The 57,671-nt window shown below is 36.4% G+C and carries 47 protein-coding genes, 1 tRNA gene and 3 pseudogenes (2 of these 51 running past the window's edge); 19 read left to right on the top strand and 32 right to left on the bottom strand.

Annotated elements, in window-relative coordinates; translation table 11 throughout:
- From GGG_RS0101040 to GGG_RS0101010, 7 genes are all read right to left on the bottom strand, one after another.
- A protein-coding gene (locus GGG_RS0101040) for a DEAD/DEAH box helicase (protein ID WP_010111337.1) crosses the window boundary here: on the bottom strand, positions 1-2,435 show its 5' portion. It extends 3,946 nt beyond the left edge of the window; the window shows 2,435 of its 6,381 coding nt (coding positions 1-2,435); it begins with the start codon at positions 2,433-2,435; its stop codon lies beyond the left edge, outside the window.
- A gap of 3 nt (positions 2,436-2,438) precedes the next feature.
- Positions 2,439-7,430 (bottom strand): class I SAM-dependent DNA methyltransferase, encoded by a 4,992-nt coding sequence (locus GGG_RS0101035; protein ID WP_010111336.1) that lies wholly within the window; start codon positions 7,428-7,430, stop codon positions 2,439-2,441.
- 9 nt (positions 7,431-7,439) lie between these two features.
- On the bottom strand, positions 7,440-10,310 hold the full coding sequence (locus GGG_RS0101030) for a DEAD/DEAH box helicase (RefSeq protein ID WP_010111334.1): 2,871 nt from the start codon (positions 10,308-10,310) through the stop codon (positions 7,440-7,442).
- 249 nt (positions 10,311-10,559) lie between these two features.
- Positions 10,560-11,585, bottom strand: coding sequence for an HNH endonuclease domain-containing protein (locus GGG_RS0101025; RefSeq protein ID WP_010111333.1), 1,026 nt, complete (start codon positions 11,583-11,585; stop codon positions 10,560-10,562).
- Between the two features lie 11 nt (positions 11,586-11,596).
- Positions 11,597-12,214, bottom strand: coding sequence for a GIY-YIG nuclease family protein (locus GGG_RS21285; protein WP_010111332.1), 618 nt, complete (start codon positions 12,212-12,214; stop codon positions 11,597-11,599).
- Positions 12,211-12,792, bottom strand: coding sequence for a bifunctional 2-polyprenyl-6-hydroxyphenol methylase/3-demethylubiquinol 3-O-methyltransferase UbiG (locus tag GGG_RS0101015; protein WP_010111331.1), 582 nt, complete (start codon positions 12,790-12,792; stop codon positions 12,211-12,213). The genes GGG_RS21285 and GGG_RS0101015 overlap by 4 nt, the downstream gene beginning before the upstream one ends.
- A gap of 78 nt (positions 12,793-12,870) precedes the next feature.
- Positions 12,871-14,505, bottom strand: coding sequence for an HNH endonuclease (locus tag GGG_RS0101010; RefSeq protein WP_010111330.1), 1,635 nt, complete (start codon positions 14,503-14,505; stop codon positions 12,871-12,873).
- A 585-nt stretch (positions 14,506-15,090) separates the two neighbouring features.
- Between GGG_RS0101010 and GGG_RS0101005 the strand changes: the two genes are divergently transcribed.
- A complete protein-coding gene (locus GGG_RS0101005; protein WP_010111329.1) occupies positions 15,091-15,840 on the top strand; it encodes a metallophosphoesterase in 750 nt (249 codons plus the stop codon).
- 99 nt (positions 15,841-15,939) lie between these two features.
- Positions 15,940-16,206: a hypothetical protein gene (locus GGG_RS21280; protein WP_227500472.1), complete on the top strand. Its 267-nt coding sequence runs from the start codon at positions 15,940-15,942 to the stop codon at positions 16,204-16,206.
- Here GGG_RS21280 and GGG_RS0101000 read toward each other — a convergent pair.
- From GGG_RS0101000 to GGG_RS0100950, 9 genes are all read right to left on the bottom strand, one after another.
- Positions 16,152-17,290 (bottom strand): IS3 family transposase gene (locus GGG_RS0101000; protein ID WP_134252714.1). Its coding sequence is split into 2 segments (ribosomal slippage): positions 16,152-17,032 and positions 17,032-17,290, totalling 1,140 coding nucleotides; the frame shifts between segments, so codons are not numbered across the junction. The genes GGG_RS21280 and GGG_RS0101000 overlap by 55 nt on opposite strands.
- Before the next feature lie 108 nt (positions 17,291-17,398).
- Positions 17,399-17,674 (bottom strand): hypothetical protein, encoded by a 276-nt coding sequence (locus GGG_RS0100990; RefSeq protein ID WP_010111324.1) that lies wholly within the window; start codon positions 17,672-17,674, stop codon positions 17,399-17,401.
- Positions 17,675-17,802: 128 nt separating this feature from the next.
- Entirely contained in the window at positions 17,803-17,982 is a 180-nt protein-coding gene (locus tag GGG_RS0100985; RefSeq protein WP_029574381.1) for a hypothetical protein, read from the bottom strand.
- A gap of 10 nt (positions 17,983-17,992) precedes the next feature.
- The gene (locus GGG_RS0100980) at positions 17,993-18,286 is read right to left on the bottom strand and encodes a hypothetical protein (protein ID WP_010111322.1); all 294 of its coding nucleotides are present in this window, start codon (positions 18,284-18,286) and stop codon (positions 17,993-17,995) included.
- 108 nt (positions 18,287-18,394) lie between these two features.
- Entirely contained in the window at positions 18,395-18,685 is a 291-nt protein-coding gene (locus tag GGG_RS0100975; RefSeq protein WP_010111320.1) for a hypothetical protein, read from the bottom strand.
- Positions 18,686-18,753: 68 nt separating this feature from the next.
- Positions 18,754-22,152: a tyrosine-type recombinase/integrase gene (locus tag GGG_RS0100970; protein ID WP_010111318.1), complete on the bottom strand. Its 3,399-nt coding sequence runs from the start codon at positions 22,150-22,152 to the stop codon at positions 18,754-18,756.
- Entirely contained in the window at positions 22,149-24,443 is a 2,295-nt protein-coding gene (locus GGG_RS0100965) for a hypothetical protein (protein ID WP_010111316.1), read from the bottom strand. Before GGG_RS0100965 ends, GGG_RS0100970 begins: the two co-directional genes overlap by 4 nt.
- Before the next feature lie 23 nt (positions 24,444-24,466).
- Positions 24,467-24,979 (bottom strand): hypothetical protein, encoded by a 513-nt coding sequence (locus GGG_RS0100960; protein WP_010111314.1) that lies wholly within the window; start codon positions 24,977-24,979, stop codon positions 24,467-24,469.
- A gap of 215 nt (positions 24,980-25,194) precedes the next feature.
- On the bottom strand, positions 25,195-25,401 hold the full coding sequence (locus GGG_RS0100950; RefSeq protein WP_010111312.1) for a helix-turn-helix domain-containing protein: 207 nt from the start codon (positions 25,399-25,401) through the stop codon (positions 25,195-25,197).
- A 721-nt stretch (positions 25,402-26,122) separates the two neighbouring features.
- On the opposite strand from GGG_RS0100950, the pseudogene GGG_RS20555 reads away from it, so the two are divergent.
- Together GGG_RS20555 and GGG_RS20550 are read left to right on the top strand one after the other, a co-directional pair.
- Positions 26,123-26,658, top strand: a pseudogene (locus GGG_RS20555) (IS21 family transposase); the annotation flags it as partial.
- Positions 26,655-27,047, top strand: a pseudogene (locus GGG_RS20550) (transposase); the annotation flags it as partial. The pseudogenes GGG_RS20555 and GGG_RS20550, both read left to right, overlap by 4 nt.
- A 345-nt stretch (positions 27,048-27,392) precedes the next feature.
- On the opposite strand, the gene GGG_RS0100945 reads toward GGG_RS20550, so the two are convergent.
- A tRNA-Ile gene (locus GGG_RS0100945) sits at positions 27,393-27,469 on the bottom strand.
- A 130-nt stretch (positions 27,470-27,599) separates the two neighbouring features.
- A complete protein-coding gene (locus GGG_RS20975; protein WP_157998072.1) occupies positions 27,600-27,743 on the bottom strand; it encodes a hypothetical protein in 144 nt (47 codons plus the stop codon).
- 292 nt (positions 27,744-28,035) lie between these two features.
- Here GGG_RS20975 and GGG_RS0100935 point away from each other — a divergent pair, with 292 nt between their 5' ends.
- A complete protein-coding gene (locus GGG_RS0100935; protein ID WP_010111311.1) occupies positions 28,036-28,458 on the top strand; it encodes a hypothetical protein in 423 nt (140 codons plus the stop codon).
- Positions 28,459-28,617: 159 nt separating this feature from the next.
- Here GGG_RS0100935 and GGG_RS0100930 read toward each other — a convergent pair whose 3' ends face one another.
- The 3 genes from GGG_RS0100930 to GGG_RS0100920 all read right to left on the bottom strand — a co-directional run bounded on the left by GGG_RS0100930 (position 28,618) and on the right by GGG_RS0100920 (position 32,960).
- Positions 28,618-30,264, bottom strand: a complete 1,647-nt coding sequence (locus GGG_RS0100930) for an AMP-binding protein (protein WP_010111308.1) — start codon at positions 30,262-30,264, stop codon at positions 28,618-28,620.
- A gap of 578 nt (positions 30,265-30,842) precedes the next feature.
- Positions 30,843-31,979: an acyl-CoA dehydrogenase family protein gene (locus GGG_RS0100925; RefSeq protein WP_010111306.1), complete on the bottom strand. Its 1,137-nt coding sequence runs from the start codon at positions 31,977-31,979 to the stop codon at positions 30,843-30,845.
- A 210-nt stretch (positions 31,980-32,189) separates the two neighbouring features.
- Complete coding sequence (locus tag GGG_RS0100920; protein WP_010111304.1) at positions 32,190-32,960, bottom strand: 3-hydroxyacyl-CoA dehydrogenase; 771 nt, start codon at positions 32,958-32,960, stop codon at positions 32,190-32,192.
- 175 nt (positions 32,961-33,135) lie between these two features.
- Here GGG_RS0100920 and GGG_RS0100915 point away from each other — a divergent pair, with 175 nt between their 5' ends.
- The 3 genes from GGG_RS0100915 to GGG_RS0100900 all read left to right on the top strand — a co-directional run bounded on the left by GGG_RS0100915 (position 33,136) and on the right by GGG_RS0100900 (position 36,123).
- Complete coding sequence (locus GGG_RS0100915; RefSeq protein ID WP_029574379.1) at positions 33,136-34,170, top strand: AraC family transcriptional regulator; 1,035 nt, start codon at positions 33,136-33,138, stop codon at positions 34,168-34,170.
- Positions 34,171-34,390: 220 nt separating this feature from the next.
- A complete protein-coding gene (locus GGG_RS0100910; protein WP_010111300.1) occupies positions 34,391-34,738 on the top strand; it encodes a hypothetical protein in 348 nt (115 codons plus the stop codon).
- Between the two features lie 473 nt (positions 34,739-35,211).
- Positions 35,212-36,123 (top strand): bestrophin family protein, encoded by a 912-nt coding sequence (locus tag GGG_RS0100900; protein ID WP_010111298.1) that lies wholly within the window; start codon positions 35,212-35,214, stop codon positions 36,121-36,123.
- 169 nt (positions 36,124-36,292) lie between these two features.
- Here the strand turns inward: GGG_RS0100900 and prmC are convergent, their stop codons facing one another.
- Entirely contained in the window at positions 36,293-37,111 is an 819-nt protein-coding gene (gene prmC / locus GGG_RS0100895; protein WP_010111296.1) for a peptide chain release factor N(5)-glutamine methyltransferase, read from the bottom strand.
- On the bottom strand, positions 37,111-38,199 hold the full coding sequence (gene prfA, locus GGG_RS0100890) for a peptide chain release factor 1 (RefSeq protein ID WP_010111294.1): 1,089 nt from the start codon (positions 38,197-38,199) through the stop codon (positions 37,111-37,113). The genes prmC and prfA overlap by 1 nt, the downstream gene beginning before the upstream one ends.
- Before the next feature lie 370 nt (positions 38,200-38,569).
- Here prfA and GGG_RS0100885 point away from each other — a divergent pair, with 370 nt between their 5' ends.
- The 5 genes from GGG_RS0100885 to GGG_RS0100865 all read left to right on the top strand — a co-directional run bounded on the left by GGG_RS0100885 (position 38,570) and on the right by GGG_RS0100865 (position 42,924).
- Positions 38,570-39,004 carry a hypothetical protein gene (locus GGG_RS0100885; RefSeq protein ID WP_010111293.1) on the top strand — a complete coding sequence of 145 codons (435 nt, stop codon included), beginning with the start codon at positions 38,570-38,572 and terminating at the stop codon, positions 39,002-39,004.
- 512 nt (positions 39,005-39,516) lie between these two features.
- On the top strand, positions 39,517-40,056 hold the full coding sequence (locus tag GGG_RS0100880) for a glycine zipper domain-containing protein (RefSeq protein WP_010111292.1): 540 nt from the start codon (positions 39,517-39,519) through the stop codon (positions 40,054-40,056).
- Positions 40,057-40,243: 187 nt separating this feature from the next.
- The gene (locus GGG_RS0100875; protein ID WP_010111291.1) at positions 40,244-41,257 is read left to right on the top strand and encodes an LLM class flavin-dependent oxidoreductase; all 1,014 of its coding nucleotides are present in this window, start codon (positions 40,244-40,246) and stop codon (positions 41,255-41,257) included.
- 237 nt (positions 41,258-41,494) lie between these two features.
- On the top strand, positions 41,495-41,974 hold the full coding sequence (gene yiaA / locus GGG_RS0100870; RefSeq protein ID WP_010111290.1) for an inner membrane protein YiaA: 480 nt from the start codon (positions 41,495-41,497) through the stop codon (positions 41,972-41,974).
- A 395-nt stretch (positions 41,975-42,369) separates the two neighbouring features.
- Positions 42,370-42,924 carry a hypothetical protein gene (locus GGG_RS0100865; protein WP_010111289.1) on the top strand — a complete coding sequence of 185 codons (555 nt, stop codon included), beginning with the start codon at positions 42,370-42,372 and terminating at the stop codon, positions 42,922-42,924.
- 637 nt (positions 42,925-43,561) lie between these two features.
- Here GGG_RS0100865 and GGG_RS0100860 read toward each other — a convergent pair.
- The gene (locus tag GGG_RS0100860; RefSeq protein ID WP_010111287.1) at positions 43,562-43,981 is read right to left on the bottom strand and encodes an OsmC family protein; all 420 of its coding nucleotides are present in this window, start codon (positions 43,979-43,981) and stop codon (positions 43,562-43,564) included.
- Between the two features lie 157 nt (positions 43,982-44,138).
- Here GGG_RS0100860 and crp point away from each other — a divergent pair, with 157 nt between their 5' ends.
- The gene (crp, locus tag GGG_RS0100855) at positions 44,139-44,849 is read left to right on the top strand and encodes a cAMP-activated global transcriptional regulator CRP (RefSeq protein WP_010111285.1); all 711 of its coding nucleotides are present in this window, start codon (positions 44,139-44,141) and stop codon (positions 44,847-44,849) included.
- 285 nt (positions 44,850-45,134) lie between these two features.
- On the top strand, positions 45,135-46,184 hold the full coding sequence (locus GGG_RS0100850; protein WP_010111284.1) for an NADP(H)-dependent aldo-keto reductase: 1,050 nt from the start codon (positions 45,135-45,137) through the stop codon (positions 46,182-46,184).
- A 202-nt stretch (positions 46,185-46,386) separates the two neighbouring features.
- Here the strand turns inward: GGG_RS0100850 and GGG_RS0100845 are convergent, their stop codons facing one another.
- The 4 genes from GGG_RS0100845 to GGG_RS0100830 form a co-directional block, all read right to left on the bottom strand.
- Positions 46,387-47,172, bottom strand: coding sequence for a M48 family metallopeptidase (locus tag GGG_RS0100845; RefSeq protein WP_010111283.1), 786 nt, complete (start codon positions 47,170-47,172; stop codon positions 46,387-46,389).
- 116 nt (positions 47,173-47,288) lie between these two features.
- Positions 47,289-47,594, bottom strand: coding sequence for a hypothetical protein (locus tag GGG_RS0100840; RefSeq protein ID WP_010111282.1), 306 nt, complete (start codon positions 47,592-47,594; stop codon positions 47,289-47,291).
- 527 nt (positions 47,595-48,121) lie between these two features.
- Positions 48,122-49,441 carry an adenylosuccinate synthase gene (locus tag GGG_RS0100835; RefSeq protein WP_010111281.1) on the bottom strand — a complete coding sequence of 440 codons (1,320 nt, stop codon included), beginning with the start codon at positions 49,439-49,441 and terminating at the stop codon, positions 48,122-48,124.
- 72 nt (positions 49,442-49,513) lie between these two features.
- Complete coding sequence (locus GGG_RS0100830; RefSeq protein ID WP_010111280.1) at positions 49,514-50,680, bottom strand: ATP phosphoribosyltransferase regulatory subunit; 1,167 nt, start codon at positions 50,678-50,680, stop codon at positions 49,514-49,516.
- Positions 50,681-51,016: 336 nt separating this feature from the next.
- Here GGG_RS0100830 and GGG_RS0100825 point away from each other — a divergent pair, with 336 nt between their 5' ends.
- The gene (locus GGG_RS0100825; protein WP_010111278.1) at positions 51,017-51,526 is read left to right on the top strand and encodes a hypothetical protein; all 510 of its coding nucleotides are present in this window, start codon (positions 51,017-51,019) and stop codon (positions 51,524-51,526) included.
- Positions 51,527-51,613: 87 nt separating this feature from the next.
- Here GGG_RS0100825 and GGG_RS0100820 read toward each other — a convergent pair whose 3' ends face one another.
- Positions 51,614-52,159 carry a cysteine hydrolase family protein gene (locus GGG_RS0100820; protein ID WP_010111276.1) on the bottom strand — a complete coding sequence of 182 codons (546 nt, stop codon included), beginning with the start codon at positions 52,157-52,159 and terminating at the stop codon, positions 51,614-51,616.
- Between the two features lie 139 nt (positions 52,160-52,298).
- On the opposite strand from GGG_RS0100820, the gene GGG_RS0100815 reads away from it, so the two are divergent.
- Together GGG_RS0100815 and GGG_RS0100810 are read left to right on the top strand one after the other, a co-directional pair.
- Positions 52,299-52,709 (top strand): Lrp/AsnC family transcriptional regulator, encoded by a 411-nt coding sequence (locus GGG_RS0100815; protein ID WP_010111275.1) that lies wholly within the window; start codon positions 52,299-52,301, stop codon positions 52,707-52,709.
- Positions 52,710-52,741: 32 nt separating this feature from the next.
- Positions 52,742-53,299 (top strand): RNA 2'-phosphotransferase, encoded by a 558-nt coding sequence (locus tag GGG_RS0100810; protein WP_010111273.1) that lies wholly within the window; start codon positions 52,742-52,744, stop codon positions 53,297-53,299.
- Positions 53,300-53,369: 70 nt separating this feature from the next.
- Here the strand turns inward: GGG_RS0100810 and GGG_RS20545 are convergent.
- The 3 genes and pseudogenes from GGG_RS20545 to GGG_RS0100800 all read right to left on the bottom strand — a co-directional run.
- Positions 53,370-53,471: pseudogene (locus GGG_RS20545) on the bottom strand (Lrp/AsnC ligand binding domain-containing protein); the annotation flags it as partial.
- Positions 53,470-53,769, bottom strand: coding sequence for a hypothetical protein (locus tag GGG_RS0100805; RefSeq protein ID WP_010111271.1), 300 nt, complete (start codon positions 53,767-53,769; stop codon positions 53,470-53,472). The gene GGG_RS0100805 and the pseudogene GGG_RS20545, both read right to left, overlap by 2 nt.
- A gap of 171 nt (positions 53,770-53,940) precedes the next feature.
- Positions 53,941-54,966 (bottom strand): type I glyceraldehyde-3-phosphate dehydrogenase, encoded by a 1,026-nt coding sequence (locus tag GGG_RS0100800; RefSeq protein WP_010111269.1) that lies wholly within the window; start codon positions 54,964-54,966, stop codon positions 53,941-53,943.
- Positions 54,967-55,411: 445 nt separating this feature from the next.
- On the opposite strand from GGG_RS0100800, the gene alaS reads away from it, so the two are divergent.
- On the top strand, positions 55,412-57,671 hold the 5' portion of the coding sequence (gene alaS / locus GGG_RS0100795) for an alanine--tRNA ligase (protein ID WP_171057627.1). Its footprint extends 431 nt past the window's final position; only the first 2,260 of its 2,691 coding nucleotides appear in the window; it begins with the start codon at positions 55,412-55,414; its stop codon lies beyond the right edge, outside the window.

The raw sequence follows: 57,671 nt of genomic DNA, 5'->3' as shown, positions 1-57,671 counted from the left end.
TCTAAGAGTTGATGATAGATTGCACCTTGATTACGTAATCTTAGGCAGATGCCCCACAGTACTTGTTGCGCTTGTTTTTCAGACAGCTCATATCCCAAATGATTAAGTGCATCGTGTTTTAATTGATTCGCTGCTTGATGGACTAAGGTTGCTTCCCAATACAAAGTTGCCACACCAGTACGACGTAAAGAACGCCCTGTTTGGCTTTTAATACCGAGCTCGTGCAGTGCTTCCCATGCAAGGCGACGCTTAATATCTGCCAATAATTGTGCAAGTTGAGGGTTTTTACCCTCTTTCATATCAATATACGTTTCACGGGACTCTAAATTAGGCGCAATAAATTCAGTAATGAACTTCTCATGCGTCCAACCATTTGGGTTTTTCTCATTCAGTTCATAATCTTCAAACCAATGATTCACAAAGTCCAAATAAGGCACTGAGCCATGTTTAGCAATGTATTGTGCCATCCCTGTTCTGAGGTTCATTTCCCAAGTACGTGCACTATAAAAACCAGCACGATGAGTGGCATCTTGAACAGAGTCGGAAAAAGCGATGACTTTTTTATCTTGATTGAGTTGATTTGAAAACAGTTGGTTAATCGCAACCGAAGTTAGGCTTGCGGCCTGAGAACCAAAGATAATCAGCGAGTTACGAGATTGACAAGATGGGCATGTCCGTTCTTTTTTGGTGGTATTTACCTCCTTTTCTTGAACTTCTTTAATCTCAGCACTTTCTACGACACAAACAACGTTTTTAGAGCCACATTTATTACACTGGTCTGTTTTCACACCACTTTGATGGCAACACTCCCCACATAAATAACTCACCACACCCGTAACATCCTGACACTGTTCAGGATCAATCGGCATCAAATATTTAGCTTGGACATCATTTTTAAAGAAACGGTTATACAATTTTCGTAGGTCTGTTTCGATCTGGGTATCACCCATCTTTTCTGCAGCAAGCCATGACGTTGCGTGACATTCCGAACATTGCAGAACGGGTAATACCACTTGATCTTTTTGTTTTTTTAAATCGTCATGAAAGTGTAAATGTACATGCTCAGGGTCTTTATTTACCGTGGCGACAATACGGCGAAGCTCTCGAATCCATGCTTGGAATCTTAGTGAGACAAAGGGTTGTCCTGGGTAGTCTTTTCCACGTGCATGAGATACCAATGCCAATAATGACATCAGAATATGCTCTGCATAAGATCTTAAACTTGGTGGTAATGTTCTTGCTTCAGGGACTAGACTTGAAAATGCTGTCAGGGTTTGTGCATCATTCAACAGTTTTAAGAAGAAAGCATGGCTTTTTAACTTTAAGCCTAATTCTTGGCGGGATTGCATATTGCTAGGGTCGAGGTCAAAACCGCCATCAGATGCTTTACCAAAGAAGAACCACGCCTGATGTTTTAGATACTCTTCTTCCGATTCAAACTGTTGTTGGTTTAACAGTTTTGGATCGAAGTCATAAGAGATGCTGTAATACTCAATCGGTGCTTGGAATTCGGCTGGGCTGACCCGTGTTTCACCAATAATACTGTCTGCTGTAAAGTCCGCATCGAAGATTTTCGAAACAAAATCGAGTAAATCCCCTTTGCTTTCTTCAGAGCCAATAGTTGCAGAAGTCCCCACCGTGACCAAGTGATTCTTTGGTGTTTTTAAATGTGCTTTTAGACGCCGAATCAACATCGCTAAATCAGAACCTTGTGCACCATCAAAGGTATGTAATTCATCGACAACTAAATACTTTAAAGTGTCTGATTTGTTTTGCACCCAAAGACTTTGATCTTTAGGACGCATGAGCAAGTAATCCAACATTTTATAGTTGGTTAACAAAATGTCTGGTGGTGTCTTACGCAAGGTGTCATGGTCGGTAATGACTTGCGTTGCTGACATTTGTTTGGTGCCACTGGCTGCATTATCATCTTGACCGACAAATAGCCCGACATTGACACGATTTTTTAGTTCAGGAGTGTTATGGATGACTTCGGCAAAACGTTTCGCTTGGTCGGTTGCCAAAGCGTTCATTGGGTAAATGATAATGGCTTTAATGCCTTTACCTGCTTGTTCTAAGCAATGATTCAACAATGGATATAAGAAACATTCTGTTTTACCCGACCCCGTGCCTGTAGCAACCAAAGTTGGTTTTGCAGTTTCTCCAACAAGACGTTGCCATGCTTTTTCCTGATGTGCAAACGGTGAATGTTCTGTTTTGAAGTTTGGGAAAAAATGACAAGTCGCTTTAGGATTTTTAGCAAAAGGTAGCCCTAAAGAGACATAAGGTCCTTTAAAAAAAGCTTCCCCATTTGCGTCTTTATCAACCAGTGCTTCAAACTTGCCTTTAAAGTGTGGTGTTTCCGTTTCGTACCCTGTTGTAATAAAACTTTTTAATGCTTGCTCTATATCTTTTGAAATTAAACTCGGAAACATCCTTTACACACCCTCTTGCGCTTTGAATCGTGCCGTAAACACGTCCCACGCTTGTTTATAATCTTCTTCTCGATTTGGTAAATACCATGGACTGGTATAAGTAATCACACGCTCAACAGGTCCACCCGGTTGAGTATCATCTAAAATGGTTCTATGGATTTTTGTGCCATCTGGTAGCTTTTGGGCTTCGGTCCAACCGAGTGGTTTGCTTTCTTTTTTCCCATCTGGATGCTCAATGATGACCGATGGATCACGAGGTCCTGCTTTACGTGCTAAACCTACGCCAACAAGACCTTTTGATGGGGTAAAGACAATACGTCCGCTTTGGTCGTAATAGGTTTCACGTTCATACTGTTGCATGACTGGGAATTGCACACGGTAAATGGTGAGTAATTCCTGTAGGGTCATACCGAGTTCCATGGCAACAAGTACGTCAATTTCCAGAAGTGCTTGACGGCGTTCAAAGTCTGTTCGTAAAACTAAAGTTGAATCCCATTTAATATTTAATCTTGTAATTTTATTGTTATCCACTAAAACATCAGTAGTCCAAGAGTCTTTTTGAAAACTATCTATCCAAACTGCTTGCCAAAGTTTTGAAAACTCTGAGGTTAAACAAACTAATAGTAGTGCTCTTAATTTTATTTCTTTACTTGTAAAATAAGGTAGTCCTAGCAATTGACTTCCATAAAGATCAGATTTTCCAGTTGTCTTTAAAAAAAAGTCATAAACCAATGAGAAAGTACATCCTGCAAAACCAACTAATATTTCATAATCCTTTATCACAGTTGTTACAGCTGTATTGATATGTAATAGTTTAGGCGGAACAATACAAGAAATTAAAGATCTTTCTGAAGATACACCAAACATCCGTCTATTACAAAAGCGATAGAAATCAATAAATGATTTCTCCGAATCATGATCTTTACCCCAAGGGACTAATGGTAAGCTGCTCTTAACTTCTTTAACGTCCTTTAAAAGTTGATAATTGGTTCGTGGGAGATAATTTTCTCCTAACTCATTTAAATCAATAACATCATAATCGCTACTTAAATTACATTTTGATCTTGGAGTTTTATAAAATAAATTCGCTACAAAAAAATTTGGTCCAGAAATAACAACATTATCTAAGCTACTGCAAAAAGTTGTTTCCTTTTTCAAGATCATCTTTTTCTTACTCATATTTTCATCAAACATAACATTAGAAATAACTTCATGTTTAATGTTAGATAAGACTTTATCTTGTTGAGCAAATTTTTCTAACGTTGAAAAAATTTCTGTAGAATGAATTGCTGATAATTTGGCTCTACTAGGGATAGTCTCATCAGGATCATATAATTTTCGAAAAACCTCCAATTTATTAATATCTATAAATAATATTCTATTTTTATGACCATTAATATTCCATTTATTTTTTTCATCTTTTATTCCCGGCACATACCCAGAACCATTGTGGTTAAAACACTTATCAATTGTTAAAGGATGAAATAAATTGGCTATATTTTTAAAATTTATTTTATTTTCACTCGTAGATTGATAAATATTAATTGAGAATTTTGTAGAGTGATGTACATCTTCAAACAAGCTTAATTCATTATGAAATTGGAAGTGACTCTTTAGTCTTTCATACACTTGTTTCCTAAATCCACCACCGTTTAAATCATCATAAATACTTTCAGGATGTAAAAATCCGCAAATCCCTTTTAAATTAAGTTGAATATCCCATGCTTGAGGCAAAAAACACTTATATAGGTTAGCTTTTTGCCCTGCTAAAGCTGGATAATTCTGAGCTGAATTTAGAAAGTTTTGCCCATATTCAGCTTCCTCTAACTCAGTGAACCAAGCATTTAATAAAGTTGGGTTTAATTGAAAGGAATTATTTCTTTGTAATCTTAATTGATTGGCATCTTTTCTTCTAATCACAAACTCTGGATTATAATCCCCTAAAACCCCTCCTTCATTCCACTCTACCTTTAACCACGGCGGATTCCCCAACATCACATCAAAACCACCACGGTCAGCAAACACATCCGCAAAAGTCAGCTCCCAATGAAAAAACTTAAACTTATCTGCAAGCTCTTTCACCAATTGTAAACGTGGATGTTGCTTATACAGACTCGGTAAATGCAACTCACCCTTTGCCGTTAAAACTTGACTCAGTTTCTCTTCTTGTACTGTTAAGCTCAGTTGATCATCCCCAAATAAATCATGCTGAGGTTTTTCAAAACCCGTTAAAGTGGGTTGTGTTTCTACGACTGCTGCATCAAAATCAAAACCACCTTGTTCAGGTTGATGGAAATCATACACTTCACTTTCCAGTACAAGCTTGAGCTCCATCATCCATGTCGCACGGTCAGGCAGTAAATCTGCTTTTTCAATAGGCCAAAACCATAACGCACACCAATAATCCATCACCAATTTCAAACGGTGATACGGCGTCGCAATTGGCGCATCGTGGTTAAAAATACCATTGGCATGGATTTCATCTTTAGCCGCAGTCGTTGTGGTTTGACCTTTAGACGCTTGCCCCCAAATTTTAAATTGATCTTCCGTACGGGCACGGTCGGCTCTTAAAGTTTGAACATGCTGTGCCCAAAGCTCATCAATCACATCACAAAATTGTTGTAACGTCTCAATTTCCCAAGCTTCTAAATTAGATAAAAATCCTTTACGCCAATTCTTAATTGTTTCAAATTTTTCGGGCTTTAACGCTTTGGCATCACGGTCTGTCACGTTTGCCATATCAGGATCAGGCAACAAGAAATGGTAAACTTCAGTTTTAGCTCGATCTGATTTTTTCCGAGCCAAACTTTCAGGTGCTAAACGCTTCGGTGCAAAGTTAAACCATTTATCCGCTTTGACTTTGGTTTTAATCTGCTTCTCGTCATAGACTTGACGGCGTGCACCAATCAGCGAGTTACCGTTAAATAATTGATAGCCAAACCATGGCACCTGATTTGAACCATTAATCGAGTTTAGCCATAAAGACACTTCTGCAAGTTCAACCGCAATCGAGTTTAAATCGACACCAAATACATTATGGTCGGCAATGTGCATTTTGACCGTTTGTAGTTCATGCTGATAATCTTTCATCTCAATACGTTGATTGAGCTCAGATTGCTTCTTCACTAAATACGCTTCGGCCAATTGGTTGACAGCTTCGTTCAAGAATGCGGCTGAACCCATTGCTGGTTCACATACCGTGAGTTTTAAAATGTCATCTGCACTGACTTTTTCTAAATCTGCACCGAGTTTTTCACGTAAGGTGTATTTCACCAAGCTCTTGGTCAGAACCTCTGGTGTGTAATAACTGGCTGACTTTTGACGGTCACGACCAGCTAAACGATAAATAAACTTACCTTTAGGATGTTTCTTGAGGACTTTTAGTCCTTCGTCATTTCTCTCATAGACTTTTTCATCATCCGCATAGCTATCAATTTCTGTTGCAGTAACAAAATAGCCTTCATGCAGCTCATCGTAATTGTCCTGCGGTCGCTTCACCTCATATAAGTCTTCTTTGGCAAAGAAGCCACGATAACTTAACAGTGCTTCGTAAACTGCACCTAATTGGTTAATACCAAGTTGCGCATAACTAACACGACCACGGCGCTGACGACCACGACCGCTCGTTTCGCGGGTTAAAGACATTAAGCGAATGACGCGTTGTAATGTTTGATTGGTAAATTTTACTTTTTCTAAATATGGTGTTCTTTTCGGGTCAAATAGATGGCTGTCTAAAGCATGAATATCAAACCCTGTTAAACCCGTACTTGATGCACTATAACTACCCTCAAGCAAAAGATCGCCTTGGTCATGCGGTTTACCGGTATGAATCAAATTAAACAGCTTTTGAATAGAATGATGGAAATAGTGACCTTTTAAAGACTGTTCACTTTGTAATTGGACCATTTCCAAGTCACGCAAACTCTCTAAGCTATAACCCTTTAAGTAGCTTTGACTGGTTTTAATCGGCACATAGCCCAGCTCGGGACGTGCTTCAATATAAAATAGGAACAACAAACGATACATATACCGTAAGCATTCTCTTGAGAGTTGCTCTGGGTTTAGCCCCGTTTTTTCACCTGCCCAACTCACATCTTTACGTTGTAAAAGCTGTTCCGTTGCTTCATTGCCTAAGAGTTCAATTGCTTCACGCAGGGCATATTTCAGGTCCTCAGATACCCCAAAAGCATGCTTATGTGCATTTTCATCTAGGCTGTCGAGTAACGAATCACCATCTTCAGGAACAAGACTGTCTTTAAATAACAGTGCTGTTGTGGCCTGTAAGGTCTTGGTATCTTTTCGACCTAAAATTTCATCCCAATCAAAACGTAAAACGCGGTTTTGTAGCCATTTAAAACGATCAACCAAAATTGCTTGTCGATCACCTAAGACCAAGACCCAACGTGGTGGTTCCTGCATTTTAAAAATATGATCATTAATCAAATCTGACCATTTAATGGTGACATTATCTTTGTTTTTACCCACTAAACCATCCGCATGTGGTCCTGGTCCAAAGAATTGTTCTTTGACTAACCCCAGTGAAAATAGATCAAAACCATCTTGTTCTTTATCGATTACTTCGACGACCATCAACTTCGGTTGTTGTTGATTTGGATAAGCAGACAGAACTGGTAGCTCTACATCCTTATTACCCATAGAAAAAACATGGTTATACGGCGCAAAAGGAATATCCAAAGCACTCAGTAATTGTTGGTGTAATTGTCGACGGTCTGCTAAAGATGCTTTTAGACTACGTTCGCGCTGAATCTGCTCATGGGTTTTAAAATATGAACGTGCTAAGTTTTTTAAGCGTTGATATGGCGGTTCAAAAATAACAGTTTGTTGGCTCTCTCTGTCCTGTTGTTCTTGCGCTTGCCACTGTTGAATTAAATCGCGTATATCACCATCAAAAACTTCAGATAAATAATGTGCTGAATAGAATTCATTTTCGTTTTGAATGCCCAAATAAGTCGCTGCATTGTCACTAATAGCCATGATCTATCCTTAGTTTTGAGTTGCTGCAATAACGGCAATTAATTGAATATAAGGTGAACTTTCTGTCTGCCAAGTATCTTTAATCCAGACTTCGTATTCATTAAACACTTGATCGATATAACGTTGCTTAGCTTCTTTTTTGGTTTTAGCAACAGACTCGAGTCCTTGATCGAAATCAAGATGTAACTGTTGTTCTTGTTTACCTTTTAAAGCACTTAATTTTTCAAGTTGTTCAGCAAGCTTGGGCTGCATCTCTTCATCAAAACTGACTTTCTTCTTGAGCACTTCTTGAGTCACCCCATCCACAACGGCAGAGCGTAAATTTTGCAAAGCATCTAAATCCACTGGTGCACCCGTATTCGGTGCATTTTTAAGGATTGGACCATAGACATTCAACATGTCTTGTAATGACTCAATTTTAGTAATCTGATTTGCTTTAGTATGTACGGCATACCATTCCCAAATCACAGGATGCGCTTTACGGTTAGGTATCAGTGCAGACACTAAGAAAATCGCTTCATCTTTTTCAAGTTGCGTATTTAGACCAATCACTAAAGCTTCATTACGCCCTGTATTGCCCAACATACGTTCTTGTAACCATTCAGCGACAGGATGACGTTTCCATAAATAGTGTTCTTTTGGCCAAGAGTTCTCTTCATTACGAGAAGCCTTCACCACTTCCATATAATTTTCTTTATCTTCAGTAAGAATAAAATTTCCATACTCTGGATAAATTTCAGGAGGATATGCTTTAAATTTTTGTTTTAGATCCTCAGGCGCAGTTAATTTTATTTTTTTAACTGAATCCTCAAACTCGACAGCAATACGTCGCTGGTCTTTGTTGAGATATGACAATGCTCTTTTGGCAAACTCATATTCACATTCAAATATCTTAAAATTGTCCTTTACTTCTTGTGGTTGTACCTCGATAAGAGGCTTATCATCAAGTGAGCTAAAGAAGTCAGCTAAAATGTCATCGCCTTCATTGTGTTCATTCTCGGGTGTGTATTGAGCATTAAATTCATCCGCCTGCATGGTCAGCATGGCTTCAGCAACTAACTTTTCCTCTTCCGCCACATCATAAACATCTAGGAAGGTTGCTGGATCTCCAATATTTTTATAGGCTTGATCATCCTTTTCTTGCAAGATTTCTAAAATACGTACATCGCCACGGATCGTTTCATTACTACTTTCCGTAATAAGATAATAAATCTCTGGCTCTTGGGTTTGACCATAACGGTCTACACGGCCATTACGCTGCTGGAACACCATCAAGGACCATGGCAAATCGAAATGCACTAATCGATGAGACAAGTGATGTAAGTTAATCCCCTCACTCGCTACATCAGAGCACAGTAATACTCGGACCTTTTCTTCACGCTTACTAAATTTTTCAACAATTTCTTGTTGGGTAATATCATCCATCCCCCCATGCAATTGCTGAATTTGATCTTTATTTAGACCTAAATCACGGCTCAAAGCACTTTCTAAAAAGTTCAGCGTTTCAATGCGTTCAGAGAAAATAACAATTCGATCTTCTGTATTGCGTTTATCCCAATTGAATTCAGAGCTTTTAAATAACTCGATGAGCTTGGTATATTTAGTGAAAGTGATTGAGTTAATTTGCTCTAGACAGGCTTTTAAATCTTCAAGATGATCAATTTCTTGTTCTACATCTGGTGTAAGCGACTCATTTTTAGCAGTAAGTGTTTTGATTCGTTGTTCAACAGACTTCAAACAAGCTGCTGGTGATGAAAACAGTGCTTTCTGCAAGCCAATTCGGACTAATTGTCCAGGCTTTTCACTATTGTACTGACCTTTAATCGTAAATGGTACTTTCAGCAAGGCTTCATATGCCAGCTCTTCTTGAGCAGAAGCCTGATGCTTCAGAGAAAAGACTTTTCGATCTTTAAATTCGGCTTTTACTTGATCTTTAATGTCATGCTTAAAACGACGTACGACAAGACCTTTATCAGCAAAATCAGCTTTGATATAGTTATTCGGATCAGAAATAGCCGTTGGGTCAAGCATATTCATTAAGCTTGCAAAACTTTTAGCTTTACCATCATGTGGTGTTGCGGAAAGCATGATTAAAGTGTCTGATTTACGTGCCAATAATTGCGCTAATTCTGTACGCTGGGAACTAGTTCCTCGATCAGCAACGTTATGCACTTCATCAATCACGATGATGTCCCAATACGCCTTATCTAAGTAAGACTTAAACTCGTTGTCTTGCTTAAGGGTGTCAATTGAGATAATTGACTTATCATAATAATAGAATGGGTTATGATTGGTTGGGATACGCCCACGAACTCGTTGTAAACCATTTGAATCTAGACGAATTAGAGGGATTGAAAAACGATTCCAAAATTCCTTTTGGAATTGCGTCATCATGCTTTTTAGCGTCAGAACTAAAATTCGTTTACCACGACCACGTTGAATTAACTCCGTAACCAAAATACCTGCTTCAAGCGTTTTACCGAGCCCTACCGCATCGGCAATTAAAATACGTTGTCGAGGTTGTTTCAACGCTTGATACGTTGGAACTAATTGATATTCAACCACGTCCATTGCCGCTTCTTTGGCAATGTGAATTTTTAAATCATTGGGCGTGGACTGGCGTAGCTGGCTTTCAATAAATAATAAACTTTGAGAAAATTGCGGACTTTTATCCTGAACCAATTTGGTGAGCTTAGGATCTAAAATTTGAATTTTGTCTTCGAACTTAGTCAGGAAAATGGCTTCTTTACCACGGACGAGCTCTGATATTCCTTCACATGTAAGTTGATCACCATGATTCATGGTCGGGTCCACTCGTCGGATTACCCATTCTTCGTCACGAATCTCTACACGAGCTCCAGGCGCAAATTTCCCCGTCATGTTCTTATCTCAATCATTCAATAATGGTTTTAATCTTTATTCCATTTATAACTTTGCCATAAATGCCTCTATACAAAGCCCTCACTTTGTATGAATCACATTGCTCAGGCTACCATTATAGCTCAAAGTATATTAAATAAGATTTTAAAAAATATAGGCTTATATTAAACAAATTGTCAAAAAAACTATAATCACGATTGATCAAAAACCCTACAAATAGTTTTTTTCTTAGATAAGTACCCCTCTAAGTTATAACAACTGTAATCCTTGTCTAGTTGGCTCCCACTTCTTTCCACTTCCCATCGTCAACGTAGCGCAGTTATAAGCATCCTGTAAAAAACCACGGCGCGCCGGTTCAGTAAATCCTGTTTGAGCAATTAATGTTTCCCTTAATGGATGATGACTGGTAATCAAATACTCATTACGCTTATGCAAACGCTCTAATAAATTGACCGATGGTAAACGATCAAATTTCCCCTGTTGCCCTCGATTACAACTCGGACATGCCAATACCAGATTCGCTACGCCGTTGATTGGTTTTTGAATATCGCATTCACGTAATTTGTGTGGAAAGAAATGATCTACATCCGCAGAATGCTCAAATAACTGTTCGATGGTGATCGGTGCAAAACAATAGAAACAGCGACTCTTTTGATAGCCATTTAAAGCTGACTTCGCTGAAGTGACATTCACACGTCTGATTTTATTGTCCGCAACCAAAATTCCCTGATCATCATGCTCAATTTGTACCAAATGCTTGGGTAAGTTCATATCCCAAGCTGTTTCAACCAATCTCCATCTCGCTTCAGTTTCATCTACTAAATCCACGGCGTTCTGTCTGTCAAATAATTGGAATACTTCATCCGTCAGAATGATGCCATCTTGGGTTTTACGGGCATCCATGAAGAATCGTTTAGGCAATTCTTGACCATGTACGTTATGAAAGGCATCAATCACATTGACGAAGCCATATTGCACGGTTTTTGTAATCAAGGTTTGCTGATCAATTTCACCTGCATTATAAGAACGACAAAAATCCAAGAATTTACTAGAGCTTGAAGTTGCTTGCTTATCGACTAATTTTAAATGGTCACAGATATGGCGACTAAATGGATCGGCAAGTTGATCGAGTGTTATTACTGAATTAGGAGAAACTTTTAACTCATGAAGTGACTTAGCTAATGCAAACTTATACGAAGCTACATTACGCCCAAATAAAATTACCGCTCGCCAATAGTTTTCTAAAGATGGCTCAATCTCGTAAAACTTGGACATATGTTTCCCCGTTAATTAACAGATAATGAACTTCTATGTTTTCGTTGAATACCTAGTTCATTCGCAATTTCTAATATTCTTGCTTGGGTAATTGCTTCTTTTCTCAAAGTAGACAAACTACTTTTAAAAACATGCTCATTCCCTTTTAAATTCAATGGTAATGAAACTGATTTAAACATATTTTCTTCAAGCACCCATGGTTCAGGATCTAATATCCATGAAATACGCGTATTCTCCTCCATCCAATGATCTAACCATTGTTCACCCAAGTGAGTAAATGTCATTCGTTTACCCGAACCAACTCGACGTAAAGGAAAACCACTTTGCTGGGCGAGTAAAATACCTAGTGTTCGTCTTAATGTAGATCCTTCAGCATTGCCAAAATAATGTGTTCTGAGCCGAGTTCTTAAAGTCGATTTACTATTTGGTTTCCCTTTTTTATCTGGGGAAATACCTGAATACACAAGATAGTATTCCTTAATCTGAATACAGTCCTCTAGCGGAACAATCTCAGGCAAGTTTTTAATCCACCAAAAATAGATGCCATTCTCAGTAGGAATCAGTTTGGGGCTTTCTTGTAAATCAAATCGTGAATAAAGAATATTAGGCAATGAACAGTAATGTATCATTGTTTTTTCCAAAGTACATTCAGCCACTGTTCATCACGATCAGGTCGCTGATCTACTGTAATCCACTGTTTTAACACCCTAACCCCACTCAACTGATCTAACAATTCCTGAGCCTGCTCTTCATTTAAGTCAGTAAACGCCCTACCGCCTTTTACTCTATCTGCTGTTCCATATTTAAAAGACATATAGCACACACCGCCACGGCGTAATGCAGCATGAATACGTTTTAAAACATCAGGGAGTCTAATACGAGCACAATGTAGTAAAGCGGCACATGCCCATACCCCATCATAAACATCTTGTATATCAAGCTCATAAAAACTTTGTTGCTGAACAGCGATACCAGTCAGTTGGGTCGCTCGTTCGACCAATACTTCAGAATAGTCGATAGCATCAACTTGATAGCCTTTATTTTTAAAAGCCAAAGTGTCACGACCTGACCCACAGCCTAAATCCAGGATGCGTGCAGAATCTGGCAACTCAGCTAAAAATGGTTGGTATAGGCTTTCCATATCCACATACAACGTAGCTTCTAAAAATTGATCTGCGTATTGGTTGTAATAGTCTATTGTTTTCATATTGGTTGCTTAGGCTAAATACTAATCCCAGTCTACTAAAAAACAAAAAAATAAGGGAGCATTTGCTCCCTTATCTTTTTAGTCAAATAAATCTGCTCTTACTTCTTCCAAAGCACGATCTGACTTAAAACGATTACATATCGGATGAATAATTGCTCCATTTTCTAAAACACCGTAACCACCTTCTGCTTTCGATTCTCGATGATCTACTTCAGTCGATTCAAGGTATAAAGCGCTATCACATACTTCGCAATAGCTCCATGTTTTCCTTTCCTCACGTTGATAAAGATTTCTTTTGGTCGCGAGTGAAAAATTTAGAGGTTTTTTCTTCTTTGTTAGTCTTACTGATTTCACAAAGCTCACAACATCATCCACAACGCTCTCATCATAATCACCACCAAAACGGGCAAGGTAAAAATCATTAAAATTAATATAATCAAATGATTGACTCATCGAAAGAATGACGGTGTTCAAACAAACTTCATCTTCAAAATCTAAATCCATATTCAGTCCAATACAGATAAAGGCCTGATACACGTTCTTCAATCGCTCATGTGATTTGATCCCGCTACCAAACTTACCGACAGTTTCTTTAATCGCCACAGGAATTTTTTCAATTAAACTTTCAACACCACGGCGTGCTCGAGTAAATCCAATAAAATCTATCTTTTTATTCTGTATTTCAAAACAGTCTTTTTCAATTTCACAGACGATAGAGAACCAGGCTAAAAAGGATGTCACTTGAAAACGATTATCTTTATAAAAATATAGTTTTGGGTGTAAGCCCAAACTTGGAATCCGAATACTAATTGGTGGTGTAGCGATACGACACAGCACAACTCTAAGTTTTAGCATTAAATTTTCTACACGCTGACCTTGGTCTATATTCACAGTATTGTGACTAGTATCACCAAACATGATATTCAGGAGTTCATTGACCAAGCCGATTTTTTTACCGTGTGTTAAATCTGGCTCTAAAAGTATTATCTTAAAAAGATGATCATGAATTTGCTCACCCAAAGTGATCACTTCATTTATCCGCTCGTAATTCAGTTCAGCCAAGTTGGATTTATTATCGTTTATATAACAACACGCATAGATCACATAAAAAGCATCACTTCCCCTATTTTGTAAATGATATTCTTCATCTGGATCTAATCGCTTCGTATCCGAATTGATTGAACAAAAGGCTTTTCGAGCTTCCTCAGGTGTCCCAATGACTTCAATAAAATTAATTTTGGTTGATTTTAATTTTTGCTGAAACTCAGAATCGCTACATAACTCTTGAAAATCAGCTAATCCACCTAATCGATTACGAATCTGACGAATATCTCGTTTTTGTGGTGCCGTGAATTTTGGGGCTCCTATTACTTGCTCATCAATAAAGTATCTTTTGATCCAAGCATAGATAATTGAAATCCTGTGCCCACCATCGATGATATAAATATTACCAGCAGCATCTTTCCAATAGCGAACGCATAAATTGACATTACGATCATTCAAACAGTTTAGAATAAACTCCTGAATTTCAGCAGGGCTCCAGCACTCTGTGGAGCGTTGATTGTCTGCTTTATATAGTTTTTCTAGGATCTCATGGTTGGCGAAGTCATAAAGTGATATTTCAAAGTTATGGTGCAGATTTGAGTGCGACATTTCGTCAGGCACCATCATTTTTCTTTGAATAATATTGGTTAAAAGCTTAGTACGGGCCATTTTATTTTCTCTAGGCAATACTTCTCTATATCTCGTGTAATTACGAAATTATGAAGGCATTAATTTAAAATTTAAGTAGGTTGTTAGAATTAAAACAGGTGATTAATTCAAAAGTACTTTTTTGCTAGAGATAATAAAAATAGGGATGGGATAATTTTTCATTTGAAGCCTCGTTGATTAATTGTTGTTTGCCAACATCCTTTCCACGAGATGGAGGCAAACCAAATAGGGTGTGGAAATACCGCTCAACGAAACGGCCAGTCAAAGACTGCCCTACTTGGCTTACCATAAAAGCGCCATGTAGACACAAAAGAGCCACTAAAAGCGACTCTTTAGTTCGTTGAGTAACAGGTTTCCACGCCTGGTCACAGATTTTGCTGTAACATCTTTATCTTATGTGCATAAATTCAATTGGTCAAATTTTATGATCAATATTTGATCAACTGATTCAAAAAATTAACTATATTCTTTAAGGGTTATGAATACAGATGAGTATCTTATAATTTATACAACATTTCGTTGATGTAAACTGATTAGAATAAAACTCTATATATTTGAGCAGCGTGATTTAATAAAGGAAGTAGATTGAAACTGCAAATCTTATCAGACACCCACAATTCTCAATATTCTATACTAGATGAGGCTGACGTGATTATTCACGCTGGGGATTTTTCGAATCGCCTGAGTGGTGCTATTGAATTTGCAGAAAAATGTAAAAACCTGAATAAGAACTTTATTTTTGTTTTAGGTAATCATGATTATTACTGCTCAAACTACAATTTAGTCGTAGACTTTTTAAGAGAAAATTATCCTCAAAATGCTCTGCTTGATGACAACCATATCAAGATACAGGATAAAATATTTGTTGGCGGCACATTGTTTACGAACTTTCGTTCCAACTCAACTCGTACAACCACTAACGAACTGCAAAAATTTAAAGAAGATGCTGAACAATCTATTTATGATTTTGATCAAATCATGATAAGTAGCGATAATCGAGCTATAACAGCTGATGACTACATTGCACTATTTCAACGATATCATCAAAATATTATGCAGTTTAAAGGGCTAGACAATGTAATCGTCATTACTCATTTCCCTCCTCATTTAGCCTGTCTTGATCCGTATTGGGGTAAACATCCTGTTGCATCAGCCCTTAATCCTTATTTTATAAATGACTTGGATGTTAAAGGCTTTAAACTTTGGATTTCAGGGCATACGCATACATCAGTTGATGCTGTAGTCGACGGATGTAGATTAGTGATTAATCCTTTAGGCTATCCACAAGAGCAAGGAAAAAATGGGTTTAGAGAAAATTTGATCATCGAAGTTTAAATTGTCATACTCGTATTAAACCAATTCAATCCAACTCTAATGTCAAATTTCCTGGATGACTGATGATTTAGATTCTACGCCATGAACCAGGAGAAATTCATGTCAATTCATTTAGATTCAGAAGATAATAGAAGGAATAAATTTGTAGATCAAACACTTAAAGATCTACTCGAGATCAATAAACTCCAAGGTATTTCCATTAAAAAAATGAAAGCAGATCAAAATGGTATTTTCTATGTAGAACAAGAAATCTCAATTGAGGACTTACTCAAGAAGTGGACTGCTCCCAGTATCCTAGACATGAGACAGCCTCATTTTGAAGCTGCTTCAAAGGCTTCTGGACTCATCCCATCGAGATGCGAATGACGCCTGATTCGATTGTAAAACATCTCGATATAATCAAACACATCTGCACGGGCCATTTCGCGTGTTTTATAGATCCTCTTTTTAATTCTTTCCTTCTTTAAGCTGCTAAAAAAGGATTCCGCAACAGCATTGTCCCAACAGTTCCCGCGACGACTCATGCTGGGAATTAAATTATGCTTTTGACAGAATTTCTGCCAGTCTCCACTGCTGTATTGTGAGCCTTGGTCTGAATGTATGATCACAGGTTCATTTGGCCTGCGTCGCCACACTGCCATCATCAGCGCATCCAAAACGATATCCTTGGCAAGTGTCGGTTTCATTGACCAACCAATAACTTTCCTTGAATATAAATCAAGAACCACAGCCAGATATAGCCAGCCTTGCCATGTGCGGATGTAGGTAATATCAGTCACCCAGGAAGTATCCGGGGTATGTACGGCAAACTCTCGATTTAAGTGATTTGGTGGAACGATTTGAGGACGACCACAGCCATAACTCTTATGCTTTTTATATCCTCGAACAGCGGCAATGCCATTGTTTTTCATGATCTTCAGCACACGATTCGGTCCACAGCTTTCACCCAACTCTTTAAGATCCAGCGTAATGCGGCGATAACCATAAATGCCATAACTGGCATCATATGAAGAGCGGATGAGCTGTAATAACCGCTTGTCTTCAATGGTCCTGCCTGATTCGGGTTCATGCAACCAGGCATAGTAACCAGCACGAGCGATCTTAAGAACCCTACACATCGTTTTAATCTTAAATTGATCGCTGTATTCAAGGATAAACTGATACTTTACTCGGGCAGACTTGCAAAGTACCTTGCGGCCTTTTTTAGGATGTCCCGTTCCTCTTCAGTTTGTTTAAGCTGATTTTTAAGGCGAAGGATTTCTTTCTTTGCTTCGAGAAGTTCATGTTCATTAGGGTTGTTGCGTAAAGGCTGTACCGCCTTTAGCCATTTATAAATGCTGTGCTGTGATACACCTAAACGTTCTGCGACATCTGGGACAGAATAGCCACGTTCAGTAATCAATTTAACAGCTTCATCTTTAAATTCTGGGGTATATCGTTGTCCACTCATAAGGTTCTCTCCTATGCAAAAAGAATAGACGAAATTTGTCTAGGAGAGTGGTGGCAGTCCAAAGTTCTAAGTTTCTCTCATTAAGATAACATCATAAGCTTTAAGGTATTAAAAACTTAACCAAATTGTATCACCTGTAGCTGCATACATAGTCTCAGCAGTTTGTTTTAACATGTCACATTCATCAATTTCTATTGCTAAATCATCACACTGAGTATGATCACTGTCATTGATAGAAATTTCGTGCGATTGAACAACTGCACCATGTTGAATGAGTTTAATTCTATCTTGCCTTAAAAGTTGCTCACCTCTGTAACTAGCACGCATTTGATTTAGAGCTTGAAGACGCCTTTCATTTGTAGTCATTATTACTTTTCTCGACATTAATTGTCTCCTTGATTTTTATCCGAAACTAAGATTAATAAATTAAAATTGGGTAATGATCTAACTATCCAGCAATCTCGCCTTAAAATCACGGCGATCAAATAAAATTCACGCAATGTTTTAAAAACTCAATCCTCAAAAAACTCATTGATATCTTTCTCAGTTCTCACTTTCTTCATGGGAAGTTTATTTGCTGCTTTTAGTATCTTCATAATATGTTCATCCCTTCTTATTTCATCTTGCTGATCTTTTTTTGAGGATTCAGTGGCTATTTTTGCACTATCATTAGAAAAAAAATGATCTAACATAATATATACCTCACTCTACCGATTGCTTAGTGTCTTGAGCATTCTTAATCGAAGACGAACTATCAATTAAAGAATGCCCTCGTCTTAAAGCCAGTTCTTTTTGTATTTCTTGATCTGCGGTACTTGTATCGCCATGTTTATGTATATATTCAGCTCTTTTTTCCATAAAGTCCCGCTCACGTTGCTGGACATCAACATTCACTTCATTATTTTGCTTTTGACGAGTAGCTATATAGTTATAGATACCAACGCCGCAAATTACGATTAAAAAGAAACTGAGTTGCTTCTTGATACCTCTGCTCACAAAACGTCCTTAAACTTAACTTTTCAACCAAAATTTAGATGAAATTATTGTGATTAATTCAAAAAAAACCAATAAATACTTACAGCTTATAGGTCAACACAAAAACCGTCACTCATCTCTTAGGTTAAAATCTTTATACTCATGAGCATTATCAGAAAATTTAGCAAAAAAATTATTCCAAAAAAATAGAAAATTTATTTTTTCTGCATTTTGAATAGGTTCAGGTTCTGCATATCCAATAATCCAAAATGGCGCTGTACTACAAATATTCTCAGGTATAAGTTTTTGCTGTGAAGCTGTTTCAGTACTGATAAGATATAAATTATCTTTTAGATGTACAACATGTCCTTTTGAGGCTTCTCGGATACAACGATCAGCATCTATATAGAAACATTTCATTGAGCATTCCTCCATTTTTTTAACTAGGCATCCAATTTCGATAATCGTTAAATTATTTAACGCTGCAATTAAGTCTTAGTTTGATTTATCTTCCATCTCCGATAGACGACTGCTAAAAATAAATCACTCAAAATTTTCTGGCAGGTATTATCTTTATAATTGTTATTACTAATTTTCAGACTTATCTCTTTTTTCTTTTTAGCCAATTTCAACTCAGTTTCAATCTCCTTCCATGAAAGTTTAGATATTTTTATTTTTTCATGAAAAACTTGCTTATAAATGACCTTTAACTCGCGACAGAATTTACCAAAATCCTGAAGATCTTGTTTGCTTTGAATATACACTTCCATACGTGCATCTATAAGATGTACACGGTGCTCAAAATAGTCAAGGATGAAATGATTTCTCATTAATATATTGAAAATTTTATAATTATTTTCAACTAGTAAATTACCTGTTCGATTTTTATCAATATACTTTAAGAGCTTGTCCAAAGTGTTATTTGGACTACAGTTTTCATCATGTTGAAAGTGACGATTTGCATAGAGTTTTACAGCTACTTTACTCCCTATTGTACTGATTAAAGTATCCTCCTCTCTACCTGATAGAGCGTTCAAAATATGATTGAAGCTTGCCATAAGCTGACGTCTTACCATCATGTCTTGATCTTCTTCGATCACCTCTTGCTCTGCGACATAAGTAATAAAACGATCTGGAAATATCATTTCTTGAATTATTCTCGAGCTTGAATTCAATTTTTCTACAATACTTTTTAGAGTAATTTTTTCTGTCACTTGCGATGTATTTAACTGTTTACTAAATAATTTAACCGGCAATAAAGCTCTGACTATTTTTGCAGATACTTTACTCTCTTCTATACATAGCGCATCAGCAACCAATAATGGTCCAAAATGTAAATAATGATTTACCGTCATTTCAATAGAAGAATGCCCCATAAGATGAGCCAGTTTCCTCCATACATCAGTACGAACACCAGTATTATCTAAGCTCGAAAGTAGATAAGTTTTAATTTTGCGAACTTGCTCTGGTGAATAATCAGTCCAAGATTTGATCAGTGAATCTGTTCCTTTCAAAACTAAAGCTAGATTGGTCGCAGCAGTGTGCCTAAAGCTATGAAATGAATAGTCGTGTGCTTGGTTCAACAATAACTGATCAAATATCTTCTTAATCAATTGACTCACAGATCGAGGTGAAATACTCCCACCCTCTTCAGAGAAAATCAAACAATCTTTGGCACCTAATGTATTTTGATTAATAGGCACCTTCATTTTTTTGTTAATCAAATGAATAACTGACATTAACTCAGCTTTAGTCAGTAATTGATCCAGGCACATTCCCCGTTTTGCATTAGTGGTTTTAATCTGACGAGTATAATTATTGTGGATAAAAATTTTGCAAATTTCATGTTTTTCATTGATAAAATAATAATGAGGATCATAACCAATTGTTTTATATTTAAAATTTATCATAGCTAAATCACTTAACTTTAATCCCAAAATTTCATTGAGTCTTAGCCCCGTTCTATACGCAAGGGTACAAATGACTTTAAGGATATTCTTCTGGTCTTTGGTCAACTGAGTTTGGATAGCTATTAAATTTTTAAATTGATTAAACATTACTGGAGTAACATAGGACGTTCTACACACTTGCAAATCAGTTGATTGCAGTTGATCTAAATAATTAACACGAGGAGCACCAAAATTACGTATTAAGCTATTGTGAAATTTTTTTAGATTACTTACCGCATGCCCATAACTATTATGTTTAATCTCCCTCCCATTTTGTGAATGTTTTCTGTTTTTCTTGCTACGATCGCCAATGGATTTGACAGCCAAAATATGACTGTAGATCTCTTCAAATTCTTCTTCATCTATGACTTGAAGGTCTAAATCATTACTCACAACATATAGAAACAGTTCGTCAATAAATGATGATTTATAGGTATCTAAAGAACTCAGCTTAATACCTTTTTTATTTTTACCAGAGTCAATCGATTTTATTTCTTTCAGGCACTCCAAATACCAAGTAATCACCACAATCTGAACACTAACAAGAGCGATATCTTTTGACGAGCTATATTGCTGGGAAGAATAACTGTTTTGAAGCAAGCTAAGATCCTTTGAAAATTCAGCTATAACTTCACTCACACTCACGTTATTAACATCCAAGTTTCTTACTAAACTCTTTTTAATATCTGCGGCACAGTGATAATCAGTATTCAAATTTCGAATCTGCTCCAACTTAGCCTTCTTCAATTCCGTATAGTAAAAATTATCTACAACAGCTTGATTGATGCTCTTTTTTTTAGACGTCTGAGTACTGTGATGTTTATCAATTCCTTCCAGTGCTTTTAAGGATGAATAAGAAAGCGCCGAGTAATTAAAAACTCCCTTAGATAAAGCAATAAGAAAACCATCTAATGTATTTTTCGTTCCAAAATATTGCACGTAATCTAAATGATCAAAAAGCTTATATCTATTCTTTGAAAAAATTTTAATAACAGCATGTTCGTGATCTACATCTTGTAAGCCCGATAAGATTTTTTGATCTAACATTTCCCTATTTAGATTGATTATAGAATCAATCAATTGCACCAATTCTTGATCTACTTGTCTTTTTTCTGGTTGTGTTTCTAACTCAATCTCGTTTACAAGTCGAATCAACATCAAAAAACTCATTGGGGTCAGATAAATTTGTTTAACTTGGTATGATTTTTCATCATAAATTAAATTTGCATAAGACGAATTTTCTAGAGGATAACTATATAAGCAAGCAAATTTTGAAATATCTTTACCATATACAGATACAAGACCACCAGATAATTCAAATGGGGAAACTCTATCATTCGAATATGTTTCCCTCACTGATTTTAAAATTGAGAGCAAATCAGCTCGTGTCCGACATCCACAGTCAAAAATGAGAGCCAATAAGAACTGACGAAGTAGAAATTGTTTTTGTTCGAATGTCGCATACGGATTGAATTTACTTGTCTTAAGCCAATGCGGTAATTGCTTTTGCCAAAAATCATACAGCTTTAGCTTAAAATCATGTAATTCCCTTCCACTCTGCAGTTTAGTTTGCGTAGATTCAATATCTTTGATATTAGGTGGGAAAGAGCTGGTTTGAATCAGTGGTATATCATAATTACCAGCCAACCATTGTATCTTTGATTCAACCTCATGTTTATTTTGAACACATAAATCTGACCAATATTGCCATCCAGCTTTTAACTCATCAGCATCCAATTTTAGTGATTTGAAGTATTTATTAACTTTGGCTCTCGCCTTATATATCTTCTCTTTAATTTTATCGTCAAGCTTAAGCTTTAAATTATGCTCCACAACCTCTTCAACTAGCATATTTGAAATACTTTCAAATATGCTCTTTGCCATAGATTCCAATTCTTGCTTTAATTTTGAAAATCTCTCTAATTTTTCATTATTCATAAAGAAATCCCCACAGATATGAGTTCAAGATCTTTAAAAAGCTTGCTTAAAGCATCCTGAATTTGAGTTTTGTAAGCATATGGCTGTAAAGATGATGATTTAGAAAATCCAATTTCACCTTGTTGATCATGCGCATACCATGACTTGAAAACTGCATCTGGCAAATCAAGGGTATTTCTTACAAAATGTCGAATCCAATTGGGGTATAACGGCCCTATTTCAGGGAAGTTCTGTGCAAGGTAAGAAGCCACATCTTTCTGAGTTAAAGGACTTATTTTTATATTCATGAATCCTGCATTTTTCTTCCAATAATGAAGATAGTAGTTATCCTCACTTTTAGTTAACATCCCTGAATCCATAAGGTCTATAATGAATTTTTCATAAAGCTTTAATTCGTTAGCAAAAAATTCAGTCAGTGGTGAAAAGCGGCCATGACGTCGTGATTGGCTATTTTTATCATGAATGTAGACTATGCCTGTAATGAAGTCATAGTTCTCCTTGATACTCGATGCAGCAATTGCTGGGCGTGCTCCTGAGGATAAAAGACAACAAATCCAAATCCAGACACTGAAAGCATTAAATCGTTCTTCAATTGATTTCTTATCCCTCAATACCTCAATGACCTGGTTGTTCAGTGAATTTAAGAATTTTTTCGCCTGATTAAATGACCAAGCTCGCTGACTTCCTACACGTTCATCACTTTTAGCTTGAATGAATTGAGGACGATCTAGCACATGACTCTCATGTTTATTCTGAAACCAAAGCCATACGTATTTCTCATACGAATCATTTAACTGTTTATAAGAAAAACCACCGTATGCCAGATCAGGTTGATGTGAAACTTGTTTACCAATGAGAAAATTCTTTTGTAAATCATCTTCACAAATTCGATGTAAATGAAATGAAAGCTGCGAGGCGATATGAGTAACAGATAGATTTCCAATACAATAACCAAAGAAACACTCTTTCAAATACTGATTAAAATCGGTGTTTGTATAGCCACTTAGTTGCGCTTTTTTGATTCGATCAATCCACATTGCAGGAATTTGGAATGTCCAACTGGAATGTTTATTCTGCCTATTTCCTTTTTTTGCAATTTCTCCCTCCAACTTTTTATTAACATCGGCATCGACGGTCCATAAATAATAATCACGACCAGAAGAATGTTTTAATTTCTTAATTTCAAAAAAGTAATCAATATATTGAAAGACAACAGCACTCATTCCTGTACATAATGACATTAAGAAACAGGCAGCCATGGCAGATTTTTCTATGTCTTTATTGTTCTGTAGTTCGTCATGTAAGACCTGATAAATAACTTTCAAAAAAGGTGGGTCAATATAATAAACATTACTCACAGTCGGTTCGTGTACATGATCGAGGTATCGACGCAATACTTGATGATCAACAAAAGAGGATACTCTGCGTGTACTCTCATCTTGACTAAAATCATATTCACGTTTTTTTATATCTTCATTTTCATCATCATCATCCTTTGCACGAGCATCCGAATAATCCGAGAAGCCTTCTGTGATCAAAGGTGGGGCAATGAAACTTAAAATAGAAACCTCTGTTTCCTCAAGTGAGGGTTGAGCTTTTTTTCTATTCACCTGTACTTTTTCATCATAGTAGAGATTTTCAACAGCCACCCTATATTCATCTAAATAGCGATTTAATGATTTTTCAATCTGATTATTTTTCTGTGCATTGAAAACTAGACAAGTAGCAATTGTTCGGTCTTTGTGATGTTTAGCATAATTACTAAATTCTTTTTTCGAAAGCTTTAATGGATCAACATCTATAATTGCTCTAAAATAGAAAACAAGATTGGTTAATACATCATCTACACATTTATCAAAGTTTTTACCCACCACTCTAAGTAATAAGTACAATGTATAGTTTATTCGTTGGACTTTTAATTCTGAATCATCAAGCTTCAAAAGCAATCCAGACAAAAACATTACATAATTTAAAATTTCAAAAGTTTTATTATTTATCTCAATTCGAGTACCATTATTTAATTTTTTAGAATTATTGCATAGCATCGAGACACTCAAAAACCCCAATATATGCTTATATTTAGTTCTTTGCTGATATCTGCAAATATTAAAATACAACATCTCACAGCGATCTATTAGAATTTCAAAACTATCTTTATCTATAAAACTCAAATGAAAATCTTGAACATACTCAAAATTTAAAACCGCTATTCTTTCACTATATCCAGAAATTTTTTTCTCAAAATCATTACAATAATTTTCAAGATCTTCCTGATTTAAAATTTCACTCATTTTAATTAACTCCAAAATAACTCTTAATATTCATTGAAATTCTTAGGCAATTTAAAAAATTTCACAAAATCACTTTTATATAATTTCTCATGATTAGAATATCCACGTTTTTTAAACACCTCCTTATTAATATAAAACCTTATTTCCATCTTATCTTTTTGGTTTAAATATTCAAAAATCCTGTTAAACAAATAATTTCTTGATTCCTTCTTAATTGAAGCACTTTTTAAATAATGAAAAAGCTCGAACCAAAAAACATAACTTGTTTGAGCCTCAACCCAAACCTTCTGATCTTGCTTGATCGAATCCGGTAAATAAGCACATGCTGTTTTAAAACATTCAAGATCGTCACTGATTCGTTTTGCAATTGAAGTAAGTATTTGGCCTTGGACCTTCTTTTGCAGGGTTACACTAGAGCCAGTTTGATTAAGTACAGTCTTAAGTATGTCCAATTGAGTTTTTTCAACCACAATCTTCGAGTGACTCGTACTACGATGTTTGACTTTTTGCTTTGATTTTGAATATTTTTTGGACATTATTAACTCCAAATCCTACCCTATAAAAATTTCATTAAGACTTTTTTTGAGCATGACAAGCCTAGAGCCTAAATCTAAATCCAATTTAAGCTGATGATATTTCTTAAAAAATAGGTATATAAATTTTATGGATGAGATAGTATTTCTTGTTATTGTGTGCTTTTTACCTCTAAATAGAGTGAACGCCAATAGCATGAAAAACTATCTCAATTTTTCTAGACTTCTTCTTTGACACAAGCAAATTTATAGACTTCTGCTTTACTCCATCGAAGACTGCGACCATGCCTAATAGGACTTATTGGTCCGTTTTCATACAATGCCCATTTACGTAATGTTTGTTCTGCATACCCTAATAAACGAGCAGCCTCACTAGTAGATAGCAATAATCTATCTTGAGTAATTTGTTTAACTTTATGTTTCATGTTGATTAAGATATCTGGTTTAATACATTTACATAAAACTAAATTTTTTAATTAATTTATATATATATATCTGATTTTTTTATGATCCTATACTACTAAATAAAATTTTAAAAATTAACAAAACAATTATAATATTGATTTATATAAGATATTTTTAAAAAAAGTATGAAACAACAAAAGTCAAACGAGTACCTTCTTAAGGACAGTCAATCACATCTATCTTCAACACCACTCAATTCCGAAGAATTACCATACATAACCACCTTATAAATCTCAATTCATTATCCACTTTCTTATTAAATTTAAAATATCAATCAATAAAATATATAAATTTATAATTTTTAAAAACTAATAAAAAATATTCACAATCTTATTGAGTAAATGAAATTTTATAAAAAAACTATTATATTAAACACATAATTTTAATTATCATTTAGTAATCAGAATTTTTTTGCCATGGTGCTCAAACCAGATTATTTAAAAGTACAATTTCCTAATGAATAAGCTTATACCTAAAATTTATCATACAATTAATTAACCCCATTATGACAACATCTCAATAGGTTAAGTTAATATATCAATTAGGTTTAATTATAATATTTTAGCGGCAGTGTAAAATATCCCTATAACGGCATTTAAAAACTGCCACTAAGTTAATATAGTAGTCATTTGGAACTGCTCAAATATGTTAACTTTGGAGCAAGAAGTTACAGTTTAAACACTGTATAAACAAGGTTTATTTAAGGTAATGAGTTGAGAACTTGCGGAATCTAAAAATACCGTGCGTAAATATTTACAGCAAAAGTCCACACTACAGTATCGGCTTACAACCTAGAATAAGTATTCTTGACTCATATAAACCTTATTTTCTTGAACGCGTAAATACTCCTTATCCTGAATGGATTCCTGCCGTTGTACTCTACCAAGAAATTTTAGAGCTTGGATATCTAGGAAAGGTCAGGATCGATCTTAAGGGAATATCTTGCAACATTATAACCAGTCACCATACTGAAACCCTAAACTGCTCGACTGTGCTAAAAAATATGGCTTTCGCCCCAGCATATGTAAGCGCTACTCTGCACAAATCAAGATAAAGTTGAACGCTTTAATGGATACCTCAAATCAAGCTTTATTGTGTTATTAAAAGCAAGCTTGAAGACTTCGAGTTTACTGTTAGATGTTGATTGTTACCAATGGCCCCCTATTGGCCGGTGGCTGCATGAAACCGCTGTCAATCAGCGGATTCATGCCACTACTGTCAACAACATAGTCAACCGATCATGCAACAACTGTATTAATGGCTCAACCAACACCATCTAACGCGGCTATCGAGTTCTCTAACTGTTCGAACGATCAACTACAGCTTAAAACGCTGGCAGGCACTCTACCGCTATCTGGTTGATGGTAACTTACCAATCAACCTAAGAAGCATTACTTCGTAAGGGATCGAAAATCAGATGTGTCCGTAGGCCTTGGGGCGTAAGAACTGGTTGTTTACTGACTCGCTGCGCAGTTGTAAGTGAGCGGCTAATATGATACGCCTCATTCAGTCAGCAAAGCTGAAGGGATTGGATTCCTATGCCTATTTAAGTGATATGCTAAAAAGGCTGTCAACACATAAAGTGTTCCGACTAGATGAATTATGACCACACTGCTGGAAATCTAACTTAATTAAAAAATAACTATGAGGTTCAGCGGACGCTTACGTAGAAACTTGTAATAAACTGATCTAAAAAATGGGATCATATACATCATAATTCGTATCTCAAAGTATTGACTTAAATTGTTATTAAGCCATGCCAGAATTAGATCGCCTCCATACCCATGTTGTCACTTAAATTTGAGTAACTACAGGAAATTCTATTTTTCAAGTCTTTATACAACAAAACCAGTTAAGAATAATGTTGATTTAAGCTGCTTACCATTTGCTTACTAGAATACAAAAACAAAAAAACCACTTAGGATTAGTACACCTAAGTGGTTGTTTTATATGGTGGGCCCAGACAGACTTGAACTGTCGACCAACGGATTATGAGTCCGCTGCTCTAACCAACTGAGCTACAGGCCCTATAAATACTGGTGTTTCAAGTATTTTCGAGAAAGAATACTAGCGAAATTAGAATTGAATTACAAGAACTTTAAAAGCAAGATTATTGATATGCATAATTTTTAAGCATTGTGACCCTGTTTGAATTAAATTATTGATTCTCATCTGTAGTTTGAGAAATTTGTTTATACGTTGTTGTTGGCTTTTTCCGCTTCTCTAAATAAATTTCGAATGCACTCCATGCGCAGATCACCAAAAATACCAAAACAATAACGATACATAAAGTCATTAACATGCTGCAATCCTTTTGCGCATATACCTATATTGAATTTGTGATTCTTATCAGACTAAAGTCTATATGATTTAACACAGAGTGCAAATAAAAAGTGATTATTTTTAATACAAGGCAAATTTTTACTTTTTGAATGTTTATTGCAAATAACGATTTGAAATAATGATCGTTCCTTACATTACAAATAAAATAAATAGCTACGCTGAAAATCGATCGTTTGAAATGATTCCAGTGTATTGATTAATCTACCCGTTCAATATTATGCTACTTATTCATTGAAACAATTGAAGAAATGATGAGTGATTTATTATTACTTTTGGGGCTAATTTCTATCGTTGCCTTACCTATTTTTGCTCACTTATTTTTTTATGACAAAATTCAGAATAAGGATAACCAAAAAATTCTATCTTTTTTAAGTCTAATTCCTGGAATTGTACTGATGTGTGGCGCATCTTTTTTAAGTCCAACTCAGACTCCGATTAAATCTGTAGAATGTGGCGTTGTTAAGCAATATAAAACATATAAAATTCGACATCGATCTACATTTGAACGCCTTGCCGTTGTGATGGATTCGTCTGGTTATATTCGTTACTTTGATTTTGATGAAACTTTACCTCGCTTACAAAGCAAACAACATGTCTGCTTTGAGCTCTATGATCGTTTTAAAAATAAAGGATTAAGTGAATCTCGTATCGTAAAAATCATATCGGATAAATAAGTTATATAAAATATTCACTTTACATGACCTTATATTTTTATTAATAAAATCAAACTATAAAATAAAATCTATTACACGCTGATTATTTAACACAATAAAAAAGCACCCTTTCGGGTGCAAAGCATAGAACTTACACAAACTTGAACGAACAATTAGAAACTAACTGATTTGTTGAATTTGCTGCATTTTTGCAATTTCTTGCTGTTTGAGTAAATTACGTTGAATCTTACCACTTGAAGTCTTCGGTAGACTGTCTACAAACTCAATTTCTTTTGGATATGCATGTTTCGATAAACGAGAACGTACATAGTCTTGCAGTTTGCTACTTAACTGCTCAGATGCAGAATATTGCGGTTTAAGGACGACAAATGCTTTAACAATTTCAGTGCGTTCAGGATCAGGCTTACCAATCACCGCTGATTCTAAAACTTCAACGCATTCCAGTAAGGTACTTTCGACATCAAATGGCCCCACTCGATAGCCTGACGTTGTAATGACATCATCTACACGTCCGATAAAATCTACACCACCCAAATCATTTAAACGAACCGTATCACCTGTTAAATAATAGTTCCCTACAAATGATTTACGATTATTTCCACCATAGCCTTTAAACCATGTTAATGGAGATTGTGAGAAATCGATAGCCAACATTCCTATCTCACCTCGTTCAACTTCTTCATTTTGTGCATTTAATACTGCAAAACGATGCCCTGGATTCGCAAAACCTGCTGAACCAATTTTAATCGGATGCGCTAAAGCGTGATGATTTCCAATCACCATACCCAATTCAGTTTGTCCATATTGATCGTAAATATTGACATCTAAATCATGTTTAAACCAATGAATCACTTCAGGTGTTAATGGCTCACCTGCACTACTCACCACTCTTAAATGCTCCTTGATAGAAGCATCAAACTTTTCTTTAAATCCAAAGAACATACGAAATGCGGTAGGAGAACCTGTTAAATTACTCACTTTATACTTTTTGATTATTTGTAGGGCATTATCCACACTGAATGGACGTTCATCCATAATAATGCTATGCCCCAAACCTAAAGGCCCAGTGATACCGTAGTACAGACCATAAGCCCAACCTGGATCTGCCAAATTCCAAAATGAATCTTCTTCACGTAAATCCACTGCATGACGCATATATTCTTTAAATGCCAAAATCGCTTTTAATGGTACAGGCACAGATTTTGCTAAACCTGTAGTTCCTGAAGTAAACATCATTAAAAAATCATCTTCAAAAGTCAGCATAACTGGATTACATTTAGCTGATTGCAGCTCTATTTCTTGCCAAAAATTGGCATCAGGTTGCGGTGTAGTTCCTGCCTGATAGACTGTTAAAATATGTGGAATATCAATCTGATTAAGCTTTACACGTTGTTCTTCATTGGTCACAATCAATTGTGTTTGAGCAGTTTCAATACGATGTTCAATGGCTTTAGATTCAAAAGCGGTAAATAAAGGTTGATAAATTGCGCCAATACGCCATGTCGCTAAAATGGTAATGAGTAATTCAGGTGTACGAGGCAATAAGCCTGCAATACAATCACCTGTTTTTAAGCCGACTGATTGAAAATAGTTGGCTAATTTTCCTGAAGCTTCATCCAATTGCTCAAATGTCCACTGGGAAGACTCACCGTTTTTACCTTCCCAAATTAAAGCAGTTTTATTTAAACCCATAAAACGTTGGCAACATTCTACATAAGCATTGATCGATTGAGGATTTCCAACCAATTGTTCATTGATGAGTCTTTCATAATCAAATGCTTGATACGCTTGTTCTAGTGTTTTCATGGCAATACCCTTGCTTTTATTGAACAAATCATCGTGATTTGTCGTTCCATATTTCGCTTTCTAGCTTTTTATTGAAAATGCTGAATCATTCAGCAAGCTTCTGTTCCTATAACCATAGATAACCATGTTTATAAAACACTGACAATTTCCAAATACCTCAATTGTGTTGCAGCTTTTGAACACTCATTTTTGAGTAAAAAAAGATCAGCCTGCGCTGATCTTCGGGGGTTGGTGTGTTTATTTAACCTGAGTTCGAGATAAGATATGTTCCCAACTATATGATACGCGGAAACGTCAGTCGCATTGTTCGAGGCATGAGGAATACATTCCGCAAGATCTGCAATATACTGTTTTTGCAATATATTAGGTACTTGATAATATTTGTCGAGTTGGCGACTGACAAATGGTTTTGCCTACTTTTCCCGAAAGCCTTGCGAGGTAATACCTCTCAGGTCGAACCGAAGGTTAATCCTTGCTTTTGACTTTAAACGGTAAGACTCCGTTGTGCTTGATCTATCTTTTCAATAACTTACATTAAAGTTTATCCCGAACTGACGTTATTTATTCAATAAAAATGTTCAGTTATTAATCACAGCTCTTGCAATCACCAAACGTTGAATATCAGAAGCACCTTCATAAATTTGGCTTACCCGTACATCACGATATATACGCTCTACTGGAAAATCAGAGACATAGCCATAGCCACCATGAATTTGAATCGCGTCTGAACATACTTTTTCTGCAATTTCAGAAGCAAAAAGTTTAGCCATAGACGCTTCTTTTAAACACGGTAAACCTGCATCCTTTAAACTGGCTGCATGATAAATTAATTGCCGTGCTGCTTCGATTTGTGTCGCCATATCTGCCAATCTAAATGCAACCGCTTGATGTTGTACCAATTCAACACCAAAGGATTTCCGTTGATTGGCATATTCTACGGCTGCATCCAAGGCCGCTCGTGCCATGCCTACACACTGCGAAGCAATACCGATACGCCCAGATTCAAGATTAGACAATGCAATTTTGTATCCTTCACCTTCTTTGCCGAGTAGATTTTCGGCTGGAATTCTGCAATTTTCAAAGATAATCGTTGCTGTATCTGAACAATGTTGTCCCATTTTGTCTTCAATACGAGAAACGATATAGCCTTCTGTATCAGTCGGGACAATAAAACATGAAATCCCTTTTTTGCCCGCAGTCTTATCTGTGATTGCAAATACAATCGCAAGCTGTGCGTTTTGCCCTGTGGTAATAAATTGCTTGGTTCCATTAATCACCCAATGATCACCATCACGCTCAGCTTTACATAACAAAGCCCCTGCATCTGATCCTGCTTGAGGTTCAGTTAAACAAAAACATCCTAACCATTCTCCTGTAGCGAGTTTGGTTAAATAGTCCTGTTTATGTTGTTCAGTACCATATTTTTGAATAATTCCACACGGTAATGAATTTTGGACACTAACAATGGTCGAGATTGCGCCATCACCTGCTGCAATTTCTTCAATAGCAGCAACCAGTGAAATGTAATCTAAACCTGCACCACCCCATTGCTCTGCAACGGTCATTCCTAATGCACCAAGCTCACCCAACGCTTTGAGTTCTTGGGCTGGAAATTTTGAAGTTTTATCACGCTCAGCTGCTGTGGGTTTTAATTTATTCTGCGAGTAATTTCGCATCATTTCCTGAACCATTTTTTGTTGTTCATTTAGAATCATGTGAGCATCCTTCCTCAGCAAATTTAAACAGGCTGCGATATAAAAATATTTGTGAATAAGATCAAAGCATAGCTTCGCCAATATGCGCTATTCACATATTGAAAATTAGATAAATATTGATTTTAAATTAGAATTTTAAAGATCATTAGCTAAATCCTAAATGTAGTGATATTTAAGATTTAGCTAACTTGATCCGTGAATATTCAGTAATTATTTAGGTTGCATACGAATTGCACCATCTAAACGAATCGTTTCACCATTCAAATAATTATTTTCACAAATATGACCCACCAAATGAGCAAATTCTTCAGGTCTAGCTAAGCGTGGAGGAAATGGCACCATTGCACCTAATGCATCCTGCACTTTTTCAGGTAAGCCTTTTAGCATTGGCGTTTCCATGATTCCAGGGGCAATAGTCATTACTCGAATTGCGTGTTGCGCCAATTCACGCGCCAAAGGTAAAGTCATCGCAACCACAGCACCTTTCGATGCTGCATAAGCTACTTGACCAATCTGACCATCAAAAGCTGCAACAGAAGCCGTATTTACGATGACCCCACGATCCTCTTCACCAGCCTTCAATTCATAACGTGAAATTACATCTGCCGCAAAGCGCAACATATTGAATGTACCCGTCACGTTAATATTTAATACTTTTTGGAATGCATCTAATGCGTGGATACCATTCTTACCCAATACTTTCGCAGAAGGCCCAATTCCTGCACAATTGATTAAGCCATTTAATTGACCATAATCTTGTTCTACATTTTTAAAAAACTGCTCTACTGCAACTTCGTCTGTCACATCCAGTTGAACAAATTTAGATTTTTCTCCCAAACGCTTTTGCATTTCCTCACCAAGTGCATGATTCATATCGACCATAATCACTTTTGCGCCTTTGCCAATTAAATGCGTTGCTGTAGCGGCACCAAGCCCTGATGCACCACCAGTCACAACAAAAACTTTTCCTTCAATTTTCATTTTTTATTCCTATTCACTGTTTGAGTCGATGTCGATATGGTTTAAATAAAATATAAATAGACTTAAGATGCAGATTAAACCGAGACAAGTTTGAGTACAATTTCCAAAAGTTGCATCCTTTATGATGGATTTGGACAATTTTAAAATCGCTTTTGCAAAAGCATTTCACAAGATAATGGAATGGGCTGTGAACAATCAACAATTCAGTGAATACAAAGGCAGTATTTCTATGGCTTTGGTGCATGAAGCTTTATTTCATGTAGAAGAAAAGGGTTTTGATCTCCAACAAATTTTATATAAAGCTGAAATTCCATTTGAATTGCTACATTCACCGAAGGCCCGTATCTCAGTACCCGCTTATGCAAGGCTCTGGACTGAAATTGCCAATCAAATGAATGATGAATTTTTTGGCATGGATTCACATCCAATGCGCCGTGGCAGTTATAAATTACTCTCTAAAATGGTGATGCATGCAGATACATTAAGTACCGCCATTGAGCAAATTCTGCAATATTTTAATTTTATTCTGGATGATTTTCACAGTAAATTAATCATCGATGAGAATTATGCATACATCGTCATTACAGATAAATTACAAACCAAACGCATGTTTTGCTATGCAACTTATTTTATGCTCGTTCATAGTCTAATTTGTTGGCTAGCTGATCAACGTATCTTACTCAATCACATGCGATTAAAATGCACTCAACCTATTGATGATTTAGATTATCGCGTGCGTTTTTGTGAGAAAATCAGTTATCAAGCAGATAATCATTATCTGCAATTTGATGCGAATTATTTAAATATCCAGATAAAACGTGACAAGAAGTCTTGGTATGATTTTATTCGAAATACACCTGAAAACCTGTTGCTTCGATTTAAAAACCCGCATGCTTTAAGTTCAATGATTCGTAAACAATTACTGTCTGTCCCCCCTGCGGAATGGTGTGAGCTGAGTGAATTGGCTCAACAACTCAATATTTCAGAAGCTACCATTCAACGGCGTTTAAAAAATGAAGGCATCAGCTACCAACAATTAAAGAATGACATTCGTAGAGATTTAGCGATCGATTTATTGTGTAAGTCTTCTCACACCTTGCAGGAGATCAGCGAACAACTACATTTTCAAGAACCAAGTGCTTTTCACCGTGCTTTTAAGAAATGGACAGGTGTAAGTCCGGGTGCTTATCGTGAGCTTAAGATTCTTTAAAAATTTTAACCAACCTAGTCATTTTTTGGATTTAAAATAGAATATTGTTTTCATTTCACTTTTATAAAAAATCATTTTTTATACGTTCAACATAGTTACAGCCTATCCGACAAAGATTGCTTTTTATCTACAATTGGTATATTTTTCACACAATTCAGAGCAACTATTTTGCTCATTCTGCTGTAACTCCTCCCCTTTAATCAGCCTTTAGGTCACGACCATGCTTAAGATGATTGATGTACTAGACCAAAACCTAGTTCAAAACTTTGTCGATTCCCTTTCTGCTCAAACTGAGCATTTAGATGAACTCATTGAAGGTATTTTAAAAACCTCAAATCATGATTTCGATCATGCAATTCATCAGTTTTTTGCAACCAATGATGCTCAAGAAATTGCTCAAGCGCTTGATATCAATCAAGACCGCTTACAAGCGATTCAAACAGGCTTTGCAATGCAACAAGAAAACATTGCAGATACAGCAAAAATCGTTGCACTTTGTCTTGCACTTGAAACCAATGCTTTAAACCAAGTACATATTGCTGATAGTTTAGAAGGCTATCCAATATAATCGATTCAACCCAGTTGAATCCTTTATGCAAAAAGCAGCCAAAGTGGCTGCTTTTTTATTGATTAGTGTCCTAATATTTATAATGGATTAATAGTGCTAAATAGCTCAATCCAAAGAATAACAATGCAAATAATCTTTGCCAACGCTGTTCATTTTGAAGGGCACTTTTTCTTTACTCCCGAATATAATTTTTATGAAATTAAAGCAAACATAAAACAAAGCGATCAACACTGGAATACTGAATAGGACTAAGCCCAAACATCCATCACCGCTACAATCTACATTTCCACTTCGAACTAAAATGGCTATGGTCAAATTAATTGTGTTCATTATAAAAAATTTTGAATACACCATAGCTTGCTATTATTTTAAATTCTGTCTTTATCATTCTATGTCATTGAATCCCTCGAGGAAATACTTGCATCTTATTCTTTGTCTATGAAACACTATCATCGCAATATAAGGTAGACCCTATGATCATTCGCGATAAAAGTAATAGCTTTGCACTCCTCTTTGCTTGGCACGGTACGATTCTGCCCAAAGTATTACCGGCACTCGCACTTGTTATTTTTATTTCGACATTATTGGTCTATTTATCTACCCACCATTATTTTTCAGGCCCGACTGTACCTGCGATTGGTTTTACAGTATCTGGAATCATTTTATCTATCTTCCTTAGTTTTAGAAATACAGCATGTTATGACCGCTGGTGGGAAGGACGCAAACTATGGGGTGCATTAATTGCAACCTCACGCCATCTTACTCGTGATACGCATGTATTAAGCGATTCACATCGTAAAATTTTAATGTATCGGGTGATGTTATTTACATGCTTACTGCGAAATCATCTTAGAGATCAGAACCAATCCATTGAATTTTATCGTGATAAAGTTGCTTTTGATGAGCAAACCTTCACTGCTTTAGCCACACATATCAATGCACCACAATTTGTTTTAGAAGAAATTCAAAAGTCACTCGTTCTATCACTAAAAACAGGTGAAACTTCTGACATTATTTACCAAAGTTTAAATCAACACATTAGAGAATTAGGGCATATTCAAGCAGGCTGTGACCGAATTATCAGTACACCTTTACCCTATTCTTATTCCGTTTTATTACATCGTACCGTCTATTGTTTCTGTCTAATTCTTCCTTTTAGCTTAGAAGTCAGTTTAGGTATATGGACACCTGTTTTAGTCGGATTAATTGCTTATTTATTCTTAGGATTAGATACGCTCAGCGCACAACTGGAAGAACCTTTTGGTTTACAGGAAAATGATCTTCCTTTAGATGCCATTACTCGCTTAGTTGAAAGAGAAATGTTGAGTTCTTTAGGCGAACCGCTTTTAGAACCCATTCATGCTGTGAATAACAATCTTTCTTAATGCACAAGCACATACACTCCCTTTTTGGAATACGTTGAATACATCACGCATACTTGATTTACATACATAAAAAAAAGCCTTGTTAATATGCAATCAACAAGGCTCTTATCACAGTAAAATTACAACATGAATAAGCAAATATGCAAAAAATTAAGTGATTTGAATGGGGTTATTGCATCCAACGACCTAAAGTTACACGATCATTGCCACCATAATCTTTTACCGTTCTGACCTCTTTAAATCCTGCACCTTTAAAGATATTACACACGGCTTCAGCTTGGTCATAACCATGCTCAACCACAATCCAACCTTGCACAGTTAACCATTTTTTACCTTGTTGGATAATATGTTCAATATCAGCCAAACCTTGTCGGTCTGCAACTAAAGCTCGCTCAGGCTCAGATGCTAAATTCAGCATATGCTCATCTTTTGCATCAATATAAGGCGGATTCGATACAATCAAATCAAAATATTGACGATTCAATGCATTAAACCAACTGCCTAAAAAGAATTTAACCTGCGTTAAATCATGTTTTTCAGCATTATGTAGTGCAACTTCTAAAGTCGGCTCATAAATATCTGTTGCAGTAACAGACCAATTTGGACGCTCACTTGCAAGAGATAATGCAATCGCTCCCGTTCCAGTACCCAAGTCAACAACTCGCGTATCCTCTGGTAAATCAAGACGTAGTACCGTTTCAACAAGCACTTCAGTATCTGGACGAGGCACTAAAGTATCCTTTGTCACAGTCAGATCTAATGTCCAAAAAGGTTGAGAACCTGTGACATAAGCCAAAGGCTCACCTGCTGCAATTCGAGCTAATCCATTTACATAATCTTGCTCTTGCTCTGCTGTGAGTTCTTGCGCAGATTTAAGTGATAAATCAAAAGCATCAATCTTTAAAATATGCTCAAGTAACCAAGCATTTTCTTGACGCTCATAACTCTCAACTTCTCCACGTAAGGCTAAAGCCTGTGCAATATTCATTAACCACCATTTTGTTGTGCAAGTAATGCCAACTGATCGGCTTGATATTCGCGGTGTAAACTGTCCAGTAATTCGGTCAAATCACCTTCCATCACAGCATCTAACTTATATAGAGTTAAGTTAATACGATGATCAGTCATACGCCCTTGTGGGTAGTTATATGTACGGATACGTTCCGAACGATCTCCTGAACCGACTAAATCACGGCGCATTTCAGAAGTTGCAGCATCCGCAGCCGCACGTTTCGCATTTTCCAAACGTGACGCCAACAAAGCCAGTGCTTTGGCTTTGTTTTTATGTTGCGAACGCTCATCCTGACATTCAACCACTGTTCCTGTTGGAATATGGGTAATACGTACAGCAGAATCTGTTTTGTTAATGTGCTGACCACCTGCACCCGATGCACGGTAAGTATCAATACGCAAATCGGCAGGGTTAATATCAACCGTAGTATCCACATCAACTTCAGGCAGAATAGCGACAGTACATGCCGAAGTATGTACACGACCTTGTGACTCAGTCGCAGGAACACGTTGCACACGGTGTGCGCCACTTTCAAATTTCAGACGTCCATAAACCCCTTCGCCACTGACAAGGCAAATGATTTCTTTATAGCCACCGTGTTCACCTTCATTTTCAGACAATACTTCAATACGCCAGCTTTGTGATTCAGCATATTTACTATACATACGATATAAATCGCCTGAGAAGATTGCAGCTTCATCGCCACCCGTTCCTGCACGAATTTCCAAATAAGCCGAGTTGGCATCATTCGGATCTTTAGGAATCATGAGAATATTCAAATCAGCTTCAAGTTGTTCAATTAAAGCTTTATTCTCTTTAATTTCTTCCACAGCCATTTCCTTAAAATCAGGATCTGACAACATCGCTTCGGCTGTTTCTATATCGTCTTCAGCTTGTTTATACTTTTTCCAAACATCAGTAATTTCTGTTAAATCATTATGTTCACGTGACAAATTACGGAAACGTTTATTGTCTGAAATCACTTCGACATCTGCCAATAATGCTTCTAACTCTTCATGTCGATCACAGAGTTGATCTAATCGTAGACGTAACGATTCTTTCATTTTAAATACATTCTCAATCTAAGCCTTGGCCTATGGCTATGTAGATAAATAGCCACAGACAAAGAAAATTCTATAATTGTGCATAGTTTACCGATTCTGCCCTTTAAATACAGCAACTATTGCACAAGGCTCTGCATTTAGACGTGCCAAAACATTTTTTATTTAAAGATGAATGTTATTTTCTCCATGTTTTCTACTTTTTATTGAAAATCTGCACGTTTAAACGGCAATTTTAATAGAAAGCATACATTCAGATACTAAACACTATCAATTTATGAATACATCTCCATTTTCTCAGAAAATATTTTTGTTACATTTACCTCATCGAATAGAGACAGAGCTGTCCAAAGAATAGGACATGGAGAAACATATGAAATTTAATACAATCTTAATGACGACTGCATTGACAGTTTCATCTATGTTTACAATGAGTGCCCACGCTGACAACTCAACTCGAATCGCAGCAACTTCAGCTTTAGGTAGTGTTGTTGGTACTGCTGTAGGTAAACAAATGGGTGGTAATACAGGTGCAATGATCGGTTCTGCCGTAGGTGGTGCTGGTGGTGCAGCGGTTGCGACCAATAAACATGACCGTACAGCAGCTGCTATCGGTGGTGGTTTAGGTGGTGTAGGTGGTTATGCTGTAGGTAAACAAATGGGTGGTTCTACAGGTGGATACATTGGTGCTGCTGCAGGTGCTGCGGGTGGTTCAGTACTCGGTAAAAAAGTTTCTGAAGACCGTCATGCAGATCAACGTAAGTACAATAAAAAGTACTACAAAAAACACCGTCGTCATAACCACTAAGTTATGTAATATGCAAGTTATGCATGTGAAAAGCACCTTCGGGTGCTTTTTTAGTATTTTTCATTTATTCCTAATATTTTTAATAAATCAATTATTAAGAAAATGTAATTATCATCATCAAGCTTAAAATATTACTCTACGGTTTGATATATTTTCTTAAAAGTCGCATGAAAATGATCACTATTTTATACCTATCAAACTGTGTTTTTATCAATCGTAATATTTCTAATTTAATCATAAAATGGCATAGCTAAAATTCTAAAATATCTTTTGCGCAGGCACTTACCTATTAAATTCATCTTATATTCATCATTTGTTTTGTATGACTTCAAGTTTTTTAAGCATCGTACATACATCGAGAATCAAATCATGTAGAAATTAACAAGCCAAAAATACAATCCAGAAACGAAACAAATCACTTTGTTACGTTGCTATCCATAATTATTGCAACATATTTCTATATTCTAAACTCAAGTTCAAAAATACGAAGAAGCTTCGACAGGAGTTTGAAAATGAAATTACAAGCAATTCTTGGCGCAACAGTAATTGCAGCCACAATGATGACTACAGCACATGCAGATAATACCAGTCGTGTTGCTTTAACTTCTGCCCTTGGTGGTATTGCGGGTGCAGCGATTGGACAACAAATGGGTGGTTCAACAGGTGCAATGATTGGTTCGGCAATCGGTGGTGGTGCAGGTGCAGGTGCTTCAACCAATAAACGAGACCGTACAGGTGCGATTATCGGTGGTGCGCTGGGTAGTGCTGGTGGTTATACTGTTGGCCGAAATGTCACAGGAACATCTACAGGCGGTTATGTAGGCGCAGGCTTAGGTGCGGCTGGTGGTGCGGCACTGGGTAAAAAAGTCAGTGCAGATCGTCGCTATGATGATCGTTATGACGACAGCTATGATCGCCGATACGATGACCGTTATGACCGTCGTTATAATAGCAAAGGTTATCGTAACAATAGTTACCGTTATAATGGTCGTAATTCTCGCCATGACAATGGTAACCATTATGGTTGGTACAAAAACCATAAAAATCGTTAATATTTTGTCTAAACAAAAGAATCGATCCAAATTTCATAAAGCACCTTCGAGTGCTTTATTTTTATTTATGCATACCCCATGCGGAAAATTGAAAACAATTACAATATATCGACAGTTTTCGATATACATAAACTTAATCATATCGTATTATATCGATATAAAAGTTACTTAGGTTTAGAGTCTAACGATGACCGCTTTAACAGATACTCAACTCAAAGATACGAAGTTTTCAATTCTTGAGCTTGCACCAGTTCGTGATGATCAAAATGTCGAATTCTCATTAAAGCATGCTCTTGAATTGGCTCAACATGCTGAAAAACTTGGCTATGAACGTTTATGGCTCGCAGAACATCACAATATGGATGGTATTGCAAGTTCAGCAACTGCCGTATTACTCGGTTATATCTTGGCTAATACCCAAAAGATTCGTGTCGGATCTGGTGGCATTATGCTACCTAATCATGCTCCACTTGTTGTTGCAGAACAGTTTGGAACATTAGCAACACTTTATCCTAATCGTGTTGAATTGGGTTTAGGGCGTGCGCCTGGTACAGACCCAATGACTATGCGCGCGCTAAGACGTGGCCGTCAGGAAACTGAGGATCAATTTCCACAAGATGTATTGGAAATTCTCAGTTACTTTGCAGATGCTCAACCGAATCAGAGAATCAAAGCAACACCTGGTCAAGGCACACATGTTCCTGTGTGGTTATTAGGCTCAAGTCTTTTTAGTGCACAACTTGCGGCAAGATTAGGTCTACCCTATTCATTTGCTTCACATTTTGCACCAAGAATGTTAGGGCAAGCCATTCAGTTATATCGTGGCAACTTCCAACCTTCTGAATATTTAGACAAGCCTCATGTTTCTATGGGTGTTCCAACTGTCGTTGCACAAACAGATGAGGAAGCTGAATATTTAGCGACCAGTGTGTACCAACGTATTTTGGCTTTACTGACTGGACAAAGCCTAAAACTCAAAGCACCAATTGACTCTATGGAAGGTCGCTGGTCTGTTTCCGAAAAAATGGCGGTACAAAACTTTCTTGCGATGGCGCAAATTGGATCGCCTGAAACAGTGAAGAAAGGTTTGGAATCATTGTTAGAAAAATACCAAGTGGATGAGTTTATTTTCACTTGTGATATTTACGATACAGATAAACGTTTAGAGAACTTTAGTTTGTTGATGGACTTAAAAAAATAAGTAATCGGAATAACATTTACCTCTCTACCAAAATGAAACACCTCGTTTCATTTTGGTTTTTTTATACACTACGCTTAAGTATCACTCATTTTAATTTAAAAATAATTTATTAGAAAAATAGCAAACTTCTACCTCACTTTATCCTTTACAAATTAACAATCTTGAAATCATTTACCATTTATTTATAGATAGGCATAATGGACTAAATAAAAACCAGTAAAATCAATAAGGAAAATAATGAATCAATATATCAACAAGCCGACACCAGCATTCATTGCAGTGAGTTGGGTCGCATTATTCGCTGGTGCTACTGCTTACTGTATTGGTCTATTTAATGCGCAAATGGCATTGAATGAAAAAGGTTATTATCTAATCTTAATTTTATATGGATTATTTTCCGCTGTTTCTTTGCAAAAAATTGTTCGTGATAAACTTGAAGGTCAACAAGTCACCGCTATTTATTATGGGCTGTGTTGGGCTTCCGTAGCAATTTGCTTGATACTCTTAGCTTTAGGTTTATGGAATGCAACCATGACGCTGAGTGAAAAAGGATTCTATATTATGGCCTTTTTGTTGAGTTTATTTGGTGCTGTTGCTGTTCAAAAGAACATCCGAGATTTGGAATATTTAAAAAATAAGAATAGCCATAACAACTTGGAAATTAACCAAAGAATCAATCAACTAGAAATTAAAGAAACTGAAATGTATGAAGATTAATGTTGATATCTATTTAGAGCTTACTTGATCAGCACAAAGCAAAGACTTGTACTATTTAGACAAGTCTTTGCCTATAGATCAAAACTTACTATTCAATATTCTCAATCTGTAATCCTATTTAAAATTGATATTTCATATACAATGAAGCGATAGATTCTATAAATGTAAAATAAATCAAATTATTCATCTCTTCTTTTCTATGGATTTGTCTTTTGATTTACACAAGGCTGCAATAATAATTTATGAATATTCAAATACTTAGTAAAGTATCAATCACGATACTGCGATGAAAATGACTGTCAAGATTTAAAAAAAACTTTACCTACAATTCCGTTAGCGATATGAATAAGGATCAGAGCCAAAAGCTGTGAAATAAAACAAAAAAGGATATTGATATGCACACCAAGAAAAAAAGCCAAAGGGACGGTTTTTTTCAAAATACACCAGAGTTTTTTAAAAATTATACAGGGACACTAATTTCAGCGAGTGAAATTAAAGAAATCAATTTTACAGGCTTAAATGTTGCAATTATTGGTGCTAATCAGGCAACAGCAACTCATTTAGACTTTATTACACAGCATGCAGAATCGGTAAAAATCTTTCAAATTAAGCCTGCTTTCGTTTTACCGCAAACTGAGAAAGGCATTCATAGATTGGTTTCCCACCCGTTAATTATTAAAAATCGTCGTTTATTCAACAATCGTGTTAAATCTTTATTGGCAATTCGTTATTTAGATTCACAAGTACAGGAACAATGGCTAAAACGTCAGCTCATGCCTAATTCTGCTGCTGAAAATAAAGTATTTCTTAAATCAGATACTTATTATACTGCTTTACAACGCCAGAACTGTAAATTGATGACTTGGCCCATTGTTAAAATTACCAATCATGCAGTACAAAGCATGGAAGGCATAGAACATCCAGCAGATGTAATTATCACGACTTACTAAGTTTTGCATTGCCATTATTCACTTATGAACTTGATCAATTAGAAAAAGGTTAAGCGCCTTTTTCTAATAGCAAATCAACTAAAAATGATTTAATCCTCTAATCGCTTACTGATTTAGCTACAAATCTAAATATTACTCACACTGGTCTTATATTTTTTTCGTATTATTGCTTGTTTAATTCTTATTCACCTTATGATACATAGTTAAAAATTGACAAGTCTTTATTTGCCAAAAGTTCAAATCATAGCCTTTTGTATATTTATGAATTGACAGCCTAAATTTTTTCATCTCTAAAAGAATCAATCATCGATATAAAAAAATGCACCAACTTTGCTCATTGAACAGTTTTCATAGCATTCATCGCATAAAATCATTCTTAATTTTTTTATTAAAACGTACACAGCATGTTGAAATCGACAAAAACTTCGAATGAAAATCATACAAAATCAGTATAAAAATAATTGAGTTAGCTTAAAAAAATAAGCCAAAAGTAAATTCGCTTACTTTTAGACACATTTTGTAATAATTTATATTTGAAAAAATTATGTCTGACCAGTCATTATTTTTATATCTTAAAATCGTAAAAAAAAGCCAATATCAAGATTGGCTTTTTAAATTAGAGTTATAACTCAGTTAATTATAATGCAATAATTTCAAAGTCGTGGGTAATTTCAACACCACCATCAGATAGCATTTTACTTGCTGAACAATACTTTTCAGCAGACAGCTCAACAGCCTTAGCTACTTGTTTTTCCTTAACATCTCGACCTGTCACTACAAAATGTAAGTGTATTTTTGTGAATACCGCAGGAATCGTATCTGCTCTTTCGGCTTTAAGTTGACATACAACATCGGTCACATCTTGGCGTGATTTTTTCAAAATAGTCACAATATCAAATGAAGCACACCCACCAAGTCCCATTAGTATCAATTCCATAGGACGTGGACCACGGTTTTCACCGCCATATTCAGCAGAGCCATCCATTACAATTTGATGACCACTCTCCGATTTTGCTTCAAAAGCAACATTCTCTAACCAATGAACGCTAGTTTGCATTGCAACTACCTAAAAAAAGCTATAAATTTACAGGGTACCTGTACACTAGCATAAAATGAGTTGATAAGGAATTTCATCTCTACTGCTTTTACTTCTACGTGACGAGTTCAATTTAGATCAAAAGATCTAGTTATTATCCAATTCGGAATTTTTAAGCATGCCTTCTAATTTTGCACAACTTAGTACAGATGCTTTGTCTCCTGGTCAATTACCTGAGTCAGTCAAAGCTTTACTCAAAAGAGCTCACATCAATCGTTTTCCAAAACGATCTACAATTATCGATGCAGGTTCTGAGTCAAAATCTCTGTATTTAATTTTAAAAGGTTCAGTTTCAATTATTTTACGCGAAGATGACGAGCGTGAAATTGTTGTTGCGTATTTGAACCCAGGGGATTTTTTTGGGGAAATGGGTTTATTTGAGCAAAACCCTCAACGTACTGCGGAAGTGAGAACCCGTGATGTATGTGAAATTGCTGAAATTTCTTATGACAATTTCCACGAAATTAGCAAACAATATCCTGACTTAAGCTATGCAGTATTTGCACAACTTGTTCGTCGCTTAAAAAATACAACCCGCAAAGTAACAGATCTTGCATTTATTGACGTATCTGGTCGTATTGCACGTTGCTTAATCGACCTTTCCTCCCAGCCTGAGGCAATGATCTTGCCAAATGGTCGTCAAATTCGTATTACTCGTCAAGAAATTGGCCGTATTGTTGGTTGTTCACGTGAAATGGTTGGCCGTGTTCTTAAAACACTTGAAGAACAAGGCATGATCGAAACTGATGGTAAAGCGATTTTGATCTTTGATGTGTCTTTAGAAGAATCAACTTTCTCTGAAGATGACGTTGACAACGACGACGAATAAAATCATTTAAACTCAATCGAGCACTGTATCCCCTTATCCTATATTTGATTGGGACTAAGATCAGCACTCAGTTGTGAGTTAAATCAATGTAAAAAGCAAACTTTCGAGTTTGCTTTTTTAATCTTAGATCCTCAAATGAATACTTATATAAGAATTAATAACAAATTTATCACATATAGATAATACTTTCGTTTTCTTTAGCGGTCAGATACAAGTCAATTTACGCTATGATGAGTCTACCTCTATTCTCCAACATTTTTTAAAATATCATTCTAGGGATGTTCAATGAAATCAAATCGTTTAGGGCAATCTGATCTTATCGTTCCAGAAATTTGTCTAGGTACAATGACTTTTGGTGAACAGAATAATCAAACTCAAGCCTTTGAACAATTGGCTTATGCACTTGATCATAATCTTCATTTTTGGGATACCGCCGAGATGTATCCTGTTCCACCAAAACCTGAAACGCGAGGGTCAACTGAAACCATTATTGGGAATTGGCTTGCTCAAAATGGACAACGCGACAAACTGATTTTAGCGACAAAAATTGCAGGCCCACAACAAGGTGGTAGCCAAATTCGCGATGGCCATACCAAATTTATCGCATCAGAAATTGAATCAGCACTAGATGGCTCGCTCAAGCGCTTACAAACCGATTATATAGACTTATACCAACTGCATTGGCCACAACGTGCTACTAACTTCTTTGGCTCACTAGGCTACACCAATCAGCATGCAGCGCTTAATGAGAATATCACCCCACTTGAAGAAACGCTGATTGCGCTATCTAATGAAGTTAAAAAGGGCCGAATTCGCCATATTGGACTCTCCAATGAAACCCCTTGGGGAACCATGAAATTTCTACACTTAGCTGAGCAACTTGGGTTAGAAAAAGTGGTGAGTGTACAGAACCCTTATAACTTGCTTAATCGTACTTATGAAATAGGTATGGCTGAAATTGCGCAATATGAGAATGTTGGCTTATTGGCATATTCTCCTCTCGCATTCGGCTTTTTAACTGGAAAATATCGTCACGGTGCTCGCCCTGCTGACGGACGAATTAGCTTATTTTCACGTTTTAGTCGTTATACCAATACACAAAGTGAATGGGCAACTGAGCAATATGCCTTACTTGCTGAAAAACATGGTTTAAGCTTGACGCAAATGGCTTTAGCATTTATTAAGCAACAATTTTTTGTTGATAGTACGATTATTGGTGCAACGACCATGGATCAGTTAAAAGAAAACATCGATGCATTCCAGATTGACTTATCTGAGGAAATCTTGACTGAAATTAATGCAATTCATCAACAACAGCCAAATCCAGCGCCTTGATGTAAATTCTTGATATAAATTATAGTTCTGATTCAAGTGTTTAAAATATTTCAATGTGAATATACGATTATTTGATAATGCGTTCGCTTTTATCTTCAAATGCTGTGTATTTCAAACAATTGAAAAACAAAAGGATGCCTAGGCATCCTTTTGTTTTTAGTCAACATGATGAATTATGAAAAAACAATCATCATATAATTGATTACTTTCCGCCACGTGCTCTATAAACAGCCATTGCAGCAGGTAAATCTTGTTTCATTGCATTGATACGAGCAGCATCAGATGGATGGGTCGACAATAATGCAGAACCTTGAGCTCCACCTTGTTTTGCCATTTTTTCCCACAATGTAATTGATGCTTGCGGGTTATAACCTGCTTTCGCCATCATCATCAAACCGCCTTCATCGGCACGGCTTTCTAGGCTACGTGAATAAGGTAAACCTACCCCAACCTGACTTCCCAAGTCGATTGCAGCATTACCGAGCTCACCAATTTGGCTGCCTGCATATGACTTGCCAATACCAACAGCTAAATTCGTTAAAGCTTGTGCACCTAATTTTTGCTTAGAATGCTCTTCTAAAGCATGCGTCATCTCATGACCCATTACTGCTGCAACTTCAGCTTCAGACAGGTTCAGTTTGTTTACAATACCTGTATAAAACACAACCTTACCACCTGGTGCTACATAGGCATTGATGGTGTCTGATTTCAATACAGCCAATTGCCAATTAAACTTTTGTCCTGTTTGATTCATTTGATCCGCATAAGGTTTTAATCGGATAAACGCGGCATTAATTTTTTTGTAGGTCGCAGATGAAGTATCTAAGGTATTGTTGCTACGCGCTTCTTGCACAGTCTTATTAAAACCTTGAGCAGCACTCATATTCAAAGTCGCTGAATCTGCACCAGCCATATCTGCAAAGGTTGTACAACCCGAAATTGATACAGTTGTAGCAACGCATAAACCCAACAGTAATTTGTGCTTCATTATAGTTTTCTCCACAATAAAATTTGAACTTCACAATGACGTGATTATATTCAATAACTTGTGTAGATTAAAATAATAAAAGTAACCAATTCATAGGATTTATGTAAAGTTTTATATTAAAAAAATTGAATGGCAAGCCAATAAACAAGACAAATAACATTTAATATTAAATAAATTTTACTCAAAGGTTTAATTTTTTCATCAAGTACTACACTCTTTCGCTTTGCAAATAAAATTGCATTTTGAAGCAAAATAATCGGTACTAAAATACAAGCAATAATGACACTTAATCCCAATAATGCACTATTTACCACAGCTTGATCTGTCGTTTGCGCTTGAATAATCATCAATGCGATTGTCGGTGCACCACCCATTGCAAAGATCAGTGAGTAAAAGATTGTATTTGAAATATTTTTTAGCATCCCACAAACCCAATTCCATTTTATTAATGATCTATTCTAACAAGCTTATGATCTATGTATAACCTATTTAATCTCGACTTTAGTCTTTATTTCAGACTTTATTTAAAACGAGTGCATTCAATTATTGGGAAATATCAATACTTCAATTATTCTACAATATAAACTATTTAAAAATATGGGCGAAACACTCAAATAGAAATAATCGAATAAAAGTTATTGTGAATATCTAAGGTCATAATTCATAAATAATACGAATATCAATTATCCCTATTAATAAAATACATTTGTATTTAGTATTAACAAAGCTAAGACGAATAATACAAACTTAGCCTGAATTATGAAGTTTATTTATTATTGTTTAGTGATATGGTTAATTATCACAATATGATTCTAAATAGCTTTAAAATATTTCTATATTGAATCAAAAATAGTTTAAATTCTAATATTCTCTATTTTATTTATCTAATTTATTCATCTAACAAAAAGCCCCGTAAATACGAGGCTTTCTGACAATGTTAATCTAAAGATTAAGCATCGAATGGATGACGCAATACAATTGTTTCATCACGATCTGGACCAGTTGAAATAATGTCAATTGGACATTCAATCAATTGCTCGATACGCTTCACATAATTAATTGCATTTTGTGGCAATTGATCAAGTGATTTAGCACCAAAAGTAGATTCAGACCAACCTGGCATAGTTTCATAAATTGGTTTTAAAGTTTCAAATGCAAGTGCATCTGTTGAACCTGTGCAACCAGAATCCGCAGCTTCATAACCTACACAGATTTTCACTTCTTCTAAACCATCTAAAACATCAAGTTTAGTTAAGCAAATACCTGAAAGTGAGTTTACATCTACAGAACGACGTAAAATTTCTGCATCGAACCAACCACAACGGCGCTGACGACCAGTAGAAGCACCAAACTCAGAACCTACAGTTCCAAGATGCTTACCAATAGCATCACCAACATCGTTCGCAGCATCGTAAACCAATTCAGTTGGGAATGGACCTGCACCAACACGTGTTGTATAGGCTTTAGTAATACCCAATACATAATCAAGATGCAATGGACCAAGACCTGAACCAGAGCTTACGCCACCAGCTGTTGTATTCGACGAAGTAACATACGGATATGTACCATGATCAACATCAAGAAGTGAGCCTTGTGCCCCTTCAAACATGATGTTTTCGCCATTTTTACGGTAGTTATGAAGCTCAGCGATGACATCAATCACCAATGGAGCAACAACTTCACGCCACTGATCACAGAGTGCAAGCACATCTTCAACTTTAACTGGCTCAACACCAAAGAATTGAGTCAATTGGAAGTTATGGTATTCAAGCAATTCTTCAAGTTGTGCTTTAAGATGATCACCACCACGTACCAAGTCCGCAACACGAATCGCACGACGTGCCACTTTATCTTCATAAGCAGGACCGATACCACGACCCGTTGTACCAATCTTAGCATTGCCACGTTTAATTTCACGTGCTTGGTCAAGTGCAATATGGTGCGGAAGAATCAAAGGACAGTTTGGAGAAATACGTAAACGTTCACGTACTGGAACGCCTTCTTTCTCAAGGATATCCATCTCTTTAATCAATGCTTCAGGTGAAAGTACAACACCATTACCAATTAAGCACAGTACGTTTTCACGTAAAATACCAGATGGAATGAGGTGAAGAACTGTTTTCTTACCACCAACGACGAGCGTATGACCTGCGTTATGTCCACCTTGATAACGAACAACCGCTTTCGCTTGATCTGTGAGCAGGTCAACGATTTTACCTTTACCTTCGTCGCCCCATTGGGTACCAAGTACCACAACATTCTTGCCCATAATAGCCTCATTACATCATGCTGTTAAAATTGAAAACCACACATCAACGATATAAACATTGATGCCTAGCGATTAAATTTTTTCGATCTTCCATTCGCCTGCAACCCATACCATTTGGTGTGTTGCATTTGGAATAGAGTTAAAATCGTCATTACCCAATAACTGTATTACACTTAAACCTTGACTACGTGCCGTTGCAATTGCAGCCAGTAAAGCTGCATCAGTGCCTTTAGGTGCTACAACTTTTTCAATCTGTTTAGATTGACCTGCGCTGAGTGCATAAAGGTCACAACTAAATCCTGTTGCAGGACGTGCACGACCAAAATGCTCCCCAATACCATCATAACGACCACCTAAAGCAAGTGGTGCAGCACGGTTGGGTGCATATACAGCGTAAGTTAAACCTGTGTGATAGTGGTATGAACGAAGTTCAACAACATCAATACCAATATGTAAATTCGGCCAACGTGCCTGAATTTCAGCTTGTGTCGTGGTCAAGACATCAAATGCTTGCTTGAATGCTTCATCAGCTAAAATATCAGCGCTTAAATTTGTTTGTAATGCGGTTAAATCACTTGCATAGCGACCTAAAGCATAGAAATCTGAACCAAATTTCAATTCTTGTGTAAATTCAGCCAGTTCAGGTAATGCTTTACGTTGATATAAATCAGAAAGTTGATTTTCTGTATCTTTGGTTAAACCTGCATGCTTAACCAAACTTCTAAATAAACCGACATGCCCTAAGTCTAAATGTACAGAATCAACTAAACCTGCGGTCTCAAGCAAACCTAGCATCACGTCAATCATTTCAACGTCTGCATCGATACTATTTGAACCAAATAATTCTGCACCTAACTGTAATGGTGCACGAGTGGTATTAAAACCCTGAGGTTTAGTATGAAGTACGGTTCCTGCATAACAGTAACGCGCCACGCCTTGTACTGGATGTACATGAGCATCGATACGTGCCACTTGCGGTGTCATATCGGCACGCACACCAAGTAAACGACCTGAAAGTTGGTCGATGACTTTGAAAGTGGCTAAGTCTAAATCTTGATTCGATTCGGAAAGAGAAGAAAGCGATTCGATGTATTCGATAAATGGCGTGTACACCAACTGATAACCTCGAGTTGCGAGGAAATCTAAAGCTTCACGGCGCAAATTTTCAATAATTTGCGCTTGCTCTGGTAATACATCAGCTACACCATCAGGTAATAACCATGTCTCTGAAATGGGCATGTTGTAAACCTAAATCCTGTCTGCGCGGACCAAATCCGCATAAAAAAATCGGGAGCACACCCGATTTCTCTTAGTTTACCACGTTCATTTCCGCTGTGCATTAATAAAATGACTTTTGCATAGGGAAAAATATGAGGCATTACACATATTTTCACCAAATCACAAAACTTACGACAAAATAGCATCAACAACGTCCAGTAACGCCCTGCTTATTTCAATCTAAATCATTTTATTACAAAGATTTAAATTGATATTTTAACTTTTAAATTTATACTTTTGACACTCAAAAAATACATACAAATATTCAAACCACAACAAACATTCTGGGGAATTTTAATGGAAATGCACAGCAATCTATATTACAAGCATCCTGACTCAAAAGTCATGGCTGATTTAAATCGTCTATTTAAACAACATCAGGGCGATAAAGATAAGTTTATTGCCGCTGCAATAACACTAAATCCTGAGCATGGTCAGGAACTTGCATCAGACCTCTTAGACAGTGTAGACAATGTCGAATTCGATCTTGGTCCAGAAACAATTCAGTCTATTGAAGGCTTTTCTATTGCTCATTTTGTTCACGGCTCATCTGGCGATGAATTCATTGAGGCTATTTTACTGTTCTTAAAAGCTTTACTTGCAGATATTCATACCCAAGCATGGGGTTGCGGTGACGATGACCCGTGGGAGTTTTGGTTTAAATTTGAAGGTGATGAACTGATTCGTGAAGACGATGAACCATTTAATGATCCTGAAGAAGATGAAGAAATTAAAGCTTCGATTTACACATGGTGGCATACAGGTTTGCCTGAAAAAATTAAAGAAGGCTTTCTAAACGAAGAATAAAGCTTTATTTAAATTTAAAGGGAAGTAAATAAACCGACTTCCCTTTTGTTTTGGCTATTTTAAGTTTTACCTATTTTAATGCTTAGATTAGCGTTTTAAATAGTCATCAATACTCACGACTTGTGAAAACATTTGAAATGCGGATAAACAAGCTGTTTGTACATCTTCTGCTTGAACTGTTCTATCAGCATAGCTCAATTGACGAGTAGCTGTAGCTTCCGCAATGATCGTCGGTTGATAGCCGAGTTCAGCTGCAGCACGTGATGTAGCATCAACACACATGTGCGTCATCATGCCACTAATCACCAATTTCTCTACACCCAACTGCTCTAATTCTGCTTTTAAAGTCGTTTGAAAAAAGCTATTGGGATAATGCTTTTCAATCACGTTTGAATCCGCTTGTATACGCAACCCTGAATGCAACGCCACACCCTCTGTACCTGCCTCAAAAAAAGGTGCATTAGCTTGATTGGCAATATGTTGGATATAAATAATCGGTTGATTATTCTTTATAAAAGCATCTTCCAATTGATTAACGTGTATTAAAGCCTGCTCGGCACGGAACAATTCCATCTTCCCTTGAGGAAAATAATCATTTTGTACATCTATGACTAATAATGCAGTTTTGCTCATATTCTTTCTCTCACTGTTGTGTTGATTACTGTTGCGTTGATATTTTTATAAGATTAATCAAAACAGCTAGCGATTTGCAGTCGCTCATGAAAGAATAATTGCCTAGACACTTTCAAACTGAAAATTTGTTCAATTCACTATGTTACCAAATGACCCGATTGATCTAAAAATCTTAAAAATACTGAAAACTGATTCTCGCTTGAGCAATAAAGAGATCGGAAAATTAGTTCACCGTACAGGTCAGGCTGTAGGAAGTCGTATTGCTCGAATGCAAGACGAAGGCACAATTCAGAAATATACAATTACCTTAGAGCACCAATCGACACAATTCATCCGTGTCATGATGCAAAATAATGATTTTGAAAAGTTTGAAGCATTTATCGCTCAATTTGATTCAATTGAAAGTTGCTATAAAGTCTGTGGTTCTGCTTGTTATATGTTGGTTACACATTTTGATAGTCATGCAATCAATCATTTTATAGAGCAACTTTCTGAATGGGGGCAATACTCAGTGGATAGTGTAGTAAGAGCTATAGAAGCTCAACTTTAACTTAAATCAATATATTCAATAGATATTTAAAAATGAAAAATTTAGAAAAAACATTAAATAAACGTAGCAAATTCCTAAGTCTCGTACTTAGACATCAACCTGAAACAATCGGAATTATACTGGATTCAGAAGGCTGGACAGATATAAATATTCTGTTGCAACAAATGGCTCAACATCAAAGCGAATTGACACGAGAGCAACTAATTGAAGTAGTTGAAACGAACGATAAAAAGCGCTTTCAACTTTCAGAAGATCAAAATAAAATTCGTGCAGTACAAGGTCATTCAAACAAGCAAGTACAACGTGAATATATAGAGAAAATGCCACCGCATCCTCTTTACCATGGTACAGCTACCCGCTTTGTAGAGAGTATTTTAAAAAATGGCTTAATCGCAGGTGAACGCCATCATGTTCATTTATCTGAATATCTAGATACAGCTTATAAAGTTGGACAGCGACACGGAAAAGTTGTGATTTTCAATATTAATACCCAAAAAATGCAACAAAATGGCTATCAATTTTATCAAGCTGAAAATGGAGTTTGGTTAGTTGAACATGTACCTACACAGTATTTGACTCAACTTGAATAATATTAACATTAATTAAAAAAGTTTAACCTAAAGGCAAGGTTGTCGTATGCTTAATTTTCTGTAAAGGTATTTAAGTTTTTACATTTTGAATCCCTGAAATCTTATTCAAATGACTGATTTGAAACTTACGATATGCGTCTAAGTCAGATACGACAATTCTTAAAAATAAATCATTTATTAGACAAATTCTGTTGCAATAGACGAATCAATTCCGCATTTTGTAATTCAACTTGAGCCATACGTGCTGTAGTTTTATCAATCACCTCTTGCTGTATATGCATTTTTTTGGCTAAATCCTGCATAATTTGCAAAGTTTGCTTAAGGTGTTCTTCTTGCGAGTTGATATGCTGTTCTTGGTCTTGCTGAATCGTTAAAAGCTCCTGATTATCCTTAGAAAGCTTTCCTATTTGCCAAATGATGAACATCACTGCCAAGTAAAGGAACACGATTCCTGTAATTATAAATATCATTGCATTCCCCAAAAAATAAAAACTTGCTACTACAGTACAATACGTTATTGTTCAATAAAATAATAATCAAATTCTTCTAAAATCAATGGGTCTAAAATCAACAAGCCCAAAATTTAAAAAGAATTTTTATATAGAACTCACTCTTAAATAAAAAAATTAAATAACCAACCATTATGAATTAAATAATTCACATAAATCGAGTAAACGGTTTGCATAGCCCCATTCATTATCATACCAAGCAAATACTTTGGCTTGATTCCCCACAACCATTGTTTGAGCCAAGTCGACAATTAATGAATACGGCGAATGATTAAAATCACTTGAAACCAAAGCTTCATCCGTGACTGACATGATTTCAGCATAATCATATTTTGCGGCTTGAATTAAAGTTTGATTGATTAAATGACTGGTAATCGGTGATTTTGAAATAAAGGTTAAATCAATCGCTGCAACATTGATGGTCGGAACACGAATGGAATAACCATCAATACGATTCTCCATCTTTGGCATCACTTGCTTCAATGCGCCCAGTGCAGAAGACGTCGTTGGAATAATATTTTGACCAGAAGCCCGTGCACGGCGTAAATCACGATGCGCATGATCTAAAACCGATTGATCTGCTGTGACAGCATGAATTTCCGTCATTAAAGCCGTATCTATACCAAAAGCATCATCAATAATTTTAACCAATGGGACAAGCGCTTGCGTGGTACAGGACACACTAGAAATGATTTGATCAGTTTCTTTTAGCTCATAGTGGTTTACACCATAAACAATCGCTGCATCGACAGTATCAAATGGTGCAGCACCAATAATGACGCGCTTCGCCCCTGCTATAAGGTGCTGCGTTGCTGCCTCTCTTGAGCGAAATAAACCAGTACATTCTAAAACCACATCGATTTTTAATTCTGCCCAAGGCAATAGTGCTGGATCAGCTTGTCTTAAAATTTGAACTTTAAGTTTGGTCTGACGTGCATCGATGACCATGTAAATATGTTCATTTTCTTGAACAATATCAACTGCACCGTCAAAACGACCATGTGTAGTGTCGTATTTAAATAAGTGTACTAAGGTTTCAACATCTGCAATATCATTGATCGCAACGATTTCAAAATGGAAGTTTTTCGGATTTTCAAACCAAGCTCTTAATACATTTCGCCCGATTCTACCGAATCCGTTAATCGCCACACGTTGCATCAGTTATCCTTAAAGTTGAAACAATAGATTTCAGCATTATATGTTATCGGATTTCTAGGCTTTACGGCGAATATTTATCAAAAAAATAACAGCAAATATTTGTTTTTGAATGATGCTTCATGGATACAAATTTTTATCATCAATGGTGTAAATAATATGAATAGACAAGCTCAATATTTCTTTGATATCAATTCAATTTAAAACTGAATATTAGATTGTAATGACAAAACATTTACAATTTTAAAATACTGAACCTAAACCCAAGTTTCCATGAAACTTAAATTACATAGAAAACCAATAATTCACCTTAAAATCATTGGTGCGGGTGCTATTTTCCGTTATACTTTGGCGTTTTAAAAAATTAAGCCTGTGTGAACACTGAGCAGAAAAATCAGACTCAGCAACACACTTTTAGCCAATATGAAAATTAAGGAGTGACTTGGTTGTGAGTACTCGTATTATGACAACTGCTGAAATACGTGAAGCTTTTTTGCGTTACTTTGAATCGCAAGGACATACACGTGTCGCGTCGAGTTCACTTGTACCTGCCAACGATCCTACTTTGCTTTTCGCCAACGCCGGAATGAACCAATTTAAAGATTGCTTCCTTGGCTTGGAAAAGCGTAACTATGTTCGTGCAACATCTTCACAAAAAGTTGTACGTGCAGGTGGTAAACACAACGATTTAGACAACGTTGGTTATACCGCACGTCACCATACTTTCTTTGAAATGTTAGGTAACTTCTCTTTTGGTGATTACTTCAAACGTGATGCAATCAAATTTGCTTGGGAATTTCTAACCGGTGATGAATGGTTAGCGCTCCCTAAAGATAAATTATATGCCACTGTTTATCATACAGATGATGAAGCTTTTGACATTTGGAACAAAGACATTGGTCTGGATGCAAGTCATATCATCCGTATTGGTGATAAAGGCGAAAAATACGAATCAGATAACTTCTGGACAATGGGTGACACAGGTCCTTGTGGACCTTGCTCAGAAATCTTCTTTGACCATGGCGACCACATTTGGGGTGGTTTACCGGGTACACCTGAAGAAGATGGCGACCGCTTTATCGAGATTTGGAACAACGTTTTCATGCAGTTCAACCGTACTGCTGATGGCGTGCTTCATTCACTTCCAGCACCCTCTGTAGATACAGGTATGGGCTTGGAACGTATTTCTGCTGTGATGCAACATGTTAATTCAAACTATGATATTGACTTGTTCCAACACCTGCTCAAATCTGCTGCTGAAATTATCGGCGTAGACATGAGCCAAGCTGAAGCTGATGCACAAGCAAATAATCAAGCTGTTGAATACCCTGCTTCACTTAAAGTTGTTGCTGACCATGCTCGTTCATGCTGTTTCTTGATTGCTGATGGCGTAAACCCATCAAATGAAGGTCGTGGCTATGTGTTACGTCGTATCATCCGTCGTGCAGTTCGTCATGGCAATAAAATGGGCGCAACAGGCACATTCTTCTACAAAATGTTGCAACCATTAATCGATGTTATGAGTCAAGCTTATCCTGAATTGATTGAACGTCGTCAGGTAATTGAAAATGCTTTAATTCGTGAAGAAGAACTATTTGCTAAAACACTAGAGCAAGGTTTGAAATTGCTTGAAGGTGAATTGGCGAACTTGAAAGGCAAAATCATTCCAGGTGAAACAGTCTTTAAACTTTATGATACTTATGGTTTCCCAACTGATTTAACGGCTGATATTGCACGTGAACGTGAATTAGAAATTGACGAAGCTGGTTTCGAAGTTGAAATGGCTGCTCAACGTCAACGTGCACGTGATGCGGGTAAATTTGCTGTTGATTACAACAGCATCGTCAAAGTTGATGGCGAAACTCAATTTGATGGCTATGCTGCAACTCAAGGTCAAGGTCAAATTGTTGCGATCTATAAAGATGGCGAACAAGTTGACGAAGTCGTTGAAGGCGATGAAGCACTGATTGTATTAAACCAAACCCCTTTCTATGCTGAAAGTGGTGGTCAAATCGGTGATACAGGTATTTTCAAAAACGATACAGGTATTTTTGAAGTTCAAGATACTAAAAAATCTGGTGGTGCTTTTGTACACCAAGGTATCGTGACAATGGGTAGCTTAAAAGCGACTCAAAGCGTTGAAGCGATTGTTAAAGCTGATTTGCGTGAAGCAACTGCACGTAACCACTCTGCTACTCACCTTTTACATGCAGCTTTACGTCAAGTATTAGGCGAACATGTACAACAAAAAGGTTCATTGGTTGCTTCAGACATTTTACGTTTTGACTTTGCCAATGATCAGCCTGTTACTTTCGAACAACTACAACAAGTTGAACGCATTGTGAATGGAGAAGTGATTGCCAATACAGCTGTTTCTACTGAACTCTTAGACATCGAAGCTGCAAAAGCAAAAGGCGCAATGATGTTGTTCGGTGAAAAATACGGTGATGAAGTACGTGTCCTTTCTATGGGTTCACTCAAAGATGAGAAGAATTTCTCAATTGAGCTTTGTGGTGGTATCCATGTAAAACGCACAGGTGATATTGGTTTATTCAAAATTACTTCAGAAAGTGGTGTTGCAGCAGGTGTACGTCGTATCGAAGCTGTTACAGGTACGAAAGCACTTGAAGTCGTTCAAAAAGCTGATGCAGATATTCTTTATATCAATGATTTACTGAAAGCTCAAAAAGACCAAACTGTTGAAAAAG

This window comes from Acinetobacter sp. P8-3-8, from assembly GCF_000214135.1.
Taxonomy (GTDB): Bacteria; Pseudomonadota; Gammaproteobacteria; order Pseudomonadales; family Moraxellaceae; genus Acinetobacter.
This window is presented reverse-complemented; position numbering and strand designations above follow the sequence as displayed.

What these genes read in the sequence shown, in the direction of transcription:
- GGG_RS0101035 (WP_010111336.1), bottom strand. Translation starts at nt 7,430, where the DNA reads ATGGCTATTAGTGACAATGCAGCGACTTATTTGGGCATTCAAAACGAA.
- GGG_RS0100830 (WP_010111280.1), bottom strand. Translation starts at nt 50,680, where the DNA reads ATGCCCATTTCAGAGACATGGTTATTACCTGATGGTGTAGCTGATGTA.
- GGG_RS0100885 (WP_010111293.1), top strand. Translation starts at nt 38,570, where the DNA reads ATGAAATTTAATACAATCTTAATGACGACTGCATTGACAGTTTCATCT.
- prfA (WP_010111294.1), bottom strand. Translation starts at nt 38,199, where the DNA reads ATGAAAGAATCGTTACGTCTACGATTAGATCAACTCTGTGATCGACAT.
- GGG_RS0100990 (WP_010111324.1), bottom strand. Translation starts at nt 17,674, where the DNA reads ATGTCGAGAAAAGTAATAATGACTACAAATGAAAGGCGTCTTCAAGCT.
- GGG_RS0100825 (WP_010111278.1), top strand. Translation starts at nt 51,017, where the DNA reads ATGGAAATGCACAGCAATCTATATTACAAGCATCCTGACTCAAAAGTC.
- crp (WP_010111285.1), top strand. Translation starts at nt 44,139, where the DNA reads ATGCCTTCTAATTTTGCACAACTTAGTACAGATGCTTTGTCTCCTGGT.
- GGG_RS0100920 (WP_010111304.1), bottom strand. Translation starts at nt 32,960, where the DNA reads ATGAAAATTGAAGGAAAAGTTTTTGTTGTGACTGGTGGTGCATCAGGG.
- GGG_RS0100935 (WP_010111311.1), top strand. Translation starts at nt 28,036, where the DNA reads ATGAGTGATTTATTATTACTTTTGGGGCTAATTTCTATCGTTGCCTTA.
- GGG_RS0100815 (WP_010111275.1), top strand. Translation starts at nt 52,299, where the DNA reads ATGTTACCAAATGACCCGATTGATCTAAAAATCTTAAAAATACTGAAA.
- GGG_RS0101015 (WP_010111331.1), bottom strand. Translation starts at nt 12,792, where the DNA reads ATGAAAACAATAGACTATTACAACCAATACGCAGATCAATTTTTAGAA.
- GGG_RS0100970 (WP_010111318.1), bottom strand. Translation starts at nt 22,152, where the DNA reads ATGAATAATGAAAAATTAGAGAGATTTTCAAAATTAAAGCAAGAATTG.
- GGG_RS0100925 (WP_010111306.1), bottom strand. Translation starts at nt 31,979, where the DNA reads ATGATTCTAAATGAACAACAAAAAATGGTTCAGGAAATGATGCGAAAT.
- GGG_RS21280 (WP_227500472.1), top strand. Translation starts at nt 15,940, where the DNA reads ATGTCAATTCATTTAGATTCAGAAGATAATAGAAGGAATAAATTTGTA.
- GGG_RS0100985 (WP_029574381.1), bottom strand. Translation starts at nt 17,982, where the DNA reads ATGTTAGATCATTTTTTTTCTAATGATAGTGCAAAAATAGCCACTGAA.
- GGG_RS0100975 (WP_010111320.1), bottom strand. Translation starts at nt 18,685, where the DNA reads ATGAAATGTTTCTATATAGATGCTGATCGTTGTATCCGAGAAGCCTCA.
- GGG_RS0100880 (WP_010111292.1), top strand. Translation starts at nt 39,517, where the DNA reads ATGAAATTACAAGCAATTCTTGGCGCAACAGTAATTGCAGCCACAATG.
- GGG_RS0100835 (WP_010111281.1), bottom strand. Translation starts at nt 49,441, where the DNA reads ATGGGCAAGAATGTTGTGGTACTTGGTACCCAATGGGGCGACGAAGGT.
- GGG_RS0100800 (WP_010111269.1), bottom strand. Translation starts at nt 54,966, where the DNA reads ATGCAACGTGTGGCGATTAACGGATTCGGTAGAATCGGGCGAAATGTA.
- GGG_RS0101030 (WP_010111334.1), bottom strand. Translation starts at nt 10,310, where the DNA reads ATGACGGGGAAATTTGCGCCTGGAGCTCGTGTAGAGATTCGTGACGAA.
- GGG_RS0100820 (WP_010111276.1), bottom strand. Translation starts at nt 52,159, where the DNA reads ATGAGCAAAACTGCATTATTAGTCATAGATGTACAAAATGATTATTTT.
- GGG_RS0100805 (WP_010111271.1), bottom strand. Translation starts at nt 53,769, where the DNA reads ATGATATTTATAATTACAGGAATCGTGTTCCTTTACTTGGCAGTGATG.
- GGG_RS0100965 (WP_010111316.1), bottom strand. Translation starts at nt 24,443, where the DNA reads ATGAGTGAAATTTTAAATCAGGAAGATCTTGAAAATTATTGTAATGAT.
- GGG_RS0100810 (WP_010111273.1), top strand. Translation starts at nt 52,742, where the DNA reads ATGAAAAATTTAGAAAAAACATTAAATAAACGTAGCAAATTCCTAAGT.
- GGG_RS21285 (WP_010111332.1), bottom strand. Translation starts at nt 12,214, where the DNA reads ATGATACATTACTGTTCATTGCCTAATATTCTTTATTCACGATTTGAT.
- GGG_RS20975 (WP_157998072.1), bottom strand. Translation starts at nt 27,743, where the DNA reads ATGTTAATGACTTTATGTATCGTTATTGTTTTGGTATTTTTGGTGATC.
- GGG_RS0100960 (WP_010111314.1), bottom strand. Translation starts at nt 24,979, where the DNA reads ATGTCCAAAAAATATTCAAAATCAAAGCAAAAAGTCAAACATCGTAGT.
- GGG_RS0100875 (WP_010111291.1), top strand. Translation starts at nt 40,244, where the DNA reads ATGACCGCTTTAACAGATACTCAACTCAAAGATACGAAGTTTTCAATT.
- GGG_RS0100915 (WP_029574379.1), top strand. Translation starts at nt 33,136, where the DNA reads ATGGAATGGGCTGTGAACAATCAACAATTCAGTGAATACAAAGGCAGT.
- GGG_RS0100860 (WP_010111287.1), bottom strand. Translation starts at nt 43,981, where the DNA reads ATGCAAACTAGCGTTCATTGGTTAGAGAATGTTGCTTTTGAAGCAAAA.
- GGG_RS0100865 (WP_010111289.1), top strand. Translation starts at nt 42,370, where the DNA reads ATGCACACCAAGAAAAAAAGCCAAAGGGACGGTTTTTTTCAAAATACA.
- GGG_RS0100930 (WP_010111308.1), bottom strand. Translation starts at nt 30,264, where the DNA reads ATGAAAACACTAGAACAAGCGTATCAAGCATTTGATTATGAAAGACTC.
- GGG_RS0100840 (WP_010111282.1), bottom strand. Translation starts at nt 47,594, where the DNA reads ATGCTAAAAAATATTTCAAATACAATCTTTTACTCACTGATCTTTGCA.
- GGG_RS0100950 (WP_010111312.1), bottom strand. Translation starts at nt 25,401, where the DNA reads ATGAAACATAAAGTTAAACAAATTACTCAAGATAGATTATTGCTATCT.
- GGG_RS0100910 (WP_010111300.1), top strand. Translation starts at nt 34,391, where the DNA reads ATGCTTAAGATGATTGATGTACTAGACCAAAACCTAGTTCAAAACTTT.
- GGG_RS0100845 (WP_010111283.1), bottom strand. Translation starts at nt 47,172, where the DNA reads ATGAAGCACAAATTACTGTTGGGTTTATGCGTTGCTACAACTGTATCA.
- yiaA (WP_010111290.1), top strand. Translation starts at nt 41,495, where the DNA reads ATGAATCAATATATCAACAAGCCGACACCAGCATTCATTGCAGTGAGT.
- GGG_RS0101010 (WP_010111330.1), bottom strand. Translation starts at nt 14,505, where the DNA reads ATGGCCCGTACTAAGCTTTTAACCAATATTATTCAAAGAAAAATGATG.
- GGG_RS0101025 (WP_010111333.1), bottom strand. Translation starts at nt 11,585, where the DNA reads ATGTCCAAGTTTTACGAGATTGAGCCATCTTTAGAAAACTATTGGCGA.
- prmC (WP_010111296.1), bottom strand. Translation starts at nt 37,111, where the DNA reads ATGAATATTGCACAGGCTTTAGCCTTACGTGGAGAAGTTGAGAGTTAT.
- GGG_RS0100900 (WP_010111298.1), top strand. Translation starts at nt 35,212, where the DNA reads ATGATCATTCGCGATAAAAGTAATAGCTTTGCACTCCTCTTTGCTTGG.
- GGG_RS0100850 (WP_010111284.1), top strand. Translation starts at nt 45,135, where the DNA reads ATGAAATCAAATCGTTTAGGGCAATCTGATCTTATCGTTCCAGAAATT.